We start from the raw sequence: 55888 nt of genomic DNA on the forward strand, positions 1-55888 counted from the left end.
TTTATAACTCTTCGGGGCGTGCCAAATTTTCTTATGGCGCACATAGTAATGCATGCAGTCTGCAGGGAATGGATTCCTTCCTGAAGAGAAATTATCGGCAACGGTCTTGAGAACGAGTAGCGCGACTGAATTTCCGGCGCGGTCACGTCGATCAATCGTGTCAGGCTTGGATCCAAGCCCCTCACCCTTTTGGGTATTTAGAAACAGGCCCCCCACCCGTTTTTCGCCAGTTTTGCTTTCACTATGAATAAGGCAGTCAAGATCGATCCGTACGCTTACCCCACCAACATTTAATGGCTCTTGTTGAGAGTTGATGGGCAATAAGAGTTTCCCATCCTGATTGCCATCGTCCCAATCATGAATGAAGCGGTGCATGTTTTCAGCGTTCGCATCATCATTCTCGTGCTGCTCATCAGAGCGTGAATCGTCCGTTAACCTTTTCTTGTAATCGTCCAGGTGGGCATCTAGAATGCCCTTGTTCGGAAAGGCGCTTGTCAGGTACTGACGCATTGCTCCCCTAGCATCTGAGGCAGACGCACGATGACCACGGCGATTGTATTTCGCTCCCCTAAGGATTCCGGGTCTGCTCTTGTCGAGCGCGGCGTGGTACTTTCCGAATGTTACCGCATCCAGGCGGGGTGTTTCGTAAACATCCCAGATAATATCGGGCTCAGCCATGACTGATACTTTCTTTCGAATCGCTTTGGCGGAGAACCACTATATGTGCATTTCCCCACTAAATGAAGACGTGCTAGACGAGGCGATGGTAGATGGCCTTGGTGATGATTTTGGATATTTTGTCTACGAGACAATCGGCCCGCGTAGCAAAGCGTGCATAGAGGTTCTGGCCAAGTGTCCAACTTACGAAGCGGCGGTTCGCCTTCTTGAATTTCTAGTCCCGCCCCTACACCGTCCGATAGCCGCCTAGTCTAGGTTTGCAACTGGAGCGTTCCGGCTCCTATTACGTCCATGCACATAAGGAAAAATGCCGGAGTTTTCCGAGATGGGCCCCTGCCTTCGCAGGCATGCGCCGGAGAAGCGAAATAACCTCTCAACTCACCCCATCTCTTCCTCATAGCCCACAAGCCGGAGCGGTTTCGCGCGGCGGCCTTCGAGTTCGGCCCAGCGGACGAGGGCGTCTTCGCGGCCATAGGTGATCCAGAGTTCCTGCGGGTCGACTTCGCGGACCGTGTCGGTCAGCTCGTCCCAGTCGGCATGGTCTGAGATGACCAGCGGCAGTTCGACGCCGCGCTGCTTGGCGCGCTGTTTGACGCTCATCCAGCCGGACGCAAAGCCGATGACCGGATCGGGGAAGCGCTGGGCCCATTTGCCTTCAAAGGCGCCGGGCGGGGCGACAATGATCTCGCCCCGGAACACTTCGCGCGCCGATTTTGACATGTCGTCCAGCGTGGCCGGGCGCAGCTCGCCAAGGCTGACGCCCGCGGCCTCATAGACCTTGCAGAGCTTTTCCAGACTGCCATGAATATAGATCGGCCGGTCATGGCCCGCCATGCGCAGGTGCTTGATGACGCGCTGGGCCTTGCCGAGCGAATAGGCGCCGATGCAATGGGTGCGGTCCGGATTGTCGGCAACCGATCGCATCAGACGGTCAATCTCGTGTTCCGTGGGCGGATGGCGGAAGACGGGCAGGCCGAAGGTCGCCTCGGAAATGAAGACATGCGTGTTCTCGACCGGTTCGAACTGGGGGCAGGTCGGATCCCACCGGCGTTTGTAATCGCCGGTAAAGACCATGCGCAGGCCCTTGTGCTCGACCACGACCTGCGAGGAGCCGAGAATGTGGCCCGCCGGGGAGAGCCAGATGGTCACGCCATTGATCTCGGTCGCTTCGCCATATTCGACTGCTTGTGTCTGTTTGGCGAAGCTGTCGCCATAGCGCGCGGCCATGATGGACAGCGTGTGGGGATGGGCGAGCACTTTGCCATGGCCGCCGCGCGCATGATCGGAATGGCCATGACTGATGACGGCCCGGTCCACCGCGCCGCGCACAGGGTCCAGATAGAAATCGCCCGGCGGGCAATAGAGGCCCTTGGGGGTGGGGTGGAGCAGGAGGTCTGGCCGCAGCATGCCTGTAATGTAGGCGGTGTGGCCGAACGGGGAAGGGGCTGGGTGTGGCCTCTTCCGAAATGCCGGCAGCTGGGGTAGGCGACGGGGTCGTAATTCAGACGTCCGGGAGTCCCTCATGCAAATCGGCATCGATTTCGGAACATCGAACACATCGATTGGATATTCCGGGCCACAGGGCGTGCGCCTGATCGAGTTGGAGCCGGATGCGACGTCGATCCCGACAGCGGTGTTTTATGGGCTGGCCTCCGGAGAGTATGCCATCGGGGCCGAAGCCGTGGCGGCCTATGAGACGGGCGAGGAAGGCCGGCTGATGCGGTCGATCAAGTCCGTGCTCGGCTCGTCCCTGATTGATGAGACGACCGATGTTGGCCGCCGTCGCTTGCCGTTCCGGGACGTGATCGCGCATTTCCTGCGCCGGGTGATCGCCCGGGCGGAAGCCGAGACGGGCGCGCGGGTGGAGTCAGTCGTGCAGGGGCGACCGGTCTCGTTCAATGACCGGGACGCCGACCTTGACCGACGCGCGCAGGCGATCCTGGAATCCTGTCTGCGTGATGCTGGCGTGGCGCATGTGGAGTTCCTTGATGAGCCTGTGGCGGCGGCACGTTCGGTGAGCTTTCCGAGCGGTCGGGAAAAGCTGGTCTTCGTCGTGGATATCGGCGGCGGTACATCGGATTTCTCGGTCGTGCGCATCGCGCCGGACAATGACGGTTTTGATGTGTTGGGCAGTACCGGCCTTTATGTGGGCGGCAATGATTTCGACCAGAAGCTGAGCTTTTTCGAGCTGTCGCGGCTGCTCGGGCATGGCGAGACGCTGGAGCTGAACGGCTTGCCGGTGCCGTCTGCGCCGTATTCGATCCTGTCGGACTGGAAAAGCCTGAACAAGCTCTATGCCCGGGACGTGCAGAAGCGGATCGGCTGGATGGTGCAGAACAGCCCGAACAGCCGGGCGATCCGGGCCTTCGACCATCTTGTGCGCCACCATGAAGGCCACGCCTATGCGAAGCGGACCGAACAGATCAAGATTGACCTGAGCGACACCGACCAACAGGCTTTCGTCTATGACACTCCCGATTTGCGGCTGGAGCGCGTGGTAGAGCGTCAGGCGTTCGAGGGCCTGATTGACGAAGCCGTGTCACAGATGGATGCGGTGGCAGTGGATTGCCTGGACAAGGCGGGTGTGTCGCCGGACCAGATCACCGACATTGTCATGGTGGGCGGGTCGACCTTCATTCCGCTGGTGCAGGCCCGGTTGGCGGGGCGGTTTGGCAATGCTGTAGTCTCTGAGAGTGACCGCTTCGGCGCCGTCGCCAAGGGCCTGGCGGTGCATGGAATGGCCCAAGGGCGGGGCTGATCTACGGAACTGTTCAAGACATGCGTGAAACGTTTGTGCGGTTTAGGCATTCGAAATGGGGCTGTGGGCGTTATTAACTGTCCCGCCATACTTGCGACACGGTTCTCAGCGCATAAAGTCAGGCCGACCCAGAGGAGAATCACGCATGCGCGCAATCCGGAAATGTCTCGTATCCTTGTCTGCGCTGGCTGTGATGGCCACGCCTGCGCTGGCTGAAGAGGGCGGATCGACACAGGCGCTGGATGATGCGCTGGCGGCTGGCTACAAGGCCGGGTTCATCTGCTCGTCCACCTTCAATGCGGGACAGACGCTGGAGGAAATCCGCCAGAACGAGTTGTCGGGCATTTATCCCGACTATCAGCGCAGCTTCGACAAGCTGCCGGATGCGATGATCGACCCTGTGCGCAAGCTGGTCTCGGTGACCTATTCCAACACGATGCCACCGCGCATGGCGGCCTGGCGTCCCGGTTTCGGCTGTACCCAGCTGCCAGTCGGCGCAGAGGAGGGCGCGCTCAACTTCCTGCCGCGCTTTGCCGCCTGGCCGGACTTCACCGGCGAAGACCGGGGCAGCGCCATAGGCTCCAATGTGAAGGTACAGTTGCGCATCGAAGAAGCCGAACGCCTCGAAGCGCCGGTCTCGTTTGCCTTTGACGAGCGCAGCTATGGTAATGGCACGCGCACCAGCGCCGTGGTTGTCGTGAAGGACGGACAGGTCGTGGCCGAGCGCTATGCTCGCGGCATTGATCATGAGACGCCGCAGCGGACCTGGTCGGTGGCGAAATCGATCAGCGCGACGATCCTCGGTGCGGCGCGCCGGAACGGGCATATCGATCTGGATTACCCGGCCGTGATCGCCGACTGGAACAATGGCGCTGATCCGCGCCGCGAGATCACGTTGCGTGACCTGTTGCAGATGGCGAGCGGTCTGGACAGTGGTGAAACCGGTTCGCGTACCGACCGTATCTATTTTGGCGGCGGACGCGTGGTCGATCAGGCAGGTTCCAAAATACTGGAAGTGAAGCCGGGTACCCGGTTCAAATACTCCAACAATGACACGCTGATTGCGATGCGTTCCTTCCGTGAGTCGCTGGGCGCGGATGATTCCTATCACCGCTTCCCGTATGAAAAGCTGCTGCACAAGATCGGCGCCGTGCATACGACGCTGGAAGTCGACTGGAATGGTGACTTCATTTCGTCGAGCCAGGTTTGGTCCACCGCACGGGACCTTGCCCGGATCGGCCAACTCTACCTGCAGGATGGTGTGTGGGGAAATGAACGCTTGTTGCCAGAAGGCTGGGCGCAATTTGTTTCGACCCCCGGACCAGCACAGCCGACCAGTGGACCCGGCTATGGTGCGCAATTCTGGCTGATGAATGATGCCGAGGGTATTCCGGCGGGCACCTATTACATGGCGGGCAATCGCGGCCAGTATGTCGTGATCGTGCCAAGCATGAACGCGGTCATTGTACGACGCGGCTTCGATGTGATCGGCGGAGCGCGGTTCGATATCAACAGCTTCACGCGCGACGTATTGCTGGGCCTTCAGGCCGCGCAGGATGTCCATGACGCCGAAGCGGCAGAGCGGGCACAGATCGAAGCCGAGATCGAGGCCACGATCGAGGCGCGACGCGCGCGCAGTGACCGGGCCAAGGATGCCATCCGGGCAGAAATCCTCGAGAAGTACGGCCGCGAGGAATAAGCCTGTCTGGTGCCGGTGCTGGCGCGTACCGTGAAAGCGTGAGGACATTCCTGACTCTTGCGATAGTTTGACCTCCATTCATGGCTGACAGCGCACTTACCCCTTTTGTCCTGCCCGAGCCCTTCGAGGCCTGGTTTGCGGGGCGTGGGTGGCAGGCGCGGCCACACCAGCTGGCGCTGGCCGAGGAGTCGCTGAAGGGTGAAAGCGCGCTACTGATCGCGCCGACCGGTGGCGGCAAGACGCTGGCGGGTTTTCTTGGCAGCCTGATTGAATTGCGCGAACGCAGGCGCTCGGCAAATTCCGACCGGCCTGCGCTGCACACGCTTTACATCTCGCCGCTCAAGGCGCTGGCGACGGATGTACAGCGCAACCTGATGGGCCCGGTCGAGGAGATGGGGCTCGATATCAGGATCGAGAGCCGGACCGGGGATACGCCCTCCCATGTCCGACAAAGGCAGAGACGCACACCGCCGGACATTCTGCTGACGACGCCGGAACAGTTGGCGCTTTTTCTCGCCTCGGATCATGCACGGGAATTTTTCGCAGACCTCAGATGCGTGATTGTAGACGAGGTGCACGCGATGGCGGCCTCGAAGCGCGGAGACCTGCTGGCACTGGGCCTTGCGACGCTGGCGAGTTGGGCTCCATCGTGTCGCTTCATTGGCTTGTCGGCGACTGTGCGTGAACCCGAAGCCCTTGCGTCATGGCTCGCGCCGGACGCGCGTGTGCTGATGGCAGAGGGCGGTGTCTCCGCTGATGTGGACATCCTGATCTCGAAGAACCGTATTCCGTGGTCAGGCCATTCCGGACGCTTCGCTGTGCCGGACGTATATGAGGCTATCAAACGGGCGACGATGACCCTGGTCTTCGTGAACACGCGCAGCCAGGCTGAACTCATGTTTCAGGAGCTGTGGCACGCCAATGAGGACGGCCTCCCGATTGCGTTGCATCATGGCTCCCTGGCGCGCGAACAGCGGACAAAGGTCGAGGCGGCAATGGCGGCGGGCGCCCTGAAGGCGGTGGTCTGTACGTCCACGCTCGATCTCGGCATCGACTGGGGCGAGGTGGACCTCGTGATCCAGATGGGCGCGCCCAAAGGGGCCGCGCGCCTGATCCAGCGCATCGGCCGGGCCAATCATCGGATGGATGAAGCCAGCCGGGCCGTCCTTGTGCCAACGAACCGGTTCGAAGTGCTGGAGTGCCGTGCGGCAGAGGCAGCGGTCGAGGCCGGCGAGATTGACGGGGAAGGGGTCCGCGAGGGCTCGCTGGACGTTCTGGCGCAGCATGTCATGGGCCGGGCGTGTGGCGACGGGTTCCGTCTGGAGGAACTCTATGATGATATTGTCCGCGCCGCACCCTATGCTTGGCTCGACTGGGAAACCTATGAGCGGATCGTCGATTTCGTGGCGAGCGGAGGTTATGCGCTGAAGACCTATGACCGGTTCCACCGCATTGTGCGTCGCCCGGACGGGGTGTGGGTGGCGCGCACGGCCCGAGACGCGCAGGCCCACCGGATGAATGTCGGCGCAATTGTGGAATCGCACATGCTGGCCGTGCGGCTGGCGCAATTCATCGGCAAGGAAAAGCCGGGCGAAAAGCGCAGCGTGCGGGCGGGGCTAAAGCTGGGCGAGATGGAGGAATATTTTCTCTCCACCCTGACGCCGGGCGACACATTTCTTTTCGCAGGCGAAGTGCTGCGACTTGTCGGCGTGGAGGGCATGGACGCTTTGGTCGTGCGCGCAGTGGGCGACCGTCCGGCGATCCCCTCCTATAATGGCGGCAAGTTTCCGCTGACGACCTTCCTCGCCGATCGCGTGCGAAAGATGATCCATGACCCCGCGCAATGGGACGGATTGCCCGATCCGGTGCGCGAATGGTTCGAGATCCAGAAGCAGAAATCCACCATTCCGCCAGCGGACCATTTGCTGGTCGAGACCTTCCCACGCGCCGACCGGCATTACCTTGTCTGCTATCCGTTCGAGGGGCGATTGGCACACCAGACGCTGGGCATGTTGCTGACGCGGCGACTGGAGCGGATGGGCGCAAAACCCACCGGTTTCGTCGCCAGTGAGTATGCAATGGCGGTGTGGGGCATGGAGGACATCTCCGAAGTGGACATGGACGCACTGTTCCATCCGGAAATGATGGGCGACGATCTTGAAAGCTGGCTGGACGAGAGCGCGCTGATGAAGCGAACCTTCGGTCATTGCGCCCAGATTTCCGGTCTGATCCACCGTAACCTTCCCGGCAAGGAAAAGAACTCACGGCAGGTGAGTTTCTCGTCCGACCTGATCTATGACGTGCTACGCAGTCACGAGCCGGACCATATTCTGCTGCAGGCGGCCCGGCAGGATGCGGCGACGGGCCTGCTGGATGTGCGCCGCCTGTCAGATGCGCTGGTACGGATCCGTGGCAAGATCGACCATCAGGCGCTCACCAAGATCAGCCCCTTCGCCGTGCCCGTCATGCTGGAGATCGGCAAGGAACCTGTTTCAGGCGCATCCGTGCAGGACGCAATCCTCGGCGAGGCGGAAGCCGAACTGGTCAGGGACGCGATGGGCTGACAGATTACGGCAATCGTCATTTGACCCCCGGGCCATTGCGGGCCAGATTCCCGAGTGATGACTGCCGCTGCCGTGAAACCCTCTGAAACCCACCTGCACCTTGCCGGGGAGCTGCTGACGCCGCTGCCGGAGGGGGCGTTGTGGTGGGCGGCCGAGCGGGTGTTGGTCGTGTCAGACCTGCATTTCGAGAAGGGCAGTGCCTTTGCGGCGCGGGGCCAGCTGTTGCCGCCCTATGATACGGCTGCGACGCTGTCGCTGGTCGAGCGGCTTTGCGCAATGCTCAAGCCGAAGACGGTGATCTCGCTCGGCGACAGTTTCCATGATCGGGCGGCCGAGCTGCGCCTGCCGGAAGAGTATGCCCGGCGCATTCAGGCGCTGACATCGGCGCATGACTGGGTCTGGGTGGAGGGGAACCACGATCCGGACCCGCCAGAGCATCTGGGGGGCCGCGCCAGCAAGGTGCTTAGCATCGGGCCGCTGGTGTTCCGACACGAGCCGACGGGGGAGGTGGGCGAGGTGTCCGGGCATTTGCATCCGGCGGCCAAGATCATCGGGCGGGGGCGTTCGGTACGGCGGCGGTGTTTCGCCAGCGATGGCGCGCGGCTGGTGATGCCGGCCATGGGTGCCTTTACGGGCGGACTGAACGTGCTGGATGAAGCGTTCGCATCGATCTTCCCGGAAGGGGCCATGGCCTTCGCATTGGGGCAGGAGCGGGTGTTCATGGTGGCCGCCAAAAGCCTTGTGGCCGATATGCCACGCGGCGCGCGCTGGAAATTCTGAGCGGCTAATATCGTTTGTGCATTGCACAAAAGCGTGCCATATGCCGCTGTAGCAGGGCGAATAGCTGCTGCTCTCGCATTGATCGTTGCCTTTTCCGGGTTCGCGTCGAGTGCGCCAACAACCGGGATGCCGATCGAAAGCAGGCTTCCTAAAATTTAGAGCCTAACAGGGCGCGCGGACTTTTGAGTCCGCTGGGCGCCCGCACATGAAAGTATTGATTTGACACAGTTTACCGAACTCGGCCTCGCCGAGCCCGTCCTCAAGGCGATTGCTGCTGAGGGCTATACCAAGCCGACTCCGATTCAGGAGCAGGCGATCCCGACACTGCTGGAAGGCCGCGACCTTGTGGGCATTGCCCAGACCGGCACTGGCAAGACCGCAGCTTTCGTGCTGCCGCTGCTCAGCCGTATGGCCTCCAATCCTGGCCGCCCTGTCTCCAAGGCGGCTCGCATCCTGATTCTGGCGCCGACGCGTGAGCTGGCCGCCCAGATTGCCGAAAGCGTGCGCGTTTATGGTAGCCAGATGAAGCTGACCACGGCGATTGTCGTGGGCGGCGTGAAGCCCGGCGGACAAGTCCGTGCGCTGGCACGCGGCGTGGATGTATTGGTGGCAACACCGGGACGCCTGCTTGACCATATGGAAACCGGCGCCGTGAATCTGAGCGGTACCGAAGCGGTCGTGCTGGATGAAGCCGATCAGATGATGGATATGGGCTTCCTGCCTGCGATCCGTAAAGTGATGAAGGCCATTCCGACGCGCCGCCAGACGCTGCTCTTCTCGGCGACTATGCCGAAGGAAATCCGCTCGCTTGCGAATGATTTCCTGCGCGATCCGGCCGAAGTGACCGTCGCCACCGTTTCCAAGCCTGCCGAAAAGATCGACCAAGCGGTCTATATGGTGAAAGGCACGGCCAAGCCGCGCCTGCTGGCCGAAATCCTGTCCGAGGACGACATGGACCGCGCCATCGTGTTCACCCGCACCAAGCATGGCGCTGACAAGGTGGTCCGCTACCTCGCCAATGAAGGCCTGTATGCCGAGGCGATCCACGGCAACAAGAGCCAGAACCAGCGCATTCGTGCATTGGACAATTTCAAGAAGGGCAAGGCCCCGATCCTGGTTGCGACCGACATTGCCGCGCGCGGCATTGACGTCGATGGCGTCAGCCATGTTGTGAACATGGACATGCCGAACCTGCCGGAATCCTATGTTCATCGCATCGGCCGGACAGCTCGCGCCGGGAAAAGCGGCATTGCACTGTCCTTCGTAGGCAATGATGAGCGCGGATATCTGCGTGACATCGAAAAACTGATTGGTCGCAAGATCGACCGGATCGATCTGGACGAAGACATGGCGCTCGACCTGTCCTTGCCGGAAGAGCCGGGTCCGCACACCAAGCAGAGCCGCGGCGGGGGTGGCAGAAGCCAGGGCGGCGGACGTCGTCAGGGCGGCCAATCGCAGAACCGTAACCGCTCCGGCGGTGGTGGTGGCAAAGGTGGGTACAAGGGCGGCAAGCCCGGTGGATCACGGGATGGCGGCGATAGAAGCGCCGCGCGTTCCGAATCCGGCGGGGGTGGCTCCCGTCAGGGTGGCAACGGTCAGAAGCGCCGGGGCAAACCGAACAAGTCCTGGTCGCCCGTCAGCTAGGGCCAGCCTGCACTCTTTACCCAATGTCAGCCTTGTTTCCGCGCCGTCCTTCCGCCAAGGATAGGCCGGAAACAAGGAGGATATGCCATGAAGACTGCCATCACAGAAATGTTCGGAATCGAGCATCCGATCATCCAGGGCGGTATGCACTATGTCGGGTTTGCCGAAATGGCTGCCGCCGTCTCGAATGCTGGCGGTCTCGGCATCATTACGGCCCTGACACAGAAAACCCCTGCAGACCTCGCGAACGAGATCGCGCGCTGTCGTGACATGACTGACAAGCCGATCGGCGTGAACCTTACGTTTCTGCCGGTCGTCAACGCACCGGACTATCCAGGCTATGTGAAAGCCATCATCGAAGGCGGTGTGAAAGTTGTTGAGACCGCCGGGAACAATCCTGTGCAGGTCCTGCCGATCCTGAAAGAGCACGGCATCAAGGTGATCCACAAATGTACCGCCGTACGCCACGCGCTGAAGGCGCAATCCATTGGCTGTGATGCGGTCTCCGTCGATGGTTTCGAGTGCGGCGGACACCCTGGCGAAGACGATATCCCGAACATGATCCTGTTGCCGCGTGCGGCGGATGAACTGGAAATTCCATTCGTTTCCTCAGGTGGTCAGGCGGATGGACGCAGCCTCGTGGCATCTCTCGCCATGGGCGCGTCGGGTATGAACATGGGCACACGCTTCATCGCGACGAAGGAAGCCCCCGTGCACCAGAATGTGAAGGATGCCATCGTTGCCGCGTCCGAACTCGATACCCGCCTTGTCATGCGTCCGCTGCGCAATACCGAGCGCGTGCTGACCAATGTTGCGGTTGAGCGCCTGTTGGAAAAAGAGCGCAAGCTGGGCGCAGACCTCAAATTCGAAGACATTATCGAAGAGGTTGCAGGCGTCTATCCGCGCATCATGAAAGAAGGCGAAATGGATGCGGGTGCCTGGTCCTGCGGCATGGTTGCCGGTCTGATTCACGACATTCCGACCTGTAAGGAACTGATCGACCGAATCATGAAAGAAGCTGAAGATATCATCACAAACCGTCTGGCAGGCATGCTGTCGGGCAAGGTTCCGGCCTGATCCATTCTGAAAGAACTTTCTCATGATCCGTATCCCCCTTTTCGCCAGTGCCTGTCTCGCTCTCGCCGCCTGCGGTATGGGCGTCTCAAGCGACAATAACGCAGCATCTGTTTGCAATACCATGCTGGCGGGGGATCCGGAGATTGTGGAAGATCTCGCCGAGGACGGCGATACGATCGAAGTCTATTGCGGCTGCTACCAGACCCTGCTGGCCGATAAGTCCGAAGACGATCAGGCCGACATTTTGAAAGTCAGCCAGGTCGTGGCGGACATTCGCGAAGATGAGAGCCTGGGCCTGGAAGATGCCGCCGGTCGCCTGATGAGTGATTTCATTGAGGATGGCAGCAGTCCGACCTATGGCGTCACTCGGAGTGGCTTCGAAATGACAGGCACCTATATCGATCAGGTTCGCCGTGAGCTGAGCAAGGACGACGGCGCCTGTACGGCGTCCTGATCATCAGGACAGCGCAGCCTTGATCGCGGCAGCGATTTCAGCTTCTGACATTGATTTTGTCACGGTGCTGATCACATTTCCAGAAGACCGGTCAATCAGATAGAGTTGGCCGGTCTTTATTTTCTCCGGGAAGATTTCGCGCATCGTGCCAGCGATGCCAAGGGTCTCTGCGTCGGCGAAATAGGCGGCGTCATCCTTGGGTGAATAGTCGAGGGCGAAGAATTCAGCGCCGTCAAACGGGTTTGAGGCACGCACGGTTTCGACCTTGGGATCGAGCACCTTGCAGCTGCCACACCAGCTGGCATAGCTCAGGACTGCCAGAACTTTCGTGTCTTCAGCAGGCGCGATGATTTCCTTGACATCAGCAAGACTGCCGGGCGTAGCCACGGATGGGCCACATGCGGCAAGCGCAGCGATCGAGATGGCAGCAAGGCTGAAGCGCATGAAATTCTCCTGACGTCTGGACAAGCAGACCTAGCATGAGCGCAGACCTTGTGGGGTCACACTTGCGTTATTCAACGCGAATGCTGGCGGCACCTGACTCTACCCGACCGATGATGGCCGCATCGGCATGGCCGTGGCGGCGGAAGGTTTCCAATACCGCGTGCGCCGCCTCGGGCGAACAGGAAACGAGCAGCCCGCCGCTGGTCTGCGGGTCGCAGAGCAGGTCGGTCTCCATCGCGGACATCTGACCCGTGACCATATGAGATACCGAATCCCAGTTGCGGCCGGACGCGCCGGTCTTGATGCCTGACTGTGCGTGGCGACGGGCGCCTTTAAAGACGGGGACCTTGCTTTTCTCGATGACGATCTGAAGGCCGGCACCGCGCGCCATTTCGCTGGCATGGCCGAGCAGTCCAAAGCCGGTCACGTCGGTTGCGGCATGCACATCGCCAAGTTCGGAGAGTTCCGTACCTGGCGAATTGAGCCGTGTCGTCGAGGCGACCATTTCGTCATACTCGGCAGGGGAGAGGAGTTCCTGTTTCAGCGCGGCGGAATAGATGCCAATGCCGAGTGGTTTGCCAAGGATCAGGACATCGCCCGCCTGTGCGTTGGAGTTCAACAGCAATTTGTCGGGATGGCCCATGCCGAGGGCTACGAGGCCGTAGATTGGCTCGGCGGAGTCAATCGAATGCCCGCCCGCGATGGGCGCGCCGGCGGCCTCGGCCACGCTGCGCCCGCCCGCAAGAATGGCGCGGATCGTCTCATTGGCAATCTTGCCGATGGGCATGCCGACAATGGCGAGACAAAAGATGGGTTTCGCCCCCATCGCGAAGATATCCGACAGGGCATTGGTTGCGGCGATGCGCCCGAAAGTGTGCGGGTCATCCACAATGGGCGTGAAGAAGTCAGTCGTGGCGACGAGCGTGGTGGTTTCGTTGATGAGGTAGACGGCCGCATCATCGCTCTTGCCCGCGTCCACAATCAAGTCCGAGTGGCCAAGTGACAGGGGCATCTCACTGAGAATATCCGCCAGCACATTTGGCGCGAGCTTGCAGCCGCAGCCGCCCCCATGGGCGAGGGATGTCAGGCGGGGTTCGGTGTCTCTGTCGGGCATGGCGGGCTCCTCTTGGGCTGCAGGCTTACCGCGCCGAGCACTGGCGGGGCAAACAAAACCTGCTAATCGAAGAGGCATGCCTTATCTCGAAACCGTCACGGATATCAGCCTCGAAAACCTGTCGCGCTATGATGCGATCATTGACGTGCGCTCTCCGGCCGAGTTCGAGGATGACCACATGCCGGGCGCCATCAGTCTGCCGGTGCTGTCGAATGAAGAACGCGCGCGCGTTGGCACGATCTACAAGCAGGAGAGTCCGTTCCGCGCCAACCGGGTCGGGGGTGCAATTGTGGCGCGCAATATTGCGCATCACCTTGAGACCGCATTGGCTGACAAGCCGAAAAGCTGGCGACCGCTGGTCTATTGCTGGCGGGGCGGGATGCGCTCGAACTCCATGGCGACGATCCTGTCCTCGGTTGGCTGGCCGAGCGGCGTGGTGAAGGGCGGCTACAAGACGTGGCGGCGGGAAGTCGTGACCGGGTTGGAGCATGAGGACAGCCTGCTGCCGGTGCGCCTGATTGATGGCCAGACCGGCACGGGCAAGACGGCGCTGTTGCAGGCCATCGCGAAGGCAGGCGGGCAGGTGATTGACCTGGAAGGTCTCGCCCATCATCGCGGTTCGGCGTTTGGTGATCTTGGTGATGCGCCACAGCCAGCGCAGCGCTTGTTCGAAAGCGGCATCTGGGAGCAGTTGCGTCAGTTCGATCTGAGCCGTCCGGTCTTTGTCGAGGCGGAGTCCGCGCGGGTCGGCAGGTGCCGCGTGCCCCGGCGCCTGTGGCACTCCATGCTGGCGGCGCCGCGCATCGAGATGACGGTTCCTTCAGACGTGCGGGCAGATTTCCTGCTCTCTGCCTATGAAGACATCATCCGGGACAAGGACCGGCTGATGGAAGCGCTCGCCAAGCTGAAGGGCCTGCAGTCGAAAGAGACGCTGGCCGAGTGGCAGGCATTGGCGGAGGCGGGAGACTATCGCGCGCTGGCGCGGCAGCTGATGGACCGACATTACGATCCGCTCTATGCGCGCAGCCGCAAGCGGCGCGAAGATGCGCCGGTAGATATGGTCAGGTTGGAGAGTCTGGATGAAGCGGCGCTGAAGCGAGCCGCAGAGAGACTGGTGGTCCGCGCCTAGCGTCCGCGCGCCTCTTCCGTGCCGCGCCGGGCCAGTTCGTCGGCCTTTTCATTGCCGGGGTCACCCGCATGTCCCTTCACCCATTTCCAGGTGATGTCATGGCGCTGGCAGGCTTCGTCCATCGCCATCCAGAGATCCTGATTCTTGACCGGTTTTTTCGCGGCGGTCTTCCAGCCATTGCGTTTCCAGCCATGGATCCATTTGGTCAGGCCGTCTTTCACATAAGTGGAATCGACGTGCAGGGTGATCTTGGACGGGCCCTTCAGCGCGTTCAGTGCCTCGATCACGGCCAGCATTTCCATGCGGTTATTTGTGGTGGCTTTATCGCCGCCCCACAGTTCCTTGCGGTTGTCGCCTGCCACGAGCAGGGCACCCCAGCCGCCGGGGCCGGGATTGCCGCTGCAGGCACCATCTGTCCAGATTTCGATCTTGTCAGTCATGGCTTTCAGGTGCGGGGCTTTGGCGGGTCCGTCAAGCATCAGAAGACGCTGATGTCTGCCTCATGCATTTGTTGCGCAGGCTTGACGATGGCAAGAAAGAGCAGGCCGCAGACGAGGCCGGCCAGCGCGCCGATACAGGCACCGGTGAGGGCTGCGCCAAGGCCGGTCAACAGCGACGCTGTCACGCCGAATCCCCCTGTCGTGCCACCGACGAGCAGGGCGCCCCAGATGCTGGCCCAGCGCAGATAGGGTGCACGGGCCGCAATCCCCTGATGCGGAAACCTGCCGATGGACAGACCCATGGCCAGCCACGCGGCTGGCACGGTGACGAAGAACAGAATGAAGTTGAACAGGGACATCATCGCGGCCATCTGGATTCCGAACAGGAAGCCGCTATTTGGGCGATCGAACATGGTGGGCAACATGCCAATCCCTTCGAGCACGCCAAAGACAAAGGTCAGGAAAAGTCCGATCAGCGTAACGCCAAGGCACGCCGCCAGGGAGGACAAGAGCAGGCCGAGTTTTACACGGCGGATCTTTCGGTCCTTGCTGAGGGCTCGATAGTCGACCGAAAGGTCAGACGGACCGGTGCCAACCACCCCACCATTTGGCCCGAACTCCGTCATGCACCATAGCCTTCCGCACTCGTCACCTTGCGATGAAAGGCGAGGCGGCCGGCATATTCGAGGGGATTCTTGGGCTTTACGAGGGCGCCCTCGGGCGTCGATGTCCAGTCCACCATCCGCGTCAGGAAGAAACGCAACGCTGCGCCGCGTGCCAGCAGGGGGAGGGCGTCGCGCTCCGTCGGTTCCAGCGGGCGTATGCTCTCATAGCCTGCGATCAGGTTTGCACCCTTGGAATAATTGTAGTCGATGGCGCCGCGCCCCGGATTGTCATCAAAAGCCCACGCATTCAGGCAGATGGCGAGGTCATAGGCGAGCGCATCTGTGCAGGCGAAATAGAAATCGATGATGCCGGAAAAGTCTTCGCCCAGGAAAAACGCATTGTCCGGAAAGAGATCGGCATGGATGGTGCCGCGCGGCAGGGTCAGGCTTTGTGGCTTGGCCTTGGCGATATCAGCGAGGGCTTCGTCGATCAGGCCGGACAAGCCGGGTTGCAGTTTTTCGGCCTCATCTGACTGGCCGGCCCAGAGGCGCGGCCATGCCGATGGACCAAGACTGTTGGGACGGGTGATCTCAAAATCAGAAAGCGTGACATGCATCCGCGCGAGACCTTCCCCCAGACCACGACACTGGGCGGGAGTCGGCTTTTTCGGCGAGAGTCCATCAAGGAAAGACACGATCACGGCGGGCCGTCCTTCAAGCGTGCGGAGCGCTTTGCCGTCTTTCGCGAGGATGGGCTCCGGGCAGGGGAAGCCCTTGCCCGCCAGATGCTGTTTCAGGCCAATGAAATAGGGCAGGTCATCCGCATTCACCCGTTTTTCAAACAGGGTGAGAATGAACCGGCCCGTCGTGGTTTCGAGATAGTAGTTCGAATTCTCGACGCCCTCGGCAATACCCTTGAAAGACAGGGCATTGCCGAGATCGTATTCTTCGAGAAACGCAGCAAGCGCCTCGTCGGAAACCTGAGTGTAAACAGCCATGAAGACCGATTAGGCCGTCTTGGCTACCATGTCACGCTGCAGCGTCTTCCCAGCCAGCAGATAGTGGATTGCTGCCCAGCCATAGATCGATGCGAAGATAATAATCGACCACTGCAAGCCGCGTGCGTCGGCGCTGGTACAGGCGGCAACCTGGTCGGCGCTGAGGCTTGCAGCTTCCTTGCAGAGGTCCAGTGTCAGACCAAGATCGGCGCCTGACAGCATCATCGTCTTCAGCACTGTGGACAACAGACCGATCAGGGTGGGGCCAAGGCCGAGCCCGATCAGGTTGACGGCAAAGAGCGTGATGGCCACGGCGGTCGCCCGCGTGCGCGCATCCACGACGCCGGCTGAGACGGCATACATTGGCCCAAGATAGAAATAGTGCAGCATGGCGGCGGCCATGAGCGGTGGCAGCATCAGCGCGACCGACGGGCTGAGATAGCCGAGCCAGTAGAGCGGAACCGACAGGCCCATGCCGAGAGCAGGCATCCAGGACAGGGCCGTCGGGTAGCGTTTCGCGAGGCGATCAGCGAGGAAGCCAGACAGGAACACACCAATGGCAGCCATCAGGCCCAGCACCAGAGAGAAGATGAGTGCGGCTTGTGTGAGGGTCAGTTCATGCGTGCGCAGCAGGAAGGAGGTGGAGAAGGCCGCGATCCCGTATCCTGCAAATGAGGCGAGCGCTGCGCCAAAGACGACATGCACATAGGTCGGCTTCTTGCTAAGCTTCTTCAGTGCGGCGCCGAAGGATTCCCGTTCCGGCTTCGCAGCATTCGGTGGATCGGTGTAGCCGCGCGGCGGCTCCTTGACCGTGAGGCCGATGATCAGCGCGAACACCAGGCCGGGCAGGCCGACCGCAATGAACGCAATGCGCCAGCCTTCGAGGCTCTTCCAGTCGATCATGTCTGCGACCCACGTCCAGCCCCAGCCTTCCAGCAGGGCGTGGACATTCTCGCCCGTAACATAATCATTGATCGGGCCTGCGGCGAGACCGGCGCACATGCCACCAAGCGGCACGCCAAGCGCGTAGATTGAGGCGGCGGTCGCCCGACTACCGGGCTTGAAATAGTCGGCGATGACCGATTGCGCCGGCGGCGTACAACCGGCCTCACCCACTCCGACCAGAAGGCGGAAGGCGAACATGGTCGCGAAACTGACGGCAAACCCGCAAAGGACGGTCATCAGGCTCCACATCGTCAATGAGGCCACGATAATCATCATGCGGCTCGTCTTCTCCGAAAAACGGGCAATCGGAATGCCGAGCGTGGTGTAGAACGTAGCGAAGGCCAGACCCCCGAGCAGACCCATCTGCCAGTCTTCCAGACCAAGGCTGTTGCGGATCGGATCGGTCAGGATGCCGAAGATGGACCGATCAATGAAATTGAAGATGTAAACGACGAGCAGGGAGGACAGGACATATGCCCGGTATCCCTTGGTGCGATAGCCAGTTTCAAAGCCGGGTTTTTCGTCGAGCGCAGCGGTCGTGTCTGTCATTCTACTTGTGTCTTTCCGTCGCTGTGTTTCAGGAATTCATGTCGGCGGCTGGGGAATCGGGATTGTACCGATCCCTCATGAATGAACGCGAAGCCATGAAGTAGCAAAATGCAGCGACGATGAAGAACAAGACCGTCGCGGCCATGGAGTGGCGCAGGCCATTGGCATAGGCGCGACAAAGCTCAGGGCCTTCCGCGCCGAGGGCAGCCGGGTCCGTGCCGCAGAGGCGCGGATTGAAAGCGTCCGCAAAGGCTGACAGGCCGGCTTTGCCAATTTCCTGTCCCATGAAGAAATCGCTCATCGCCCCGACAAAGAGCGGGCCAATGCCATTGCCGATCAGGCTGACAATCAGCAGCAGCACGGCAATGGTGGTGGCGCGCGACTGTGGGCTGACAATGGCCGTGCCGACCATGTATTGGCTGGAAAGATAGGCGTAGTGCATCGTGCCCGCGATGATCCACAGACCAAAGGCGATCTCGATGGTCGGGGCGAAGAAGGCACCAACATAGGCGGGCACGGCAATCAGCAGGCCAACGCCCGGGAGCCATGCCGAGATCGTGGAGAAGCGGCCTGCGAGCTTTTCCGAGATGTACCCGCCGAGGAATGTGCCGAGAGCGGCAACTGCAGCCAGCGGCGCGCCATAGAGTACGGCAGCGTCGCGCACATCAATACCATGAACGCGCTGGAGGAAAGGCGCCTGGAAGCTGATCAGGCCATAGCCGACAAAGGCCACCAGAGCGGCGCCCAGCGATAGCCACCAGAATGTCGGCTTGGCAGAAAATTCACGGAAGGCATCAAAGAAAGGCGCCTTGCCATTGCCCTTTGCCGAGGGCGGATCGGAGTAGCCGCGGGGAGGTTCCTTGATGGTGAACATCAGGATGATCGCGATCAGCACGCCCGGCGCGCCGACAACCACAAACGCGATACGCCAGCCTTCCACGGCCGACCAGTCGAGATTACCAAACAAACCCCCAAGACCGAGCGAACCGATCCAGTTGCCGAAATCAGCCCCCTTGATGCCGGCAATCGTGCCGCCGAAGAGTTGCGCAAGCACGCCGCCAAGCGTGACGCCCATGGAATAGATGCCGAGCGCGCCCGCGCGGCTTTTCGGGGGATAATAGTCAGTGATCAATGAGTTGGCGGGCGGCGTACAGCCTGCTTCGCCGACGGCAACGCCGACGCGAAAGACGAGTAGCCAGATGAAGCCTGAAGCGACCCCGCAAAGCGCTGTCATGACGGACCAGACGATGATGCAGAGCGCAATAATCAACACGCGATTGGCGCGGTCGGCCCACATCGCGATCGGAATGCCCATTGCAGCGTAGAACAATGCGAAGGGCGGCCCGGACAGGAGGCCCCATTGCGTGTCATTCAGCTGAAATGTGTTGATGATCGGCTGGGCAACGACCGAAATGAGCGTTCGGTCGATGAAGTTCAGCGTGTAGACCAGCATCAGGGCGATCAGCACATAGGTGCGATACCCTTTTGAACCGAAGCCTGTGATGTGTCCGCCCGCGGCCGCTTGGCCAGCTGTCGTGTCGGTCATCCGCCGAAAATCCTCCCGAAAATACCGGGCGCGTCTTGGCGGCGCCTCTCTACATGTCTCCCTACGGTAATGACATGTGCGGGGGGCGCAAGGCCTTACTCTGCGACAGCGTGCGAGCAAGGTCTTGCGGAGGTCAATTTGCCACTACTGGCTCAGCGCCAACTGTACTTCCGACGCCGCAACGGCGAGGGCTGCAGCATCAGTGTCCATTGGGTCAGGGCGGAGCGCAGTCGGGTAGGCTTCAGCTAACAGGCCAAGCGCCGCGCGAATGGATTCTGCTGCATCGGAATTTTCGGCCGTGATGTCGCTTTCCGCTTGCGTAAAGGCGCGCTCGGCGGCCTGATAGAAGCCGTAGCCGTCCAGATACGTCTCGTAGAAATCAGAATCGAGCGACAGGCGATACATGTCGGATGCGCGATCGATCTGGTCGGAGGCGACATGGGCGCTGACCATGGCATCGGACATGTCGGTGGCGGGGGCGCTCTCGGCGGCTTTGTCGAGCGCGGCAAGGATCGCGTCCGTGCGGGCGTTGATCTGTTCCTGGCTTTCCCCTGCAAAGACCGCTGCAGACGTGTCTGTAAACAGGTCGGTAAAGTCGGCGACGCCTTGAGCTGCAAAGACCGGCTCCATGTCGAACAGGACTTCGGAGACCGGATGCGCGTACATTTCAGCCGCGGCGGTCGTTTCGCCTTTGGCGTAGGCGTCGCGCGCGGCCAGGACGTGGGCTGCTGCAATGGCCAGCGCGGCCTTGTAGACGACCGGGTCGGTATAGGCGGCGTCAATGGTCACACCGCCTTCGCCTTCACCGCCTTCAGTGGCCAGTGTGTTGGCTTCTGCGGTTGGATCCACTTCTGCAGGTGTTTCAGGCTGCGCGATCTCTGTGCCTGCCTCGTCGGCAGGGGCGGCAGGCTCACTGCAACCTGCAAGCGCGCCAGTCATCAGGACGGTGCCCAGACCAAGACTGGTCCACTGCTTCAGTTTGGTGTCAAAGGCCATGATATACTTCCTCTTTGCGTCGATCTGCTATAGCGCTGAATGACGCAAATGCAAATTATTCGCAAGTAGGCGCAACATGCTTTTGACCCTTTCCAACGTACTCGATGAGGCCGACCTGAGTGATGTCCGCGATCTGGTCGCAACGCTCGGCTGGCGCGACGGCGCAGAAACGGCAGGTGGCATGGCCCGGGCGGTCAAGCGCAACCAGCAAGCGGATCTGACATCCCGTACCGGCGCGCAGGTTCGCCAGCTCCTCAAGGCCAAGGTGGAGCGACACCCTGTTCTGCGTGCGGCGGCCCAGCCACGCCAGTTCTCGAAACTGATTGTCAGCCGGACCGAGGAGGGCGGCGGATACGGTCATCATGTCGACAATCCATTCATGGGAGCAGGGGAGTCGCGCTTGCGCACGGACTTTTCTTTCACGCTCTTCCTGTCCGATCCGGGCGACTATGAGGGGGGCGAGCTGGAGATCGATCTGGCGGGGATGACCCAGTCCATCAAATTGGACGCGGGAGACATGGTGCTCTATCCATCGACCAGTCTGCACCGGGTTGCGCCGGTGACTTCCGGCAAGCGGCTCGTCTGTGTTGGCTGGATTGAGAGCAGCGTGCCAGATGCGGCGGTACGGGAGATTATCTTTGATCTTGAGAATCTGCGATCCAGCCTGTCGGGCAGGCTGGATCTTCAGTCTCCGGAAATGCTGGTTCTGTCGAAGAGCATTTCCAACCTGGTGCGCCGGTTCGGCCAGAGCTAAGTCATGGCAGCAAGGGTGTCGGGCAAGCCAGTTGCAGCTAGCAGGAAGCAGATGGCGGCAATAATCGCCCCGAAAGTGCGAACATGGTTCCACCCTGTCCAGACGGTACCGAACTTCTTCCAATAGATCGCGGCATCCGGCGAAGAAGGCGTAAGGCCGTCGAGATGTTTATTCATCGGAACGTTACCGAACATGGTGACCCCGAGCACGGTCGTCACGTAGATCGCGGTTCCGATCAGTATCAGGATCTTTGGTGACCCTTCCAGGCTTTGCCAGGCATAAAGGGAGGCGGCGAGCATGATAGGTGCCAATGCCAACGTGATCGCCAGAAATGCCGAGCGAAACACTGTCCGGTTGATCTGTTGCATGGAGTCGATGCCGCCAGCTGGCGCGGCGCGGATGAGGCCGGCCATTACGAAATCGGAGAAGGCTTGAAACACACCGCCGACGAGGGCGGCAGAAAGTCCGATGGTGAGGCAGGCATAGACAAAGAGATGGGTCGTCATGAGTTTGATTCCTTGGATGTGGCATGCCCGCCGAAGAGGATCAGTCAGCTACGGACATGCGGGGTGAGTGAGGCGGGCGTCACGCAGCGGCGCTCCAGAGCCCGGAGGCGGCGACTTCGTTGGCGAAGTCGGAAAAGTCCTTTGGCGGTCGGCCCAGGGCCCGTTCCACACCGTCACAGAGTTGGGCATTGCGGCCATCAAGTATGGTGGAGAACAGGTAGTCGAGCAGCCAGATCATGTCTTCCGGAGCGCCAGCCTGGCGAAACCCTTGAAGAAATTCATTAGCAGGCACACGGACGAAACTGATCTTGCGGTCGGTTGCGCGTGACAATTCGCTGGCCAGTTCGTCAAACGTCATCAGTCGGGGACCGGTCACTTCGTAGACTTCGCCAATATGTCCGGTCTCGGTGAGAGCAGCGACGGCCACGTCGGCGATATCCTCGGCATCCACAAACGGTTCCGGCACATGTCCAGCCGGCAGTGTGATGTCACCAGACAGGACCAGCGGCAGGAAATCGCCTTCGGAGAAATTCTGATTGAACCAGCTGGCGCGCACAATGGTCCAGTCGAGACCGCTTTCCTGCACGATGCGCTCGCAGGCCTGGGCGTCTGGCTCTCCGCGTCCAGACAGCAGGACGAGATGCTGCACGCCCTGCGCTTTTGCGCGTTCGACAAGGTGCCGGATCGCTTGCTTGGCGGCGGGCACGGCGAGGTCAGGCGTGTAGCTGATATATACCGCGCTCATGCCAGCCAGCACGGCGTTCCAGCCGGACGGCTCATCCCAATCGAAGGCGGGCGAGCCGGACCTTGATCCGACCCGGGTATCAATACCCCGCTCGCGCAAACGGGTGACAATCCGACGACCGGTCTTTCCGGTGCCACCCAATACGAGCACAGGCCCGCGATGCGTTGTCTGGCTATGAAGGTGCTGTGTCATGTTCAATCTCCTTTGCTTGACACGATGTAAAGTTGACATGGCGTCAAGTGCCTATAGATTGACATCATGTCAAGTGAGAATCTCGAAACCCGCGAAAAAATCATGCGCGCTACATGGAAATTGCTGGAGGAATCTGGCGGGTCCGGCGTGCGCATGAGCGATATCGCCAAGGCCGCGGGCATCAGCCGCCAGGCCGTCTATCTTCATTTCCCGACACGCGCGGACCTGCTGACCGGGACGGCGCGCTATATGGACGAAGTCCGAAACATAGACGAACGTCTTGCGGCGAGCCGTAAGGCCAAAGGAACGGACCGTCTGGATTTGTGGGTGGAGGCGTGGGGGAACTATATTCCGGAAATTCACGGAGTGGGGCGCGCCTTGATCGCCATGCGAGACTCCGACGACGCCGCTGCGGCTGCCTGGAATGACCGAATGCAAGCTGTACGGCATGGATGTGAAGCCGCTGTGATGGCGCTCAAGTCCGCAGACCGGCTGATGCCCGACTATTCGGTCGAGCAGGCAACGGATTTGCTCTGGGCGCTGTTGTCAGTCGAAGTGTGGGAAAAGCTGCGGTTCGAATGCGGATGGTCGCAGGCCGCCTATATTACGGCTGTTCAGAAAATGGCGCGCGACAGTCTGGTGTCCTGATCAGATCAGTCCGGCTGATTTCAGGCTGGTGACGCCGCCCGTGCCGGCAATCAGATGATCGTGCACGGTGATGTCGAATGGATCGAGCGCATCAATGATCTCGCGGGTAATGTCGATGTCTGCGCGCGACGGTGTGGGGTCACCTGACGGATGATTGTGCACCAGAATGAGCGCTGATGCATGCAGCTCCAGCGCGCGGCGGGCGACCTCACGCGTATAGACGGGCGCATGGTCGACCGTGCCATGTCCCATGATTTCGTCGGCGATCAACTGGTTTTTCCGATCCAGGAACAGGATGCGGAACTGTTCGCGCTTTTCATGCTGCAGTTCGGTGCGAACATAATCGATGAGCGCCGACCAGGAGGAAATGGCGGGCTTCTTCTGGATCGTCTCTCTGGACGCCCGGGCGTTGAGCTCGGCAATGGCCTTGAGATACGCCGCGACTGTCTCGCCGACACCGTTGACCTTGATGAGGTCGGATGTCGGGGCAGCGAGGATCGCTGACAGACTGCCGAAGCGGGCTTCCAGCGCTTTTGCGATGGGTTTGACATCCCGACGCGGGATGAAGGCCATGAGCAAGACTTCCAGCACTTCGTAATTGCTTAACGCGGTCGCGCCACGCGTCAGCAGTTTGCCTCGCAAGCGGTCTCGGTGACCTTTCCAGTGGGGTTCTTCGGGGGGGGTGCTCATTATGGTTGAAAAACCATGAAACGACGTTTCGATAAAGTGACTTAGATCACGTCGCCTCAGATTGAACTTGAGAATTGCATGGTCGCAGATAGACTTCCCCTAGGGACAATCCGTGGGAGAGTGAAACATGTTGGACAAAATCACGCTTTGCGGCGCTGGCTTGCTGGCGCTGTCTGCCTGTATGATCCAGCCGGCGGGCCATGACCATCATGGTGTCCTGGCAGATCATGTCCATGCGCATCCCGACAAATTGGTCGTGGCAGGGGCCGGGGAGGCCATCGAGAACCCGTTCCATCCTGTCCGACTGTTGCTGTCATCCGAAGAATCGTCGGGCGATGTGACAGTATACGAATTTGAACTGCCTCCGCGCAGCCCAGGATCACCGCCACATAACCATACGCGCGAGGATGAGTATTTCTACGTCGTGTCCGGTGCGCTCAGTGTCATGTCGGGCGACCAGATCCTGTCGCTCTATCCGGGCGACTTTGCTGCATTGAACCGGGGCAACACGCACATGTTCTGGAATGCCAGCGATGAAACCACGAGGCTGATCATGACCACCACGGGTGGGTCATTTGAAGGCTTCATGAATGATGCGGGCCCGCGCATTGCGGAGGCTAAGCCGGATTCAGCCGAAGCAGCAGGCGCCGTAATTGGCCAGCTTGCAGCCGAATACGGGATCACGATTGCGATGGAGGAGATGCCTCCGGAAGCCGCGCCATTTTACATGCCGCCGCCTCCTGAAGAATAGCGCTTACTAGAGCTGGACCTTGTGAGGCTGGTGCCAGCCTTTCGGGGATGTGCTGAAGATTTCAACACCATCCTCGGTCACGCCGACAGAATGTTCGTACTGCGCCGACAGCTGGCGGTCGCGAGTCACGGCCGTCCAGCCATCTGGCAGGATCGCAGCGTCCTTGCGGCCCAGGTTCAGCATCGGCTCGACCGTGAAGAACATGCCGGGCTTCAGTTCCGGGCCGGTATTGTAATCCGATGAGTGGACGACGTTTGGCTCGTCATGGAACAGGCGTCCCAGGCCGTGGCCGCAGAAGTCCTCTACGACCGACATGCGATTCAGCCGGGCAATTTCGGAGATCGCGCCGCCAATGTCGCCAAAGCGCTTGCCGGGGCGGATCTGCGCGATGCCGGCCATGAGCGCATCATAGGTCACATCCATCAGGCGCTCGGCCTTCCGCTTCACATTGCCGACGCCATACATGCGCGAATGGTCGCCATGCCAGCCATCAATGATCAGGGTGACGTCGATATTGGCAATATCGCCTTCCTTCAGCGGCTTGGCGCTGGGGATACCGTGACAGATGACATGGTTGAGTGAAATGCAACTGGCATGGCGGTAGCCGCGATAGCCGATCGTCGCGGAGGTTGCGCCATGATCCATGACGAATTCCCGCACCAGATTGTCGAGATGTTCGGTGGTCACGCCGGGCTTCACTTCCGGCACCAGCATATCGAGGCATTCAGCCACGAGACGTCCCGCCTTGCGCATACCTGCGAAGCCTTCGGCATCGTGAATGCGAATTTCGCCCGTGCGCATCGGCAGCAGGAGGGAAGTGTCAGTCATCAATCGGAGCCTTTCAGGGGCGGAAATACCTGTATCTGCACCCTAGATAGCAATTTGCCCGGCTAAGTTCCACCTTCAGGCCTGCCAAACAGTATCAGACTCAGGCCCCATCCGTCTTGTCGCGCTTTTCAGCTGCCGCTTCGGCAGACTTTGCAGCGCGTTTCAGTTCTTCGCGCCGCTCGTCATCAAACCGTTCGGGCTCCTGGTAAATCTCGCGCGTGCCTTCCTCGCTGACCGCTTCCGCGGTGCGGGATTTCAGTCGGCCCCGGCTGACCCCCCAGATCAGGGCGATCAGCAAGAGCAGCGCGCCTACGCCATATAAGAGTTCCGGTGCCATGGGTCTTGATCCTCTGAAAGGGTTACTGGAGCTGGGTGCCAAGCGTGATGTCGATGGCGCCGAGGGCGACCGACATCGGGCAGCCGTTCTTGGCCTTGTCGGCGATGGCGTCAAAATCATCCTGTTCGATGCCTTCAACCACGGCCGTAAGCGTCAAGGCGCTGCGCGTGATTTCGAATCCGCCACCATCTTTCGGCTCGACCGACACGATGCATTTCGTATCCAGATCGGTGGCAGGTGTTCCGTTCTCGGCCAGCAGGTGGGAGAGCTGCATGGTGAAACAGCCCGCATGTGCGGCGGCGAGCAATTCTTCCGGATTAGTACCCGACGTGCCGCTCTCATCTTCAAATCGCGCCTTGAAGGAGTAGGCGTGATCGGACAGCGCGCCGCTCTGCGTCGTGAGCGAGCCCGTGCCGTCCGCGAGGTTTCCGGACCAATGGGCGGTGGCATGACGTTTCATGGCGTGTCCTTTCAATCAATTGGGTATTGAAAAATGCAATGCGCGCAGCCTCAATACGTTCCCGCTTGTCTCTCCTAAATGCATTGGTCATGGTCTGGTCCTGCGGGAAGAAAAGGAATGCGCGCAATGCTCAAATTGGAAGCCTGTCGTCGGTGTCTCACCGGGTTTGCCTTCGCCTTGATGGCGCTGTCTCTCACGGCGCTGCCCGCAACGGCGGAACAGAATGAGGTAGCAGACTGGCCGCCTCTCGCTCCTGCCGGGTCCGCCAAGGCGTTCAGCTCGGATGGACTGCATGCGCTCGACGAACGCCTGCAGAAGTTCGTCTCGGACGGGCATGTCGTGGGCCTTCAGGCCCTGCTCGTCAAAGATGGTGAGGTTGCTCATTATGGTCAGTACGGTGTGAGGGATGTTGAAACATCGACACCCGTGCAACCGGGCACGCTGTACCGGATCTATTCCATGACCAAGCCGATCACGGGCGTTGCCCTGATGCAGCTCCATGAAGATGGCAAGTTTGACCTCGACGATCCGATCACAAAATACATCCCTGAATTTGAAGCGCTGAAAGTGCTGGCGGGCGAGCATGAAGACGGAACACCGATCTTGAAAGACCCATCGCGCCCCGCGACCATGCGGGAACTGATGAGTCACTCGGCCGGTTTCGCTTACGGCCTTGGTGGAGATGATTATGCCAATGCCCAGTTTCGGGAGCAGAATGTCCTCAAATCGCCTGATCCGCAGACCCTCATCGACAAGGTCGCAGGCATCCCCTTGCTGCATGAGCCAGGGCAAGTCTGGTACTACTCGGTCTCGGTCGACATCCAGGGCTATCTTGTCGAAAAATTCTCGGGATTGTCTCTTGGCGAATACCTCAAGCAAAATGTTCTCACGCCGCTGGGCATGGATGATACCGGATTTTATGTTCCCGAAGCGGAGTATGACCGGCTATCCGACGTCGTGTATTATGCCTCCGAGCGGGATCGGTTCGAGCCATTCTACACCGAGACTGTGCAGTTCAGGCAGTCCACCATCGCCTTCGAATCGGGGGGCGGCGGGCTCGTGTCCACGATCGACGACTATGCCCGGTTCTGCCAGATGATGCTCAATGGTGGCATGCTGGACGGCCATCGTATTCTGCAGGAGGACACGGTGGCCCTGATGCGGACAAACCAGTTGCCGCCAAATGCAGGCGTGGAATTTGATGGCACGCAGCGAAGTGTCTTCACGCCGAAGCGTCGCGATTTCGGCATTGACTTTGCCATCATCTCTGATCCGGTCGCCATGGACAGCCCAGCCGGTACCGGCACTTATTATTGGGGCGGGGCTGCTGGGACATGGTTCTGGATCGATCCGGAGAATGATCTATTCTTTATCGGCATGATCCAGCGCTTCGGCGCACGACCCGGGAAGCCGGCGGGTTTTCGTGAGGAATCGATGCGGCTCGTCTATGAGGCGCTTGAAGAATAAGCCAGTCTGGGCAAAGTGTCTTTATGACAAAAGAATCTCCCACGGCAGCCGTCCTCCTGATCGGGGACGAGCTGCTCTCCGGTCGGACGCGCGACATCAATCTGCAACAGATCGCTTCCTATCTTGCGCCGCTCGGCATTCCCGTCCGGGAGACCCGGATCGTGCCCGACGTGGAAGACGAGATTGTCGAGGCCGTGAATTCGCTGCGCGCAAAATACACCTATGTCTTCACAACGGGCGGCATTGGTCCGACACATGATGACATCACGGCTGATGCCATCGCCAAGGCGTTCGGGGTGGAGATTTCAGAACATCCCGAAGTCACTGCGATGCTGGCCCAACGCTATGAGGCAATGGGCACAGACTACACGCCAGCCCGTCGGCGCATGGCGCGTATTCCGCATGGTGCCCAGATCGTGGCCAATCCCGTGTCCGGGGCGCCGGGCTTCCAGACCGGGAATGTCTTTACCCTGGCGGGTGTTCCGTCGGTTGCGCGCGGCATGCTGGAAGATATCGGGCCAAGGCTGGAGACGGGAGCGGTCATCCACAAGGTCACGATACGGGGCAGGGGCTTGCGCGAAGGTGACATTGCCGAACCGCTGGGCGTGCTGGCCAAGGAGATGCCGGACGTCGCGCTCGGTTCCTATCCCTGGTTTCGGGGCATTGGTGACAATGGTGTCCACCTTGTTGCCAGCACGATACAGGAAAGCCTTATCCCCATGATTACTGACAAGCTGGAAGCGATCATCTCTGCGACGGGCGTCCAGCCGGAGCGGGTCGAGGACGCAAACGCATGAGTTTTCTGGCGCGGACCCCAGCGATCCTTATCAGCTTCGTTTCGATGCTGGTGATTGGAGCAGGGTTCGGTCTGTGTCGGCCGATGGTGGGCGGCGCATTCCTCGACATCACCTCCGACCCGGAGATGAGCCGAACGATCATTGCCACGATGAGTGACGCCCAACGTGCCGCCCATGCCTGGGTGACGGTGTTGCTGGATACGGCGTATCCCCTGGCTTATGGGGGCTTCCTCGGCGGACTGGCCCTGCGCTTCTTTGGCAGCATGGGAAAGTACGCAGCGCTACCAGCGTTCGGAGTCGTGATCGCCGACCTGACTGAGAACATGGTTCAGGTGCTGGCCTTGGCGGGATGGGTCGACGCGCTTGATGCCAAGGCGTGGCTGACGCCCCTCAAATTTGGCCTGTTCTTCCTTGCGGCCGGAATCGCCGTGATTGCTCTCGTGATCGGCATTGTGAATCTGGTTCGCAAGCGCCGGGCCTGATCCCTTCCAAAACCGCCCTAACGTCAAGCATGGTCCTCCCCGCTTGTCCTCGCTAAGAGAGGCAAACAGGAAAATTGGAGGATCCCATGGCGGAAGACATCGTAAAGGTCGAATTGGACGGACCGGTTGCGCTCGTAACACTGAACCGGCCCGACGCGCTGAATGCGCTGAACCGAGCCCTGCGCGCCGAGATCGTCAGCGTCTTCAACGAGCTGAAAGAGAACAAGGAGGTCCGCGCGGTCGTGCTGACTGGTGCCGGGCGGGCCTTCACCGCCGGGATCGACCTGAAGGAGGCCGGCCAGACCGGTTTCGCCCTGGGCGCTGACGAAGATTCCAAGTCCATAGATATGGCGCGCGCACTGGCCGATTATCCCTGGCCAATCATCGGTGCGATCAACGGCTTTGCAATCACTGGCGGGTTCGAACTGGCGCTGATGTGCGACGTGCTGCTGGCCTCTGAACATGCCAAGTTTGCCGATACACATGCCCGCGTCGGCATCGTGCCGGGTTGGGGCCTGTCACAGAAGCTGTCGCGCATGATTGGTATCAGCCGAGCCAAGGAGCTGTCTTTCTCCGGTAACTTCCTCGATGCCCACACCGCGGAACGTTGGGGACTTGTGAACCGTGTTTACGAATCCGACGAACTCGTGCCGGCTGCCATGAAGCTGGCGCACGAAATGTGCGGTTCCCAGCCGGACCTGCTCAAGCAATACAAGGCGCTGATCGATGATGGCTATGGCATGAATTTCGCCGCCGCCATGAAGGAAGAAGTCAAACGCTCCATTGCTCATGCCGAATCTGTGACGGCAGACGCTGTGGAAGAGGCTCGCAAACAGGTCACCGCGCGTGGCCGGGACCAGCAGGAGTAGAGCGCCATGAGAGACGTAGTCATTTGCGAACCCGTCCGCACCGCCGTTGGCGGCTTTGGCGGCGCCTTCAAGACCGTGCATGCGCATGAGATGGCGTCGCATGTTATCCGTGAGCTGATGGCGAAAACCAAGCTACCTGCCGAGGCGGTGGAAGACTGTATCTTCGCGCAATGCTATCCGACCATGGAGGCCCCGGCCTTTGGGCGCATGGTGGCACTGAATGCCGGGCTGACCACATCCACCGGTGGCTACCAGATCGACCGGCGCTGTGGCTCCGGCCTGCAGGCGGTGATCAATGCCGTGATGCAGGTCGCAACCGGCGCAAATGACGTTGTCATCGCGGGCGGGGCAGAGAGCATGTCGAATGCGCCCTTCTTCTCCATCGATATGCGGTGGAACATCAAGGGCGATGGCCTGATGCTGCATGACGGTCTGTCACGCGGTCGCTATACAGCCGGCGGCAAGAACCATCCCGTGCCGGGTGGCATGATCGAGACGGCCGAAAATTTGCGCCGTGATTATCAGATCACGCGCGACGCTCAGGATCAGTTCGCTTACAATTCGCACATGAAAGCGGCTGCGGCCCAGAAGTCCGGCAAGTTCTCTGAGGAGATCATTCCGTACACCGTGAAAGGTCGCAAGGCCGATACGGTCGTGGACCAGGATGAGCACATTCGTCCGGATTCCTCTCTGGAGAAGCTGTCCACGCTGCGCGCGATCCGGGGCAAGGTGGACGATCAGTCGACGGTGACCGCTGGCAATGCGTCCGGCCAGAATGATGGCGCGGCAGCCTGCATCGTCTGTACGCGCGAGGCGGCAGAGAAATATGGCCTCAAGCCGCTTGGGCGATTGGTTTCATGGTCGGTTGCAGGCGTTGGGCCTGAAGTCATGGGAATTGGGCCGGTGCCGTCCAGCCAGAAGGCCCTCAAGACGGCAGGTCTTGAACTGAAGGACATCGACGTCATTGAACTGAATGAAGCTTTCGCAGCGCAGGTGCTCGCCTGCACCAAGGCGCTTGAGTTTTCGGAGGATGACATGGAGCGGCTGAACGTGAACGGTTCGGGCATATCGCTTGGTCATCCGGTCGGCGCGACCGGCGTGCGGATCCTGACCACGATGCTGCGGGAAATGGAGCGCCGCGAGGCGCGCTATGGCTTGGAGACCATGTGCATCGGGGGCGGGCAGGGGCTCGCAGCCGTGTTCGAGCGGGTCAGCTAGAACACATCTTCAGCCGGTGGCCGTGTGTTCAGCGCAACGGCCACCGCGATAATGAAGAAGACGACGCCGAGCAGGTAACACAGGGTGCTGGCAATATGGACCATTCCCATTGTCTGAGCCGTACTGCTGACGTCATGCGTTCCGAGGATGACCTGCTGCCGTAGAACTTGTCCGTTGATTTGCGCGGCGTGACCGAAGAGCGCTGCACCGAGGTGAAGCGCGCCAAATACGCTGGCCGCCGTTGAAGGCCGAACCCGCAGGATGAGCATATGCACGAGACCAAACGCCACCGCAGACAATCCTGACAGGACGCCTTGCGGCAAGGTGGATGCCAGCATAGCGGTTCTGGCGAACCTGCTCATGTCTGGCGCGATAAACGCAGGGATGGCTGTGGCCGTCACTATCATCAGGGCAGCCGAGATGAACCAGAGTGTCGGGAGGCTGTTTTTCAACGCGCAGGTCGTCCTTCTTTCTGCTGGTTTCAATGATCAAATCTAGCATCCCCCGTAAAATACCGTTATGTCCAGCATCGGTCATGCGGGCGTGGCGAAATTGGTATACGCAAGGGACTTAAAATCCCTCGGCCGCAAGGCCTTGCCGGTTCGAGCCCGGCCGCCCGCACCATGCCATCATATGTGGCCTATCCCAGTGATCGAGACAGAACGCGAAGGTCGCGCCCTTGGTACACAGCTTGCATGTTTCTCGCCCAAGAGGAGAAATGACATGTACCCAGCCATTCTGTCCTGCCGCCGCCCGAAACTACAGGTCCTGCGCCTGTCGGGGGCCTGCCTGCCGACGCCTGCAGCACCGGTTTCATTCCCAAAACGCATAGAGCCTATTTCGGCTTTCGGGGAACAAAAGGACAATCTCGATCATATGTAGGGGGCAACACGCAGAGAATTCACAAGGACAAGCCCTCATGTTTCGCGCCCTTATTGCCTCCACTGCCCTCGGCCTGATGGCCCTGCCTGCCTTCGCTGGCCCGGAAGCGGAGGCCGTGATTGAAGGCGCCGCAAAGCATATTTCCGACCCTCAGAAGGGCCGCGAAACGCTGCGCCAGTCCATGGACCTGGACACAGTCGCCAATTTCACCCTCGGGAAATATGCCCGCCGCGTCACGGATCAGGAACGCAGCAGGTTCGCAGATGCCTTCGAAACCTATCTACTGAGCAGCTTCGAAGACCAGCGTGAAAAATTCCGCGATGCAGAGATCACGGTTACCGGATCAAAGGATCGCACGCCGACAGATTCTATCGTGGTAACGCGCGTCGTTCGTCCCGGCGAAGCGCCACAGACGGTGCGCTGGCGCGTTATCGAAAAGAATGGCGACTGGCGTGTGGTGGATGTCGAAGTGCTTGGCCTGTGGCTCGCCATCGAACAGCGTGCCCAGATCGCTGCTATCATGGACCGTCCGCGCGCCACGATTGATGATGCGATCGACGCCCTTAATTCCTGATCTGGAATCTGATCAGGCGGCTTCGTCGACCACAGCTTCTTCCTCTTCAGCCTTGTCCTGACGGTCTGACGCGTCGCCGATCGTGAACAGGTCGGCCTCGCGGCTGAGCCAATCTGCCAGTTCTTTGTCGGGCACGCCCAGAACTCTCAGCATATCCGCGACCATTTCGATCCCCTTGGGCTCTCCAGCCACGAGGTGCGCGCGTATGTTCAGTTCGAGATATCGGTCGAGATCATGGATGGTTTCGACAGCCACGAGTCGGACCAGGTCCGGGAAGCGGCGATTGATGCTGGGCGTGACTTCCTTGGACACTTCATAACGCGCTTTTCCAAGCACGACGGCGCGCGCATTGCTGCCCCCCACAGCTTCGATCAGCTTCATGTTGGCGGCATCTCCGAACGAGACATTGTATCCATCTGCGACCGCAGACAGAAAGCGATCGGGATCTCCGTCAGTCGCGATATAGGGGATGTCAAAGTCGATCAGAGCGTCGACGGCCAGTCGCCCGGCAGCAGACATGCCAATGACGATGACAGGCCGCTCGCCAGCGGGTTCGCCTGATGTTTCCATTGTGACCTGCTTGCGCCGCGCCAATTCGCGCGAGAGCTTGCCTCCGAGCATGGCCCAACTCGGTGCCAGCGCCAGGGACAGCGCAATGGCGGCGATCAGGCTGCCCATGAGGGCAGGGGGCATATTGGCAGTGATTGAGGCCAATGAGAGGATGACGAGTGTGAATTCCGATCCCTGTGCCAACAATGTGGCGAGCTGGGTAGCGCCGGGCACACTCCAGCCATTCATGCGGGCGGCGATATAGCCGAGCGCGGTCTTGACCGTCAGGATGCCAAACGCGCCGATCACGACGAGCGGCAGGTTTCTCAGCAGGCCCGGCAAGTCAATCGACAGGCCGACACTGATGAAAAAGAAGGACAGGAGCAGCCCGCGAAACGGTCCCATTTCCGTTTGCACCTGGTGACGAAACGGCGTGCCGGACACGGCCAGACCTGCCAGGAATGCGCCCAGGGTTAGCGAAAGCCCAATCATGGCAGTCGCGCAGGCAGCCGCCAGCACAAGCAACAGGGTGAAAGCCGTGAAGGCTTCATCATTGCGGGTGGCTGCCAGCGTCCGGAAAACCGGGTTCAGCAGGTAGCGTGAAAACAGCATGGCTGCGCCGAAGGCGATCAGGGCCTGCACAAAGGCCAGCAACAATCCAGCCGCCAGCGGGACTGCACCGCCATTCAGGAGATATTCTGACAGGAGGCCCGCAAGGCCGGCGGCGGTCTCTCCTTCCCCAAGCGACGTGGCGAAGATCATCAGGAAGATGGCGACAATATCCTGAAAGATCAGGACATGTGTGGCCGTGCGCCCGATCGGACACGAGTTCTGCTCGCGCTCTGTCAGGATCCGCGCAACGACCGCTGTAGACGAAAGGCCAAGACTGAGGCCTACCGCGATCGCAATCGGCCAGGATATGCCCAGCATATAGAGCGCGCCTGCACTGATCAGGCCTGTCAGCAATAGATGGACAGGGGCAAGGCCGAGCAGGTCACCACGGCTTTCTTTCAGTTCGCGGAGCGAGACATGCATGCCGATATCGAAGAGCAGGAAGACCACGCCGAGCTCGGCCAGCAAATGCGTGCCGCCACTCTCATGGATCAGGTTCAGCATGCCCGGACCGATCAGAATCCCCGCGAGGAGGTAGCCAACAATGGGGCTGAGATTGAGCGCCCGCGAGACCAGGGCGGCTGCCGCGCCGAACCCCAACAGGGTGATTGCGGGAACGAGCGCGCCCACGGCGTCGGCAGGGCTCATTTCAGCGGCCATGGGGGAGCTCTTTCTTCTGGGTGGAGTCGAACTCCCAACTTAAGGAGGATTGCGCAAAAATAAAGGCCGCCAGCTCTCGAGGGAACCGGCGGCCTTCACCAGACTGCACGCGAAGGAGGGCAATGTCTCGCGCACAGTTTGTGAAGAATATCCGAGCGCTAGAGGCTCTTTGCGAGAGTCAGGACAATGCGCTCGTCGGCGATGTCCGTACCGTCGATGTCGGTATCCCAGTAACGCAGGTCCACATCGATGCCGATTGGCAGCGAGTAGGTGCCACCAAGCGACCAGTTGGTGTAGTCGCCGCCACCATCGAAGGAGTAGTTGCCGACGGATACGTCAGCTGCGAAAGCGTCGGTGAAGGCATACCCCGCAGAGCCTTCAACATAGACACTCTCATTGTCTGGATCCCAGTAGACGGCGCCGCCTACTTCAACTCCGCCTTCGAAAGCATAACCCAGAGCGGCCTGCAGTTCGACGAAGTCGAGGTCTTCATCATCCGAGTCCGGATAGGAATAATAGATGACGCCGAGATCCCAGGAGACGCCGTTCGAGAATTCGCTGGCGACGCCGGCGTAGAGGTCGAGCTCTACATTAGAGTCAGAGCCGTCTTCGAAGTCGATATTCGATGCCCATGTACCCGCATAGAATATACCGTTCGCATAGTCGAAGCCGCCGGAGATGGCCATGTCCTCATTGGACTGGGAGACGCCACGCCAGACATAGTCTGTGCTGAGAGCGACGTTACCGGACCATTCTCCCTCGGCAGCTGCCGTGCCAGCCACTGCCAGCATTGCTGCAAGTGCTACCCCTGCGCGGAAAAGCTGTTGTTTCATGTTTTAGTACCCCGTTGTTGAATCGCGCTGTTGCCAGCGCCAAAACCACGATGACGCGGCTTTATCCGGGATCAGAAACAAAAATATGGAGGTTGCTGGACGGCAACCCGAACGCCAGAATTTTGTGCACGCAGGTGCGACAATGCCTTAGGCTTGTGCGCTCTGGTTTTGGTCACCGTGCGGTCAACGGCGCGTAACCAAGGTGCGTGCCAGCGTCGACCAAAAGCGTCTCTCCAGTCACGTGTCGAGAGGCATCCGTCAGGAAGAAAAGGGCCGAATCTGCAATATCGTCGGGCCCGCTGGCCACGTTGAGCGGGGTGGCGGCCGCAACAGAGGCTTCCATGCGCTGATACTGCTCTTCATCCATCTTGTCCTTGAACCAGCGCGTGCCGATAAAGCCCGGACAAATCGCATTCACGCGAATCTCCGGGGCCAGTGCGCGGGCCAGCGACAGGGTCATCGTGTTGAGCGCGCCCTTGGTCGCTGCATAGGCTACCGATGAGCCGATACCCGTAACACCCGCGATGGAGGATGTATTCAGCACAGCAGCGGCGCGACCGGTTTGACGGTGACTTTCTATAAGCAGGGATTTGCAGGCCTGCATCATCAGGAAGGGACCGGCGACATTGACCGCGTAGAGGTCCAGGAAATCTTCGCGGGTGAGGGCGTCCAGATCGGAATGGTCACGTGCATGCTTGGTCGTGCCGGCATTGTTGACGAGGATGTCCAGCCGCCCGACCTGGGCAGCAGCTTCTGCGAGCTTACGGCAGCCCTCATCCGTCGATACGTCAGCCTGAACAAGGCGCGATTGCGAACCGAGCGCCTGGCAGTCCGCTGCGGTCGCTTCGCCCTCCGCGACGGATCTTGCGCAATTGATGATCACGTCAGCGCCGCGCTCGGCAAGTTTCAAGGCAATTGATCGTCCCAACCCTGTGGCTGAACCGGTTACGATCGCTTTGCGCCCGGCGAGGTCTTTTGGCTGTGTCATCGCGTTTTCTCCCGTAATTTCCATATGTGTCTGGGCTGGAATGTACGGGGCGTTGAACAATGGTGGCAACAGGTTTCACCGAATTGGTCAAGAAAGCTGAAACCCGTCATTGGTACCCGTTTGTGCCTATACCGGAGACAGCAGCTCATGGTCAGGTCGGCCAGCATCATTCAGCGTATTCAGGCCGTCTCGCAGCGTTCACGCGAGGATGCACGACAAGTTGCGCAGGAAATGTGCTCGCGCGGGCCGCAATCTGACGCCGAGGCTCAGGCTCTGTTCGATTTCAATGCGCGAATGAAGGGAGCGGACCCTGATTGGGACAACCGGTTTGTCCGTGTGATGGCGCATTATGTGCTTGCACGCGATGCCGCCAATGGGGCGTTGACGCCAGCTAATCTTGATTGGTTGCAGGAGCGGGTCGCGATTGGGGGCAGGTTGGTTGATCGCAATCTGGCAAGCCTCTTCATGCGGCTGCTCCGCAAAGCTGATGGGACGCCGGATGGGTTCGGTCTGATCGTACTATCCCATCTATGCGACCAGATGATCCGGGATGATCACGCTAATGCCAAATTCGTGGGGAAAGTTACGGAAACGCTTCTGCTCATGGGCGCTGAGAATGCGCCCTGGATTGACCGGGCTGAGGCAGCGATCCTCTTTCACACACAGGAGAGTATAGAGGGAAGCGAGAACGATCCGTCGTGGAATTTCCTGTTTGCACGGGCCATCGGGAACCATTTGGTCTCCCGCGCGCATCCTAACCCCCACACGGAACGCCACGCTCTCAACCGCAAGCATTGGCTTGACCCGAACGATCCCAATCCCGGCAAGTTTGTCGGGTGTCTTGCGCTGGGATTCGACAAGGGGAGCTGGTTTGAGAAAATGGGTAGGGAAGCGGAAAGCGCGAGTTTGGCACGCCGAACTGCCAGCCTCGCTGCGAAATCCAGGCCTGCCCAGCCGCTGCCCCGTAGCGGCTGGTGGCGCAAGAGTCCGCCACCGAACCCGGTTACCACGGCGAGCAAGACCCTGGTTGACTTCCTCAACCGTGAAGCGCCAGGTTTGCTGGCCGGATTGGTCGTCGCGGCACGATAAAACGGAGGATTTCGCCATGCTCTTGCTCAATCTGATTGTGGCGGGAGCGCTGGTGGCGATCACGTTTGCCATCCACTTCGCGGGACTGGTGGCCCTGTCTGCGGTGATCCGCAAGCGCGACGTGCCGCACGTGAACCTGTCGACCGTGGTCGGGCAGGGGCTCGCCATCTTCTTTGTCCTGCTCAGCCTGTTTGCCATCCATTCGATCGAGATCTGGATGTTCACGCTGACCTATCTGGCGCTGGGTACGTTTCCGGATGTCGAAACAGCCGTCTATTTTTCTACCTCGACCTTTTCCACAGTGGGATATGGCGATGTGCTGATCGACAAGGACTGGCGCATGCTGGCGGCAGCAGAATCCGTCATTGGTTTCCTGCTGCTCGGCTGGTCGACGGCATTCCTTGTCTCGATTTCTGCTCGGGTGCGCAACTTCGAGGCGCGCATCGAGCAGTTGGATGACAAGGACTAGGCCGGTTCCACGTCCTGCTTCATGAAGAAGCGCGCCCCGGCTACGGCCACGCCCACCAGAACCAGTCCGCCAATCACCAGCGTTTCCGGTTTCGCGCCGAGATATTCGAAATATTGCGTGTAGCCATGGATCGTCAGGAACACGATTGAGGTTATCGACAGGAAGCTGTTCCGGCGTGCCGTAAAGATCATGGCGACGATCGCGCCAATCCAGCCCAAGGTGAAGACATGGTCGGGGATGGCAATGGCAGCTTCACGCCATTCCGACCGGTCCGACCAGCGCTGCGGCGCAAACCAGTGTTCGCCAATCCGGTCACCCCAGAGCGAACCCACCCAAAAGGCAAAATTTACCATGAACATGGCCGTGCGTGCTGCGACGGTGACCAGATTGTTCCATGCGTCTGACAGGGTATTGCGGGCACGATAGAGACCCAGGGCGAGCAGGCCGAAGACAAGGATCGTGATGGTCGGTTCTTCGACGAACAGGGCGTAGCTGGCATGCCAGTAGCCTGTGCCAGAACCAAGAATGGCACCGAGGGACAAGACTGCAAACGCTGCCAGAAGTGCCGAACGGAACCACAGCGCTGCCGCGGTCATGACCAGTGCGATCAGTACGGTGGGCACCGTGCCATCATCCACTTCCCGGAATTCCCATCCGATCCATCCTGCCACGCCAAGTGTACCCATAAGCGTTAGCGCCATGCCGAGGGTTTTCAGGGAATTTCCACGTGCGCTGCGGCGCAGGAATTCCGCGCCGCCCAACGCGACAAGTGCCAGAACGAGACCGGTTATGGCGTTCGGCACAAGTGCGATCGTGCCGCCGGCGACCGAGATGGCTCCGAAAATCAGCAGAATGTTTATCAGCACACCATTCCTGCGATCAGGCAGGGCGAAACCCTGCAAGCGCGCGGCTTCGGAGGAGTCGATCTGGCCATTGGCCAGCAGGGCATCGAGGTCGAGTATGATCCGGGACATGAGAACTATCTCCATAAATAGTGAGCGCTTACTAACATATCTGCGGCATCGTGGCAACCGACTTCCCCTATGGGAATTGTGGACATCGGCTTTCGGGCGGCTTAGTGCAGTCGCTGAAAGACTTTACATTGGATCGAGGCAGCATGTTCAAAAAGATTCTGATCGCCAACCGGGGGGAAATTGCAGTTCGGGTCATCAAGACCTGTCGACGGCTGGGCGTACAGACAGTGGTGGTCTATTCAGACGCCGATGCGGATTCCATGGCCGTCGAGATGGCCGACGAGACTGTCTATATTGGCGCGTCACCTGCGTCAGAATCTTATCTGGTTGCCGACAAGATCATTGATGCGGTTCGCCAGACCGGTGCAGAGGCGATCCATCCTGGCTTCGGTTTCCTGTCCGAAAACCCTGTGTTCGCCAAACGGCTCGAGGAAGAGGGGATCGGCTGGATCGGCCCGAACGCCTACGCCATTGAAGCGATGGGCGACAAGATCAGCTCCAAGAAGCTGGCTGCCGAGGCCGGCGTGTCGACCGTGCCAGGCCATATGGGTCTGATCGAAGACACCAAGGAAGCGGTGAAGATTTCCAAAGAAATCGGTTATCCGGTCATGATCAAGGCGTCCGCGGGCGGGGGCGGCAAGGGCATCCGGGTTGCGGCCAATGACAAGGAAGTCGAAGAGGGCTTCCCGGCCGTGAAGGCCGAAGCGAAAGCGTCCTTTGGGGACGACCGTGTCTTTATCGAGAAGTTCATTCTTGAGCCGCGCCATATCGAGATCCAGGTGCTTGGCGACAAGCATGGCAATTGTATCTACCTCGTTGAGCGCGAATGCTCGATCCAGCGCCGCAATCAGAAAGTCATCGAGGAAGCGCCATCGCCGCTGCTCGACCCGGAAACCCGCAAGAAGATGGGCGAACAAGCCGTGGCCCTGGCCAAGGCCGTGAACTATGACAGCGCCGGCACCGTGGAATTCGTGGCGTCTGGCGCCGACAAGGGCTTCTACTTCCTTGAAATGAACACGCGTCTCCAAGTGGAGCATCCGGTGACCGAAATGATCACCGGTGTTGATCTGGTCGAACAGATGCTGCGGGTCGCCTATGGCGAGACGCTGAAGCTCAAACAGTCCGATATCAAGATCAATGGCTGGGCCGTGGAAAGCCGCGTCTATGCCGAAGACCCGTATCGCAACTTCCTGCCATCGATTGGTCGCCTGAAGCGTTTCCACGCGCCATCAGAAGGCGCGCTGGCTGGCGGTGAGGTGCGTATGGATTCCGGCGTCCGCGAGGGCGACGAAATCTCCATGTATTATGACCCGATGATCGCCAAGCTGATCACGCACGGCAAGGATCGCGACACCGCGCTCGACGTGCATGGAGAGGCGCTGGATCGGTTCCATATTGAAGGCATTCAGGACAACATGCCCTTCATCGCGGCCGTCATCGACGAAGAGCGGTTCCGCTCTGGCAATATCACGACCGCTTATATCAAGGACGAATTCCCGGACGGCTTTGACGGCGTTGAGCCGACCGAAGCGCAGGAAATCCAGCTGATCTGTTCTGCGGCCTATGTGCACGGCTTCTTCTCGCGCCGCGCCGCCGATACGAGCGGTCGCATGTCTCCGACGCCGGATGCGCGCCGCGACTGGATTGTCATTCTGGGCGACAAGCATCACCCCGTCACATTGGACCTGGGTGAGGATGGCGAAGCCGAGATCACCATCAATGGGGGCAAGACGCACACGCTGGTCACCGGTTGGTATCCGGGCCAGCATCTGGTCGAAGGCCTGCTGGATGGGCAGCCCTTTGCCGTGAAGTTCGCTGACCGGACCGAAGGCTATCTGTTCCGTCATCGCGGCGTTGCCCTGCGCGCGCTGGTCTGCACGCCGAATGTGGCCGATTTGCACGCCCGCTTGCCAGAAAAGGAAAAGCCGGACACGTCCAAGCTGATCATTTCCCCCATGCCGGGCCTTGTCGTTTCGATGGATGTCGAACTTGGACAGGAAGTGCAGGAAGGCGAAGCGGTCTGCGTGGTCGAGGCGATGAAGATGCAGAACATCATCCGCGCCGAAGCCAATGGCACCGTGAAGGCAATCAACGTTGCCGCAGGGGACAGCGTTGCCGCAGACGAGATCATGGTTGAGTTTGGCTAAGGTCGACTCGCGCCTGAACCATTAACCCTGCTCTAACCAAATCGACGCCGAATCCCGCCTTGTGGGGTAGGGGGAGATTAACGAGTCATCCCTTGACCTTGCCGCTGATGCACCGAAAGTGCACCGGCCTTTCATGGTGAAAGCAATTCAAAAGGGGGCCGAGATGGTCAGTTTTCCAGATGCAGTAAAAATGTTCTTTTCCCGCTATGTGGATTTTCAGGGCCGGTCACGCCGCTCGGAATACTGGTGGGTCGTACTCTTCAACCTGATCGTTTTCGGGGTCCTGGCAGCCCTCGCATTCGGTCTCGGCGGTAACTTCGAAACCGGTGAAATGAATCCAATCGGCATGATCTTCTTCGCGCTGATGGGTTTGTATGGCCTTGCCGTGATCATTCCGAGCATCGCACTCTTCATCCGCCGCCTTCACGATATCAACCAGACTGGCTGGATTTATCTTGGCCTCGTGATTGCCGGATTTATTCCATTCATCAATTTCCTGGCATCGATTGCCCAGATCGTAATTGCTTGTATTCCCGGAACCGTGGGCCCGAACAAGTATGGCCCAGACCCCAAAAATCCGATGGCTGGTACCGCAGACACCTTCGTCTAGGCGCTGGCGCGGCAATCGAAATCCAGAGGAGCCGGGCAGTCGTCCGGCTCTTTTTTGTTGCAAGAGTTTATCGTTTATTGATAAGGACGCGTAGTGTTCGACATGGCCCTGCCGTGTGAGGACCCGGATCGAGGAGACTGAAACCCTATGGACATGAGATATGTCCTCTTGTCGTCAAAAGGCCGTATCGGGTCGCGCACATTCCTGCGCGGTCTGACAGTGATCACGGCCGCCTTCATGATCGTGCAAGTGGCGAACACGTTCATCTCGCCCATGTTCGGTATTCTCGTTTATCCGATGGTCTATGTGTATGTCTGCCTGTTCTCCAAGCGACTGCACGATGCAGGCCATTCCGGCTGGTTCTATCTTCTGTTCCTGGCTGGCTACGGGATCGTGGGCAGCATAGTGAGCGCTCTGTTGATGCCTATCCTGTCACCGGTCGCGTTCGAGATGTATGCCCAGTTCGGGAGCGATCTGTCCGGCGCGATGGATGCGTTGACTGAGAACATTCAGGAATTCGAGCGGCTGACCGCCCTGACCTCGCTAGCCAGCTTTCTGCTGACGACCGCATTGCTCGGCTTCATCGCCGCGCGCCTGCCCACCGATCTGGAAACGAACCGGTATGGCCCGCCGACATCCGGCACCCCAATGTCCAACACCTATTCCTGACCACTCCAGAGGACCCTGCCGGCATGACCCATCACACAATGACCCCCATCGATGCGCATCGCCCCTGGATCAGGGATGAGCGGGACAACCCGGCCCGGATGGACTGGTTTCAAACCCTGTTCAACCCGATGGGCATGACCGGAAAGCTGCATTTCAGCCGGGCGTGGACCTTCATGTTCATGGGGCGGGTGCTGCTGTTCATCGTGCCGGTCTTTGTGGCCTTCATTGCCGGTCTTGCGGGCGCCGACATGTCAGGCGCGTGGCAGCCGGTCAAATCGGTCGGCATTCCGCTGCCGGCGCTGTTGTTGCCGTTCTTCTTCTTCACGATCGTCACGGAGTTCACATCATGGGTGGCGCATGTGCGCCGCTTTGCGGAAGCGAACCGCTCGACGCTGAAGGCCGCCATTGTGCTTATCCCACTCTTCCTTGGATTGCTCGGATTTGCCGGAGGTGTGGTGTCAGGATCTGCGCAGTATCAGGCTCAGCAGGCAAAAGCCGCACAGGCAGAGACTTTGGCCGCAGAAGGCGGGGAGGCGGCCGAGACACCTGCTGCGGAACCGCAGGAAGCGCGTGGCCCGCGCCGTCCGGACGGACCGCCACCTACAGAGATGCAGGTGGCAATGGGCGCCGGCATGGGCCTTGCCATGCCGCTCTGGGCCCTCTCATCCTTTTTCATCATGCTGTGGACCTTGCTGCATGTTGCGCGCCTGCCGAATGGTGGCGCTGGCCCGTTTCGTACAGGCAGTGATCTGACCCAGGAAGAACAGCGCCTGAAAGCTTATGAAACAGCCTAGGCAGGTTCTCTGATCGGATCGGGAGCGCGTACGAGCCGACTTTCGAATACGGTCTCGAAAGCGTCTTTCAGCGCCAGGTCGACATCATCCATTGCAGCAGGGATTCCGAGATCGACCAGGCTGGTCACGCCATAGCGCGGGTCTGCGATCCCGCAGGGTGTGATGCCAGAGAAATGTTCGAGGTCTGGTTCCACGTTCAATGAAACACCGTGGAAGCTGACCCATTTCTTGAGGCGTACACCGATGGCGGCAATCTTGTCTTCACGCATTGCCCCGCCCGCTTTCGTACGGTCTACCCATACGCCGACGCGGCCATCGCGCGGGCCCGCATCGACATTGAAAGCGGCAAGCGCCTTGATGATCCAGGTCTCCAGATTTTGCACGAAGGTGCGCACGTCCCGCCCCCGCTGGGCAACATCCAGCATCACATAGGCAACCCGCTGGCCGGGGCCGTGATACGTATACTGGCCACCGCGCCCAGCATCAAAGACAGGGAAACGAGCCGGGTCACGCAGGTCGTCCGGCTTGGCAGAGGTGCCTGACGTGTAAAGCGGTGGATGCTCCAGAAACCAGACCAGTTCCGGCGCGCCGCCCTCCCGGATCGCGCGGGCGCGCGTCTCCATGAATCGGACCGCATCCTCATAAGGAACCGGGCGGTCTGAAACGGCCCATTCTGTGTCGGGGAATTTCTGCATCACTCGGGGCATATAGGCGACATTCAGGGCTTCACAAAGTGCTGGTGTCGCCTTATACGGCCCGTCTGCCTCAATAAAGACCAGTGCGGTCATGGCGGAATTGGTAGACGCGCAGCGTTGAGGTCGCTGTGGGGCAACCCGTGGAGGTTCGAGTCCTCTTGACCGCACCATTTTCAATCGTTCCAGCCGCGCTGGCAGCATTGAAAATGGCTGTCTGAATTTCACACGGCTTTTATGCGTTGGGTCGGCCTCAGGGCTGTCCAGTTCTCGCATTGTCTTGCGCATCAGCCGTCAGCGTGTGGGGCGTTACCTTGAATCGCTTCAACATGTCCTGCGCCGGAACAAAGTCCGGTGCCAGTTGGACTGTCTTGCGCAAATCGACATAGGCAGCTTCGACATTGTTGCGCAGCAATTCAGCCGTGGCGCGATTGTAGAGCGCCTTGTGCCGCAATTCATCTGACACTTGATCCATGTCTGCGAGTGCCTGGATGGCCTCGTCATAGCGCTCCAGTCGTATCAGCACTGCGCTGAGGCTGATGGTGATATCGGCCGAGGCGCCAGGCATGGCATGGGCTTCGGACAACAGGCGTGCGGCCCCTTCAAGGTCGCCCCGCCTGATGCGGACTGTGCCTGCATTTGCGTGGGCAGCAGCGCGCCCGCTCAGCGTCAGGTCTGACTGTTTCGCGCCCGCATCGCACAGCCGCTGGAGGCGCAACGTGGCTTCAGAGTAGTGCCCGAGTTCGGTGACGCATAACTCGGCCGGGCTCGGGCTGGATCTGTAGACGTCCGGGCTGGCGCCGGCATGGGGGGTGGAAATGATGAAAAGGGCGGAGAGTATAAAGGCTGGGAGGGCAGGTTTCATGTTGAAACTCCAATAGTGTAAATACACGATATGGAATGCGTGCATCCGGAAAAGGCCGCCCGACAGGATATGCCGGGCGGAGGAGTGTCACTGGATCACGGGAAACTGACTTTGTAGAGAGACACCAGCGACATAAGTAATGTATATGCACTATACTGGGGAATCAATGAAGCGCCTTGGAATAGGTGTGTTAGATTTACTGATCTGTTTGAAGTTTCAGGAAGAGTGTGTATCTACACGCTATGGACCAAACGATCATTCATGAAGATGTGACGCAGCGCTGTACGGCGGGTCGCCTGCTACGTGCGGCGCGGCGCATTACACGCGAGTATGACGACGCCTTGCGCCCGGTTGACCTGACTATTGCCCAGTTCGGGCTTTTGAATGCGGTAGGCCGGTTTGAACCCGACTCCATTTCGGAGCTGGCAGATTTGCTTGCCTTGGATCGCACCACCCTGTCCCGCAATCTGAAGCCATTGGAGAAGGCCGGTCTGATCTTTCGGGGAGAGGAGGGAGATGGCCGACGCCGTCGCCTGTTGCTCACGACGCTTGGGGTGCGCCGTCTGGAAGAGGCGTACCCGCTCTGGCAGGAGGTCCAGAACCGGATTGAAGGCCGCTTGCGCGAGGATGGCTTGTCCCAGCTCACGGCGGGCCTGAAGCGCCTGCGCTGATACAGGTCAATTCCCCAGTTCCTTAGTCTGTTGTGAGCACGCTGTGAGATTCCTGCGAATCCCGGCTAGCTCAACGTATTCGGTTCTTGCCGACGCCACGTAACCCCGGCAAAGAGGCGCCATGACAGAAACGTCCGTTCAGCCTGCCCAGACCGCTGAGACGCCCAACGTCGATCCCGATCTGCTGGAAGATATCATCGATGCCGTCGATGAGAAGGATATGCGCTGGCTGGCGCGGACGCTGCAGCGCATGCATCCGGCTGATGCCGCCGATGCGCTGGAGGCTTTGTCCTTTGATACCTTCTCTGAAGCGGTAGAACTGCTTGGCGGCGAGCTGCCAGCGGACATCCTGATCGAACTGCGCGATTCCTATCGCGAAGAGGCGGTCGAAGTGCTGCCGGACGCGGCGGTGGCAAGCGCGCTCGACGAACTCGATTCCGATGATGCGACGACCATTCTCGAAGACCTCGAAGATGACCGCCGTGAGCGTATCCTGGACGACCTTGCCCCGGTGGACCGAGCCCAGCTGGAGCGGGGCCTCTCTTATGAGGAAGACACTGCCGGCCGTCTCATGCAGACGGAGTTCGTGGCCGCGCCGGAATACTGGACGGTCGGCCATGCGATCGACCATGCGCGGGAGCTCGGCGAGGAATTGCCGGAAGTCTTCTACGAGCTCTACGTGATCGATCCGGGCCATCGCCTGCTGGGGATCGTCTCGCTGGCGACGCTGCTGCGCACGCCGCGAGATGTTCAATTGTCTGACATCATGGAAGACGCATTGTCCTCTCTGAAGCCGGAGATGGACCAGGAAGAAGTGGCCTTCCAATTCCGCAAATACTCTTTGGCTGCTGCGCCCGTGACAGATGAAGGCGACCGCCTTGTCGGCATGATCACGGTCGATGACATGGTCGATGTCATGCAGGAAGAGAACGCCGAAGACCTGCTCTCCCTGCTCAACGTGACCTCGGCGGACGGTGCCGACACAGTCTGGGATACGGTGAAGGCGCGCGCGCCGTGGCTGGGCGTGAATCTGTTCACGGCGTTCATCGCCTCCGCCATTATTTCCCTGTTCGAGGCGGCCATCGCGCAAGTCGTGGCCTTGGCGGTACTGATGCCGGTCGTGGCGGCGCTCGGGGGCAATGCGGGCAGCCAGGGGCTTGCCGTTGCCGTGCGCGCCATTGCCGAACGGCAATTGGACGGCGCTGCAGCTCGCCGCGCCATCTTCCGCGAAGTGCTCAGCGGTTGTGTAAACGGAGTCATCTTTGCCATCGGGGTCGGGTTGATCTCGCTGGTCTGGTTCCGTGACGTCCAGTTGGCGCTCGTGATCGGCGTGGCAATGTTGGCGACCTTCATCTGGGCGGGCCTGTCGGGCATTCTCGTTCCCCTCGGCCTCAAGCGCCTTGGCGCTGACCCTGCGGTGGCATCGTCGGTCTTCGTGCTAACGCTGACCGATGTGATGGCCTTCTTCAGTTTCCTCGGCCTGGCGTCGCTTGTGCTCCTGTAAATTGGGCACTTCTTGGCCAATTCTCGCCTCTCGGGTGAATGGGCGCGAGATTTGCAGCGCTTGCCCGTAGTAAAAAGTCAAACTGTCCCAAAACGGGAGCCATGCTTTTGGCCCGTCAAATGCGCACGTCCGACAAGGGAGTCGAACTCATCAAGAGTTTCGAGGGCTTTCGTGCGCGCGCAAGTCGCCTGCCGGATGGCAAATGGCTGGTCGGTTACGGGCATACAGAGACCGCACGCGCTGGCCTGACCGTTAGCGCCTTCGATGCGGAACTGATCCTGCGCTTTCATGACCTGAAGCGGGTCGAGAACCATCTGGCGCAACAGGTGTTCACGCCGCTGAGCCAGAACGAATTCGATGCGCTCGTCTCATTCGCCTTCAATATCGGTTTGAAGGCCTTCGATTCCTCTGACGTACTCGCGCACCTCAATTCCGGCGACCGTATCCTTGCCGCTGAAGCCATGAGTAGCTGGCGCCGGGGTCGGGTGGATGGTCAGATCCGCGTGATTGATGGACTTGTGCGCCGCCGCGCCGTGGAAGTGGCAACCTTCCTGGATACGCCCAAACGTCGTGTTTCGATCCCGAGTGCGCTTGTCCGCCCCGAACGCGACGGCCTTGCCGGGTTGAGCGGGAATCGGGACACTTCCATCGTGTTGGAGCCGCGGCCTGAACAGAACCGCGCTCGCGCCACAGCAGAGCGCGAGAGCCCGCCAGAGGCCGCCGCCCGCGCAGTGGCCCAGCGCCTGACGCGCATTCTCGGGGAAAATGGTTCCCGCGCATCCGGCGAGCCTGATCCGCAGCCGACGGGTGATTCCACCGTTGATGAGATTACGCGCGCCGTTTCCGCGCTGGCAGGCCCCGAAGGCAATGGCGAGCCGGCCCAGCCGCCAGCCTCCATGTCGGAACGCCGCCGGGCCTATCGTCCGCCAAACCTGTCCGACCCGGAGGGGGAGGGGCTCACCCTCGACAATCTCTCTGTGCCGCCGACGAACCAGAAACTGATCGATGACCTGGCCACGGTCGAGGTGGATACATCGCGCTTGATGACACCCGCGCAGGCCGAAATGGCAGACTTTGCTCCGGCGCACGGTTGGCGCTGGTTGCCCTTTGCCTTGCTGGCAGGACTCGGCACGATTGGCCTTTATGACGGACTGCGCCGCATCTTTACTCAATCGAGCGCACGCATGGGCGAGGCTGCGAGCCAGGCCTATACCGGCCCCCTGATGGCGCTGGGTGGTGGCTTCCTCCTATTCGTCTCGGTCTACTATCTGTACCGCATGCTGGCGCAGGAAGATTAGGCTGACAGCCGGGGGAAGTCTTGCTAAGTCAACGGCATGATCGCGAACACATATCCCACTTTGAACTTCGATCTCGGTGAAACTGCGGACATGATCCGCGAGACCGTGGCAAGTTTCGCCCAGAACGAAATCGCCCCTCGCGCTGCAGAGATTGACCGCACGGATACGTTTCCGCGCGACCTGTTGCCGAAAATGGGCGAACTTGGCCTCCTCGGCATCACGGTCGAGGAAGAGTGGGGCGGCACCGGGCTTGGCTATCTCGAACATGTGGTCGCGATGGAAGAAATTTCACGCGCTTCGGCTTCAGTCGGCCTGTCCTACGGCGCCCATTCCAATCTTTGCGTCAACCAGCTGCGCCGCTGGGGGAATGACGACCAGAAATCCCGCTACCTTCCCAAGCTCGTCTCTGGCGAACATCTTGGTGCCCTCGCCATGAGCGAGAGTGGCGCTGGCTCTGATGTCGTGTCCATGAAGCTGAAGGCCGAGAAGAAGGGCGACCGCTATGTGCTGAACGGCACCAAGATGTGGATCACCAATGCGCCGGACGCTGATACGCTGGTCGTCTACGCCAAGACCGAGCCACAGGCGGGTTCGCGCGGCATCACGGCCTTCCTGATCGAGCGCGACTTCAAGGGCTTCTCGGTCGCGCAGAAACTCGACAAGCTGGGCATGCGCGGATCGGAGACGGGCGAACTTGTCTTTGAGGACTGCGAAGTGCCAGAAGAGAACGTCATGGGCCCGCTGAATGGCGGCGTTGGCGTTCTGATGAGTGGGCTCGATTATGAGCGCGCCGTCCTGTCAGCCGGCCCGACCGGCATCATGCAGGCCTGCATGGATGTCGTGATCCCCTACATCCACGACCGGAAACAATTCGGCCAGTCCATCGGCGAGTTCCAGCTGATCCAGGGCAAGGTCGCGGACATGTATGTCCAGATGAATGCGGCCAAGGCCTATGTCTATGCCGTCGCCAAATCCTGCGACCGGGGCGAGACCACCCGCAAGGATGCCGCTGGCGCCATTCTGTATGCGGCCGAAACCGCGACCAAGCTCGCGCTCGACGCGATCCAGATCCTTGGCGGCAATGGCTATATCAACGAATACCCGACCGGCCGCCTGCTGCGCGATGCCAAGCTCTACGAGATCGGGGCAGGGACGTCGGAAATCCGCCGCTGGCTAATCGGTCGGGAACTTTTCGGCGAAACGGCTTGAATATGGACATCCGTTTGGCAGAACCTGAAGATGCCGGATGGATTACAGATATCTACGCACCGATTGTTGAAGAAACGGTCATTTCATTTGAACTGACCCCGCCATCGGTGAGTGAAATGGCGGAGCGTATACAGACCACTCTTGAGACATTTCCTTGGCTCGCGGCAGAAGAAAATGGTCAGCCATTGGGCTATGCCCATGCGTCATCGCACAGAGCACGCGCGGCTTATCAATGGTCATGCGATGTCAGCGTATACGTTGCGCCGGTCGCACGGCGTCGGAATGTTGGCCAGCGCCTGTACATCGAATTGCTGGAGGTTTTGAAACGTCAAGGGTTTCACAATGCCTTTGCTGGAATTGCCCTGCCGAATGTCCCCAGCGTTGCCCTGCATGAGCGTCTAGGGTTCGAGCATCTCGGAACGTATCGCAATGTTGGCTACAAGCTAGACGCTTGGCATGATGTTGGTTGGTGGCAAAAACGCTTGTCCAATGTTTCTGGCGGCCTCAGCGTACCGTCGAAGCCTGTTTCTGACTGATCGCGCGGAACGGCTTGGTAAAAGCTCTAGGCCGGACAGCACTTTTCCTTGATTTTCGTGCCTTCGAAAGCCTGCATCGTGGCGACATAGCCAGCCTGGACGGTTTCGTCATAGGCCTTCCAGTCGCGCAGCTGGACATCAGCCAGTTGGGGCAGGACCAGCACGTCGGCCATGTCGTGCCCGAACTTCGTGTCTGCGCGGATCGTCGCTGTTCGCATCAAAAGACCCGCAATCGGCGGCGGGCTGGAAAAGCCATTGTTGAACACCCAGCGGAAGAAGCTCGGCGGTTTAGAAAATTCCTCCAGATCCATGTTTTCCGGCTGGCGCGTGACATCAGAGCCCACGACAAAACCGCGATGCATATCCCGCATGATGTCGGCCGGAAAATTGTTCAGAACTGCGCCATCGACCAGCAAATCCTTGCCGTCCACGACCGGAGGCAAGATACCCGGCAGCGAGATGGTCGCCCGCAGCGCATTGCGCAGCAGGCCTTCGCGATGGATACGCGTGGCGCCGCTGGTGAGATTGGTCGAGGTACAGAAAAAGGGAATGTCGAGATCACCGATCTCCGCGTCGCCGAAATGCTCTTTCAGTCGGGCTGCGACGCGCGCGCCCTTCACCATGCCGACGACGGGCAAATGATAGTCCCCGAGCGGATTGCTGTCGACAAACGCCTTGCGGATGCGTCGCTCGATTTCGGCATCGCCCCATCCCATTGCGACACAGGCCGCGATGACCGAGCCCATCGAGGCGCCGCCCACAAAATCGATCGGCAGACCAAGCTCTCGCATCGCCTTGACGACGCCGATATGAGAATAGGCGCGCGCCCCTCCGCCTGACAGGATCAGGCCGACAGAGACACCAGCCATGATGCGGGCGAGCCGGTCGCAATCCTGACCCTCTACCCGGCTCCAGTGAAAGACGCGGGTAGCCCCGGACGCTGCGATCCATTCGGCTGGCTTGGCGCCCCGGCGCTCGTCGCTGTGATGTAGCAACAGGACGTCCACGAGTTTCAGCGTTCGGGCAGGGGACTGGTCATCCGGCATCAATGGATTGGAGGGGCGCGCATCAGCGCGGCCCACGACCCAGATCCGGTCGGCCTGGCGCATGGACAGGCGATACCAGGAATTGTCGCCAATGGCGGAGATCAGGATCACCACATCATGTGTGCGCTCCAACTCGTCGAAATAGGCAGCCGGGCGTTCATCACCCATCTGCTCGTCAACAATGACGGCTTTTCGCCCAAGGCGCTCCAACGCCTGTTTCAGCGACCGGGCCCGCAGCTTCAGATCGATGGTCGGTGAGGTGGCGACGAGCGTGAACACTTTCGGCGCAGCGCTGGCTACGCGATCACCGGATTTTCCCAGTCGGCGCAAAATCACCCGGATCATGGATTCGAGCAGTTCCGGCTCGGCTTTCACCATCCGGTCCCAGCCCTTGCGCGAGACGCCGATCAGTTCCGTGTCGCGCAGCGCGTAAACCGAACTCGTATGGGGTGCATCGTTCGGCACGCCATCGCCGGTCAGGTCGACCCCGCCGAGGAAGAGTGACATCTCGCCGGCCGGCTCGCCTGAGCGGATATGGCCGACAAATTCGGACTTTCCATGCACGCCGTCACGGAAGATGCCCAACGTCCCGGAGAGGACGAAATAGAGCGTGTCAGCGGGTTCCCCGGCAAGATAGAGCGGCTTGCCGGCGGCGACCGAAAACCAGATGGCTTCCTTGCCTGCCGCCTTCATGGCGCGGGCCGGAACATCCTTCAGGAATTCAATGGCCCGCAAGCGGGGAGTGATATCAATGCCCATGTTGAAGAACATGCCCATTTCGATTCCCTTTTCAAAGCCTTTCGCTCATCCCCTGTGTTTCAAATTCGCATGACGCCCGCGTGACAGGTGGGCCGGGCGCCGCTAAGCAGGCACAAAATTCCAGTGGGAGGCGTTATGCCGGTTCTGAAATCCAGTCTTGATGTGTCCGGTAGCAAATTTGCCGCCAACAAAGCCGCCATGGAGACGCTTCTTGCCGAATTGCAAGAAAAAACCGCTAATGCCGCCATCGGAGGCCCGGAAGCGTCTCGCAAACGCCATGTAGAGCGCGGAAAATTGCTGCCGCGTGAACGAGTCGAACGCCTGCTGGACCCGGGCTCTGCCTTTCTCGAAATCGGTGCGCTGGCCGCCAATGGCATGTATGATAACGAAGCCCCCGGCGCAGGCCTGATCACGGGGGTCGGCCGGGTTGAGGGGCGCGAATGCCTGATCGTCTGCAATGATGCGACGGTAAAGGGCGGCGCCTATTTCCCGATGACGGTGAAGAAGCATCTGCGCGCGCAGGAAGTGGCCCTCGAAAATCACCTGCCATGTATCTATCTGGTCGATAGCGGCGGCGCGAACCTGCCGCATCAGTCAGAAGTCTTCCCGGACCGGGAACATTTTGGCCGCATCTTCTATAACCAGGCCCAGATGAGCGCGAAAGGCATTCCCCAGATCGCCGCCGTCATGGGCAGTTGTACCGCAGGCGGCGCTTATGTGCCGGCCATGTCGGACGAGACCATCATTGTGCGCAAACAGGGCACGATCTTCCTCGGCGGTCCACCTTTGGTGAAGGCCGCCACGGGAGAAGTGATCTCAGCCGAAGACCTTGGCGGCGCAGATGTCCATGCGCGCCAGTCCGGCGTGGCAGACCACTATGCGGCCCATGATTCTCACGCGCTCGCCATTGTCCGCTCCATTGTCCGCACGCTGGCCACGCCAAAGCCCCAGCCCTTCGATCTGACAGAGCCTGCAGAGCCACTTTACGACCCTGCGGAGATGCATGGTCTGGTGCCTCAGGATGTCCGCGAGCCCTATGACGCCCGCGAAGTCATCGCGCGTCTCGTTGACGGATCGGAATTTCATGAGTTCAAGAAGCTCTATGGCGAGACGCTCGTCTGCGGGTTTGCGCGCCTCTATGGCATGCCGGTCGCGATCCTCGCCAATAATGGTATCTTGTTCTCTGAAAGCGCGCAGAAGGCCGCGCATTTCATCGAACTGGCCGACCAGCGCCGCATTCCCCTGGTCTTCCTGCAGAATATTACCGGCTTCATGGTGGGCTCGAAATATGAGGCCGGCGGCATCGCCAAGGATGGCGCCAAGATGGTGACCGCCGTGGCCACCGCCAGCGTGCCGAAATTCACCGTGGTAACCGGCGGCAGCTTCGGCGCCGGCAATTATGGCATGTGCGGCCGGGCCTACAGCCCCCGCTTCCTGTTCATGTGGCCAAACTCCCGCATCTCCGTCATGGGCGGCGAACAGGCCGCCAGCGTGCTCGCCACCGTTAAGCGCGACGGCATTGAACGCAAGGGCGGGGAATGGTCTGCCGAGGACGAGGATAGCTTCAAGCAGCCTATCCGCGACCTCTATGAGGCCGAAGGCTCGCCCTATTTCTCAACGGCGCGCCTCTGGGATGACGGCATCATCGACCCAGCCGATACGCGCCGCGTGCTGGGCCTTGCCCTTTCCGCCAGCCTCAATGCTCCGTTCCCGGATAGAGGGTTCGGCGTCTTCCGGATGTAGGGGTTCTACGTATAAAATCTGTTGCCTGCCAATGGTAGAAGCCCCCTGTCACATGGCAGGAGGCTGACCCCCATGACTCGCTCCATCTGTATCATTGACGGACATCCTGATCCTGACCCCAATCATTTGATACATGCGCTGTGCGACGCCTATGCCGAGGGTGCCGAGGTGACCGATCACGTCGTATCTCGCATCCGGATTGCGGATCTCGACATGCCATTCCTCAATTCTGAGAAAGAGTTCGCAATGCCGCCGCCAGAGCCGGTGCTGAGTGAACGCCAGAAGATCGCCAACGCAGACCACCTCGTCATCGCGTTCCCGCTCTGGATGGGTGGTATGCCAGCCAAACTAAAGGCCTTCTTCGAACAGGCTGCACGCGCCGGATTCTTCCTGAAAACAGGTGAGTCCGATCATGAATGGCCTGAGCGCATGATGAAGGGAAAGTCGGCCCGCATTATCGTGACGATGGGTATGCCCGATCTGGTCTATAGATTCGGCATGGATGCAGGCGCATTGAAAGCATTGGAGCGCGGCGTACTCGGCCTCTCCGGTTTCAAACCGATGCATCACACGATTATCGGCGGCGTTGGCGCGTTGACGCCATCAAAAGTCGAATCCTGGTTCGAGTTCATGAAGGAGATCGGCGGGCAGGCCGTCTGATCCGGGTTCATTACATCTTCGTCGTGAACGTCTTTTCACGCATCATTACCACTTGTTTCGAGTATGTTCAGTCCTGTCGCGGTCCCCTGCGACGTATAGAGTAAGAAGGAGTTCGAACATGGTCAGACGTAGCAGCTTTCTGGTAACGGCGGCGATGATGACGGCCCTGATGGGCCATGCGGGCGAGATGCCCGACTTCTCGTTGCTGGATCTGGATGATGATGGCCTGATCAGCGAGGACGAATATGTGAGCTACTCCGACAGCGCGGGCACAGCCAGCGAGTCGGAGGCGAAAGCGAAGTTCACGAAATTCGACCTCAATTCGAATGGAACTGTGTCCGAGGAAGAACTGGCAGATGCCCTTGCTGCCTGGCGGGGACGGTCCGATCAAGGCGCCGTAACGGCGGCTGGCCTGCCGCTGAAGGGGTCCGCCGGTCCAGCGGGCCCCTTTCCATTTGGAACGAATACGATAAACAGCGCCGATGGCGACAGCGCACCGACTGGCAGCAAACAGGTTTGATCTCATCCGGCTGGCGCTCGCTTCGGCCGTGTTTGCCTATCATGCAATCGTTCTGTCCGCGCTTGCGCCGATGAGCGGGTTGGAGCGCGCCTGGGGCCAAATTGCCGAGATCGCCATTCAAGGCTTCTTCATTGTATCCGGCGCACTGGTGGCCGGCTCGCTCATGCGGTCGCAAAACCTTGCTGACTATGCTGGCAAGCGGGTCCGTCGACTTTACCCGGCTTATGCTGTCGTCATTCTGATCCCGGCGCTCATCAGCCTGCTGATGGGCGGCAGTATTGGTGGAGTCGCAGAATATGTGGGTGCCAATCTCGTCTTCCTGAACTTCCTGTCGCCGGATTTGCCGGGCCTGTTCGAAGGCAACCGCTTCACAGAGGTCAATGGTGCGTTGTGGACGTTGAAGATCGAGGTTCTGTTCTATCTCATCCTGCCGATCATCGGCGGACTGCTGCGGACGATGCGCCGCGCGCAGTGGAGCGCCCTGGTGGGCCTTTATGTGTTGGGGGAGGGGTGGCGTCATCTGGTGCCTGTTTTTCTGGAGGGGGAATCCGCGCTTATCGCGGCGCGCCAGCTGCCGGGTCAGTTGGCCTTTTTCGCCAGTGGCGTTGCCTTGTGGCAGGTATGGGATCGGGCCCAGGCAAAGCCGCTCTGGTTCGGCGTGGTGGGGCTCGCATTGACCTTGCTCTCCTTCGCCCATCCCTGGCTGGAGCCGCTCCGCGCGGCCGGACTGACGGGCCTGATTGCCTGCCTGGCTTTCCTGCCAGGCCCTGCGCTGAACGCGGCGCGCTTCGGCGATATCAGCTACGGCGTCTACATCACTCATTTTCCGATCCTGCAGGGCCTTGTCATGGTCGGCGCTTTTGCAGCATTCGGCCATGCGGTCGGCTTTGCCCTGTCGGCGCCTCTCGTCATCGTGGCCAGCTATGCGCTGTGGCATCTTGTCGAGCGGCGCTCCTTGCGCCCATCCAGCCACTACCGCAAAGTAGCCTCCAACCCTGAACAGGACTGATCCCCATGCGCGATTCCGACTATGATCTCATCACGCTCGAAGCGACGCAGGAAGGCTTGGCGGTTGTCACGCTGAACCGGCCGGACGTGCACAATGCGTTCAATGCCGAGCTGATCGCCGAACTGACCGATGCGTTCCACACCATTGCCGACCAGCGTACCATTCGCATGATGATCCTGCGCGGCGCGGGCAAGAGTTTTTCGGCGGGCGCAGACCTCAACTGGATGAAGCTGGCGGCGATGCATACGCGCGAAGACAATGAGCGCGACGCGATGAACCTCGCCGAAATGCTGCGCACGCTCTACGACATGCCCCAGATGACGCTTGCCCTGGTGCAGGGCGCCGCCATGGGTGGCGGGGCC

The 55888-nt window shown here is 60.1% G+C and carries 58 protein-coding genes and 2 tRNA genes (2 of these 60 only partly in view); 36 read left to right on the forward strand and 24 right to left on the reverse strand.

What is annotated here, in order from left to right:
* Positions 1-678, reverse strand: partial view of a hypothetical protein gene (locus tag L53_RS13610; protein WP_034816553.1) — the 5' portion only. It extends 108 nt beyond the left edge of the window; the window shows 678 of its 786 coding nt (coding positions 1-678); its start codon is at positions 676-678; the stop codon falls past the left edge of the window.
* 378 nt (positions 679-1056) lie between these two features.
* On the reverse strand, positions 1057-2085 hold the full coding sequence (locus tag L53_RS13620; protein WP_034816559.1) for a ligase-associated DNA damage response exonuclease: 1029 nt from the start codon (positions 2083-2085) through the stop codon (positions 1057-1059).
* Between the two features lie 115 nt (positions 2086-2200).
* Here L53_RS13620 and L53_RS13625 point away from each other — a divergent pair, with 115 nt between their 5' ends.
* From L53_RS13625 to L53_RS13655, 7 genes are all read left to right on the forward strand, one after another.
* Positions 2201-3436 carry an Hsp70 family protein gene (locus L53_RS13625; RefSeq protein ID WP_034816563.1) on the forward strand — a complete coding sequence of 412 codons (1236 nt, stop codon included), beginning with the start codon at positions 2201-2203 and terminating at the stop codon, positions 3434-3436.
* A 145-nt stretch (positions 3437-3581) separates the two neighbouring features.
* A complete protein-coding gene (locus L53_RS13630; protein WP_084333473.1) occupies positions 3582-5135 on the forward strand; it encodes a serine hydrolase in 1554 nt (517 codons plus the stop codon).
* An 80-nt stretch (positions 5136-5215) separates the two neighbouring features.
* Positions 5216-7699, forward strand: coding sequence for a ligase-associated DNA damage response DEXH box helicase (locus tag L53_RS13635; RefSeq protein ID WP_034816565.1), 2484 nt, complete (start codon positions 5216-5218; stop codon positions 7697-7699).
* Between the two features lie 57 nt (positions 7700-7756).
* Entirely contained in the window at positions 7757-8479 is a 723-nt protein-coding gene (pdeM, locus tag L53_RS13640) for a ligase-associated DNA damage response endonuclease PdeM (RefSeq protein WP_034816567.1), read from the forward strand.
* A 219-nt stretch (positions 8480-8698) separates the two neighbouring features.
* Positions 8699-10123: a DEAD/DEAH box helicase gene (locus tag L53_RS13645; protein ID WP_051607980.1), complete on the forward strand. Its 1425-nt coding sequence runs from the start codon at positions 8699-8701 to the stop codon at positions 10121-10123.
* A gap of 87 nt (positions 10124-10210) precedes the next feature.
* Positions 10211-11200 carry a nitronate monooxygenase family protein gene (locus tag L53_RS13650; protein WP_034816570.1) on the forward strand — a complete coding sequence of 330 codons (990 nt, stop codon included), beginning with the start codon at positions 10211-10213 and terminating at the stop codon, positions 11198-11200.
* A 22-nt stretch (positions 11201-11222) separates the two neighbouring features.
* The gene (locus L53_RS13655) at positions 11223-11654 is read left to right on the forward strand and encodes a hypothetical protein (protein WP_034816572.1); all 432 of its coding nucleotides are present in this window, start codon (positions 11223-11225) and stop codon (positions 11652-11654) included.
* Positions 11655-11657: 3 nt separating this feature from the next.
* On the opposite strand, the gene L53_RS13660 is transcribed toward L53_RS13655, so the two are convergent.
* On the reverse strand, positions 11658-12098 hold the full coding sequence (locus L53_RS13660; RefSeq protein WP_034816575.1) for a thioredoxin domain-containing protein: 441 nt from the start codon (positions 12096-12098) through the stop codon (positions 11658-11660).
* Positions 12099-12165: 67 nt separating this feature from the next.
* On the reverse strand, positions 12166-13212 hold the full coding sequence (selD, locus tag L53_RS13665; protein ID WP_034816577.1) for a selenide, water dikinase SelD: 1047 nt from the start codon (positions 13210-13212) through the stop codon (positions 12166-12168).
* A 76-nt stretch (positions 13213-13288) separates the two neighbouring features.
* Between selD and mnmH the strand changes: the two genes are divergently transcribed.
* Positions 13289-14341, forward strand: coding sequence for a tRNA 2-selenouridine(34) synthase MnmH (gene mnmH, locus L53_RS13670; protein ID WP_034816580.1), 1053 nt, complete (start codon positions 13289-13291; stop codon positions 14339-14341).
* Here the strand turns inward: mnmH and rnhA are convergent.
* The 6 genes from rnhA to L53_RS13700 form a co-directional block, all read right to left on the reverse strand.
* On the reverse strand, positions 14338-14781 hold the full coding sequence (gene rnhA / locus L53_RS13675) for a ribonuclease HI (protein WP_034816806.1): 444 nt from the start codon (positions 14779-14781) through the stop codon (positions 14338-14340). The two genes, mnmH and rnhA, sit on opposite strands and share 4 nt — an antisense overlap.
* A 38-nt stretch (positions 14782-14819) precedes the next feature.
* Complete coding sequence (locus L53_RS13680) at positions 14820-15407, reverse strand: hypothetical protein (RefSeq protein WP_034816583.1); 588 nt, start codon at positions 15405-15407, stop codon at positions 14820-14822.
* The gene (locus L53_RS13685) at positions 15404-16384 is read right to left on the reverse strand and encodes a homoserine kinase (RefSeq protein WP_034816586.1); all 981 of its coding nucleotides are present in this window, start codon (positions 16382-16384) and stop codon (positions 15404-15406) included. The genes L53_RS13680 and L53_RS13685 overlap by 4 nt, the downstream gene beginning before the upstream one ends.
* Positions 16385-16393: 9 nt before the next feature.
* The gene (locus L53_RS13690) at positions 16394-17878 is read right to left on the reverse strand and encodes an MFS transporter (protein ID WP_034816591.1); all 1485 of its coding nucleotides are present in this window, start codon (positions 17876-17878) and stop codon (positions 16394-16396) included.
* Positions 17879-17906: 28 nt separating this feature from the next.
* Positions 17907-19424 carry an MFS transporter gene (locus tag L53_RS13695; protein WP_034816594.1) on the reverse strand — a complete coding sequence of 506 codons (1518 nt, stop codon included), beginning with the start codon at positions 19422-19424 and terminating at the stop codon, positions 17907-17909.
* Positions 19425-19568: 144 nt separating this feature from the next.
* On the reverse strand, positions 19569-20420 hold the full coding sequence (locus L53_RS13700; protein ID WP_034816597.1) for a hypothetical protein: 852 nt from the start codon (positions 20418-20420) through the stop codon (positions 19569-19571).
* 76 nt (positions 20421-20496) lie between these two features.
* Between L53_RS13700 and L53_RS13705 the strand changes: the two genes are divergently transcribed.
* The gene (locus tag L53_RS13705; protein ID WP_034816601.1) at positions 20497-21174 is read left to right on the forward strand and encodes a Fe2+-dependent dioxygenase; all 678 of its coding nucleotides are present in this window, start codon (positions 20497-20499) and stop codon (positions 21172-21174) included.
* Here the strand turns inward: L53_RS13705 and L53_RS13710 are convergent.
* Together L53_RS13710 and L53_RS13715 are read right to left on the reverse strand one after the other, a co-directional pair.
* Positions 21171-21680, reverse strand: a complete 510-nt coding sequence (locus L53_RS13710) for a DUF1772 domain-containing protein (protein ID WP_051607982.1) — start codon at positions 21678-21680, stop codon at positions 21171-21173. The two genes, L53_RS13705 and L53_RS13710, sit on opposite strands and share 4 nt — an antisense overlap.
* 79 nt (positions 21681-21759) lie before the next feature.
* Positions 21760-22617: an NAD(P)H-binding protein gene (locus L53_RS13715; protein ID WP_034816604.1), complete on the reverse strand. Its 858-nt coding sequence runs from the start codon at positions 22615-22617 to the stop codon at positions 21760-21762.
* A 66-nt stretch (positions 22618-22683) separates the two neighbouring features.
* On the opposite strand from L53_RS13715, the gene L53_RS13720 reads away from it, so the two are divergent.
* Entirely contained in the window at positions 22684-23265 is a 582-nt protein-coding gene (locus tag L53_RS13720) for a TetR/AcrR family transcriptional regulator (RefSeq protein ID WP_034816606.1), read from the forward strand.
* Here the strand turns inward: L53_RS13720 and radC are convergent, their stop codons facing one another.
* The gene (gene radC / locus L53_RS13725) at positions 23266-23955 is read right to left on the reverse strand and encodes a DNA repair protein RadC (RefSeq protein WP_051607983.1); all 690 of its coding nucleotides are present in this window, start codon (positions 23953-23955) and stop codon (positions 23266-23268) included.
* A gap of 127 nt (positions 23956-24082) precedes the next feature.
* Here radC and L53_RS16565 point away from each other — a divergent pair, with 127 nt between their 5' ends.
* Positions 24083-24706, forward strand: a complete 624-nt coding sequence (locus L53_RS16565) for a cupin domain-containing protein (RefSeq protein ID WP_051607984.1) — start codon at positions 24083-24085, stop codon at positions 24704-24706.
* A gap of 6 nt (positions 24707-24712) precedes the next feature.
* Here the strand turns inward: L53_RS16565 and map are convergent, their stop codons facing one another.
* The 3 genes from map to L53_RS13745 all read right to left on the reverse strand — a co-directional run bounded on the left by map (position 24713) and on the right by L53_RS13745 (position 26331).
* The gene (gene map / locus L53_RS13735; protein WP_034816611.1) at positions 24713-25534 is read right to left on the reverse strand and encodes a type I methionyl aminopeptidase; all 822 of its coding nucleotides are present in this window, start codon (positions 25532-25534) and stop codon (positions 24713-24715) included.
* Between the two features lie 100 nt (positions 25535-25634).
* Positions 25635-25871, reverse strand: a complete 237-nt coding sequence (locus L53_RS13740; RefSeq protein WP_034816613.1) for a hypothetical protein — start codon at positions 25869-25871, stop codon at positions 25635-25637.
* Positions 25872-25893: 22 nt separating this feature from the next.
* Entirely contained in the window at positions 25894-26331 is a 438-nt protein-coding gene (locus L53_RS13745) for an OsmC family protein (protein ID WP_034816614.1), read from the reverse strand.
* A 126-nt stretch (positions 26332-26457) separates the two neighbouring features.
* On the opposite strand from L53_RS13745, the gene L53_RS13750 reads away from it, so the two are divergent.
* From L53_RS13750 to L53_RS13770, 5 genes are all read left to right on the forward strand, one after another.
* A complete protein-coding gene (locus L53_RS13750) occupies positions 26458-27798 on the forward strand; it encodes a serine hydrolase (RefSeq protein ID WP_034816811.1) in 1341 nt (446 codons plus the stop codon).
* A 23-nt stretch (positions 27799-27821) separates the two neighbouring features.
* Positions 27822-28595: a molybdopterin-binding protein gene (locus L53_RS13755; protein ID WP_034816615.1), complete on the forward strand. Its 774-nt coding sequence runs from the start codon at positions 27822-27824 to the stop codon at positions 28593-28595.
* A complete protein-coding gene (locus L53_RS13760; protein ID WP_034816616.1) occupies positions 28592-29077 on the forward strand; it encodes a hypothetical protein in 486 nt (161 codons plus the stop codon). The genes L53_RS13755 and L53_RS13760 overlap by 4 nt, the downstream gene beginning before the upstream one ends.
* Positions 29078-29163: 86 nt before the next feature.
* The gene (locus tag L53_RS13765; protein ID WP_156947927.1) at positions 29164-29946 is read left to right on the forward strand and encodes an enoyl-CoA hydratase; all 783 of its coding nucleotides are present in this window, start codon (positions 29164-29166) and stop codon (positions 29944-29946) included.
* Between the two features lie 6 nt (positions 29947-29952).
* Positions 29953-31164, forward strand: coding sequence for an acetyl-CoA C-acetyltransferase (locus tag L53_RS13770; RefSeq protein ID WP_034816618.1), 1212 nt, complete (start codon positions 29953-29955; stop codon positions 31162-31164).
* On the opposite strand, the gene L53_RS17035 is transcribed toward L53_RS13770, so the two are convergent.
* Positions 31161-31616 (reverse strand): hypothetical protein, encoded by a 456-nt coding sequence (locus L53_RS17035; protein ID WP_156947928.1) that lies wholly within the window; start codon positions 31614-31616, stop codon positions 31161-31163. The two genes, L53_RS13770 and L53_RS17035, sit on opposite strands and share 4 nt — an antisense overlap.
* A gap of 85 nt (positions 31617-31701) precedes the next feature.
* On the opposite strand from L53_RS17035, the gene L53_RS13785 reads away from it, so the two are divergent.
* The 3 genes from L53_RS13785 to L53_RS16570 all read left to right on the forward strand — a co-directional run bounded on the left by L53_RS13785 (position 31702) and on the right by L53_RS16570 (position 32620).
* A tRNA-Leu gene (locus tag L53_RS13785) sits at positions 31702-31788 on the forward strand.
* 99 nt (positions 31789-31887) lie between these two features.
* Positions 31888-32046, forward strand: a complete 159-nt coding sequence (locus L53_RS17040) for a hypothetical protein (RefSeq protein ID WP_156947929.1) — start codon at positions 31888-31890, stop codon at positions 32044-32046.
* Between the two features lie 37 nt (positions 32047-32083).
* Positions 32084-32620 (forward strand): phospholipid-binding protein MlaC, encoded by a 537-nt coding sequence (locus L53_RS16570; RefSeq protein ID WP_051607985.1) that lies wholly within the window; start codon positions 32084-32086, stop codon positions 32618-32620.
* Between the two features lie 12 nt (positions 32621-32632).
* Here the strand turns inward: L53_RS16570 and L53_RS13795 are convergent, their stop codons facing one another.
* The 3 genes from L53_RS13795 to L53_RS13805 all read right to left on the reverse strand — a co-directional run bounded on the left by L53_RS13795 (position 32633) and on the right by L53_RS13805 (position 36262).
* Complete coding sequence (locus L53_RS13795; protein ID WP_051607986.1) at positions 32633-34441, reverse strand: cation:proton antiporter; 1809 nt, start codon at positions 34439-34441, stop codon at positions 32633-32635.
* A gap of 158 nt (positions 34442-34599) precedes the next feature.
* On the reverse strand, positions 34600-35274 hold the full coding sequence (locus L53_RS13800) for a TorF family putative porin (protein WP_034816626.1): 675 nt from the start codon (positions 35272-35274) through the stop codon (positions 34600-34602).
* 172 nt (positions 35275-35446) lie between these two features.
* Positions 35447-36262 (reverse strand): SDR family NAD(P)-dependent oxidoreductase, encoded by an 816-nt coding sequence (locus tag L53_RS13805; protein ID WP_051607996.1) that lies wholly within the window; start codon positions 36260-36262, stop codon positions 35447-35449.
* Positions 36263-36409: 147 nt separating this feature from the next.
* On the opposite strand from L53_RS13805, the gene L53_RS13810 reads away from it, so the two are divergent.
* Together L53_RS13810 and L53_RS13815 are read left to right on the forward strand one after the other, a co-directional pair.
* Positions 36410-37351: a hypothetical protein gene (locus L53_RS13810; protein ID WP_034816629.1), complete on the forward strand. Its 942-nt coding sequence runs from the start codon at positions 36410-36412 to the stop codon at positions 37349-37351.
* A 16-nt stretch (positions 37352-37367) separates the two neighbouring features.
* Positions 37368-37820 (forward strand): ion channel, encoded by a 453-nt coding sequence (locus tag L53_RS13815; RefSeq protein WP_034816632.1) that lies wholly within the window; start codon positions 37368-37370, stop codon positions 37818-37820.
* Here L53_RS13815 and L53_RS13820 read toward each other — a convergent pair.
* The gene (locus L53_RS13820) at positions 37817-38794 is read right to left on the reverse strand and encodes a hypothetical protein (protein ID WP_034816634.1); all 978 of its coding nucleotides are present in this window, start codon (positions 38792-38794) and stop codon (positions 37817-37819) included. The genes L53_RS13815 and L53_RS13820 overlap by 4 nt on opposite strands.
* Before the next feature lie 143 nt (positions 38795-38937).
* On the opposite strand from L53_RS13820, the gene L53_RS13825 reads away from it, so the two are divergent.
* The 4 genes from L53_RS13825 to L53_RS13840 all read left to right on the forward strand — a co-directional run bounded on the left by L53_RS13825 (position 38938) and on the right by L53_RS13840 (position 43014).
* A complete protein-coding gene (locus tag L53_RS13825; RefSeq protein ID WP_034816637.1) occupies positions 38938-40941 on the forward strand; it encodes an acetyl/propionyl/methylcrotonyl-CoA carboxylase subunit alpha in 2004 nt (667 codons plus the stop codon).
* Between the two features lie 163 nt (positions 40942-41104).
* The gene (locus L53_RS13830; RefSeq protein WP_034816639.1) at positions 41105-41551 is read left to right on the forward strand and encodes a DUF805 domain-containing protein; all 447 of its coding nucleotides are present in this window, start codon (positions 41105-41107) and stop codon (positions 41549-41551) included.
* Positions 41552-41698: 147 nt separating this feature from the next.
* Positions 41699-42220 carry a DUF805 domain-containing protein gene (locus L53_RS16575; protein ID WP_051607987.1) on the forward strand — a complete coding sequence of 174 codons (522 nt, stop codon included), beginning with the start codon at positions 41699-41701 and terminating at the stop codon, positions 42218-42220.
* 23 nt (positions 42221-42243) lie between these two features.
* On the forward strand, positions 42244-43014 hold the full coding sequence (locus L53_RS13840; RefSeq protein WP_034816642.1) for a hypothetical protein: 771 nt from the start codon (positions 42244-42246) through the stop codon (positions 43012-43014).
* Here the strand turns inward: L53_RS13840 and lipB are convergent.
* Positions 43011-43709 (reverse strand): lipoyl(octanoyl) transferase LipB, encoded by a 699-nt coding sequence (gene lipB / locus L53_RS13845; RefSeq protein WP_034816824.1) that lies wholly within the window; start codon positions 43707-43709, stop codon positions 43011-43013. The two genes, L53_RS13840 and lipB, sit on opposite strands and share 4 nt — an antisense overlap.
* An 85-nt stretch (positions 43710-43794) precedes the next feature.
* On the opposite strand from lipB, the gene L53_RS13850 reads away from it, so the two are divergent.
* A tRNA-Leu gene (locus tag L53_RS13850) sits at positions 43795-43879 on the forward strand.
* An 80-nt stretch (positions 43880-43959) separates the two neighbouring features.
* Here the strand turns inward: L53_RS13850 and L53_RS13855 are convergent.
* Positions 43960-44571 carry a tetratricopeptide repeat protein gene (locus L53_RS13855; protein WP_156947930.1) on the reverse strand — a complete coding sequence of 204 codons (612 nt, stop codon included), beginning with the start codon at positions 44569-44571 and terminating at the stop codon, positions 43960-43962.
* A 242-nt stretch (positions 44572-44813) separates the two neighbouring features.
* Here L53_RS13855 and L53_RS13860 point away from each other — a divergent pair, with 242 nt between their 5' ends.
* The 5 genes from L53_RS13860 (at position 44814) to L53_RS13880 (ending at position 49789) form a co-directional block, all read left to right on the forward strand.
* Entirely contained in the window at positions 44814-45242 is a 429-nt protein-coding gene (locus L53_RS13860; RefSeq protein WP_051607988.1) for a MarR family winged helix-turn-helix transcriptional regulator, read from the forward strand.
* Positions 45243-45363: 121 nt separating this feature from the next.
* Positions 45364-46746: a magnesium transporter gene (mgtE, locus tag L53_RS13865; RefSeq protein WP_034816649.1), complete on the forward strand. Its 1383-nt coding sequence runs from the start codon at positions 45364-45366 to the stop codon at positions 46744-46746.
* A gap of 101 nt (positions 46747-46847) precedes the next feature.
* The gene (locus L53_RS16580; RefSeq protein WP_051607989.1) at positions 46848-48044 is read left to right on the forward strand and encodes a lysozyme; all 1197 of its coding nucleotides are present in this window, start codon (positions 46848-46850) and stop codon (positions 48042-48044) included.
* Between the two features lie 36 nt (positions 48045-48080).
* Positions 48081-49253 (forward strand): isovaleryl-CoA dehydrogenase, encoded by a 1173-nt coding sequence (locus tag L53_RS13875; RefSeq protein WP_034816652.1) that lies wholly within the window; start codon positions 48081-48083, stop codon positions 49251-49253.
* 2 nt (positions 49254-49255) lie between these two features.
* Complete coding sequence (locus L53_RS13880) at positions 49256-49789, forward strand: arsinothricin resistance N-acetyltransferase ArsN1 family B (protein WP_034816654.1); 534 nt, start codon at positions 49256-49258, stop codon at positions 49787-49789.
* 26 nt (positions 49790-49815) lie between these two features.
* On the opposite strand, the gene L53_RS13885 is transcribed toward L53_RS13880, so the two are convergent.
* Entirely contained in the window at positions 49816-51612 is a 1797-nt protein-coding gene (locus tag L53_RS13885; protein WP_051607990.1) for a patatin-like phospholipase family protein, read from the reverse strand.
* Between the two features lie 117 nt (positions 51613-51729).
* On the opposite strand from L53_RS13885, the gene L53_RS13890 reads away from it, so the two are divergent.
* From L53_RS13890 to L53_RS13910, 5 genes are all read left to right on the forward strand, one after another.
* Positions 51730-53337, forward strand: coding sequence for a carboxyl transferase domain-containing protein (locus L53_RS13890; RefSeq protein ID WP_034816656.1), 1608 nt, complete (start codon positions 51730-51732; stop codon positions 53335-53337).
* 72 nt (positions 53338-53409) lie between these two features.
* Positions 53410-53997, forward strand: a complete 588-nt coding sequence (locus L53_RS13895; protein WP_034816659.1) for an NAD(P)H-dependent oxidoreductase — start codon at positions 53410-53412, stop codon at positions 53995-53997.
* 118 nt (positions 53998-54115) lie between these two features.
* Positions 54116-54517 (forward strand): EF-hand domain-containing protein, encoded by a 402-nt coding sequence (locus tag L53_RS13900; RefSeq protein ID WP_156947931.1) that lies wholly within the window; start codon positions 54116-54118, stop codon positions 54515-54517.
* Positions 54480-55526, forward strand: coding sequence for an acyltransferase (locus L53_RS13905; protein WP_233347850.1), 1047 nt, complete (start codon positions 54480-54482; stop codon positions 55524-55526). The genes L53_RS13900 and L53_RS13905 overlap by 38 nt, the downstream gene beginning before the upstream one ends.
* Before the next feature lie 5 nt (positions 55527-55531).
* Positions 55532-55888, forward strand: partial view of an enoyl-CoA hydratase-related protein gene (locus L53_RS13910; RefSeq protein ID WP_034816662.1) — the 5' portion only. It continues 444 nt past the right edge of the window; 357 of the gene's 801 nt are visible here — the first part of the coding sequence; it begins with the start codon at positions 55532-55534; its stop codon lies off the right edge, out of view.

The sequence above is a fragment of the Hyphomonas sp. L-53-1-40 genome (assembly GCF_000682775.1).
Taxonomy (GTDB): Bacteria; Pseudomonadota; Alphaproteobacteria; order Caulobacterales; family Hyphomonadaceae; genus Hyphomonas.

Coding starts and splice junctions, on each gene's coding strand:
- L53_RS13620 (WP_034816559.1), bottom strand. CDS start 2,085: ATGCTGCGGCCAGACCTCCTGCTCCACCCCACCCCCAAGGGCCTCTAT.
- L53_RS13625 (WP_034816563.1), top strand. CDS start 2,201: ATGCAAATCGGCATCGATTTCGGAACATCGAACACATCGATTGGATAT.
- L53_RS13630 (WP_084333473.1), top strand. CDS start 3,582: ATGCGCGCAATCCGGAAATGTCTCGTATCCTTGTCTGCGCTGGCTGTG.
- L53_RS13635 (WP_034816565.1), top strand. CDS start 5,216: ATGGCTGACAGCGCACTTACCCCTTTTGTCCTGCCCGAGCCCTTCGAG.
- pdeM (WP_034816567.1), top strand. CDS start 7,757: ATGACTGCCGCTGCCGTGAAACCCTCTGAAACCCACCTGCACCTTGCC.
- L53_RS13650 (WP_034816570.1), top strand. CDS start 10,211: ATGAAGACTGCCATCACAGAAATGTTCGGAATCGAGCATCCGATCATC.
- L53_RS13655 (WP_034816572.1), top strand. CDS start 11,223: ATGATCCGTATCCCCCTTTTCGCCAGTGCCTGTCTCGCTCTCGCCGCC.
- L53_RS13660 (WP_034816575.1), bottom strand. CDS start 12,098: ATGCGCTTCAGCCTTGCTGCCATCTCGATCGCTGCGCTTGCCGCATGT.
- selD (WP_034816577.1), bottom strand. CDS start 13,212: ATGCCCGACAGAGACACCGAACCCCGCCTGACATCCCTCGCCCATGGG.
- mnmH (WP_034816580.1), top strand. CDS start 13,289: ATGCCTTATCTCGAAACCGTCACGGATATCAGCCTCGAAAACCTGTCG.
- rnhA (WP_034816806.1), bottom strand. CDS start 14,781: ATGACTGACAAGATCGAAATCTGGACAGATGGTGCCTGCAGCGGCAAT.
- L53_RS13680 (WP_034816583.1), bottom strand. CDS start 15,407: ATGACGGAGTTCGGGCCAAATGGTGGGGTGGTTGGCACCGGTCCGTCT.
- L53_RS13685 (WP_034816586.1), bottom strand. CDS start 16,384: ATGGCTGTTTACACTCAGGTTTCCGACGAGGCGCTTGCTGCGTTTCTC.
- L53_RS13690 (WP_034816591.1), bottom strand. CDS start 17,878: ATGACAGACACGACCGCTGCGCTCGACGAAAAACCCGGCTTTGAAACT.
- L53_RS13695 (WP_034816594.1), bottom strand. CDS start 19,424: ATGACCGACACGACAGCTGGCCAAGCGGCCGCGGGCGGACACATCACA.
- L53_RS13700 (WP_034816597.1), bottom strand. CDS start 20,420: ATGGCCTTTGACACCAAACTGAAGCAGTGGACCAGTCTTGGTCTGGGC.
- L53_RS13705 (WP_034816601.1), top strand. CDS start 20,497: ATGCTTTTGACCCTTTCCAACGTACTCGATGAGGCCGACCTGAGTGAT.
- L53_RS13710 (WP_051607982.1), bottom strand. CDS start 21,680: ATGACGACCCATCTCTTTGTCTATGCCTGCCTCACCATCGGACTTTCT.
- L53_RS13715 (WP_034816604.1), bottom strand. CDS start 22,617: ATGACACAGCACCTTCATAGCCAGACAACGCATCGCGGGCCTGTGCTC.
- L53_RS13720 (WP_034816606.1), top strand. CDS start 22,684: ATGTCAAGTGAGAATCTCGAAACCCGCGAAAAAATCATGCGCGCTACA.
- radC (WP_051607983.1), bottom strand. CDS start 23,955: ATGAGCACCCCCCCCGAAGAACCCCACTGGAAAGGTCACCGAGACCGC.
- L53_RS16565 (WP_051607984.1), top strand. CDS start 24,083: ATGTTGGACAAAATCACGCTTTGCGGCGCTGGCTTGCTGGCGCTGTCT.
- map (WP_034816611.1), bottom strand. CDS start 25,534: ATGACTGACACTTCCCTCCTGCTGCCGATGCGCACGGGCGAAATTCGC.
- L53_RS13740 (WP_034816613.1), bottom strand. CDS start 25,871: ATGGCACCGGAACTCTTATATGGCGTAGGCGCGCTGCTCTTGCTGATC.
- L53_RS13745 (WP_034816614.1), bottom strand. CDS start 26,331: ATGAAACGTCATGCCACCGCCCATTGGTCCGGAAACCTCGCGGACGGC.
- L53_RS13750 (WP_034816811.1), top strand. CDS start 26,458: ATGCTCAAATTGGAAGCCTGTCGTCGGTGTCTCACCGGGTTTGCCTTC.
- L53_RS13755 (WP_034816615.1), top strand. CDS start 27,822: ATGACAAAAGAATCTCCCACGGCAGCCGTCCTCCTGATCGGGGACGAG.
- L53_RS13760 (WP_034816616.1), top strand. CDS start 28,592: ATGAGTTTTCTGGCGCGGACCCCAGCGATCCTTATCAGCTTCGTTTCG.
- L53_RS13765 (WP_156947927.1), top strand. CDS start 29,164: ATGGCGGAAGACATCGTAAAGGTCGAATTGGACGGACCGGTTGCGCTC.
- L53_RS13770 (WP_034816618.1), top strand. CDS start 29,953: ATGAGAGACGTAGTCATTTGCGAACCCGTCCGCACCGCCGTTGGCGGC.
- L53_RS17040 (WP_156947929.1), top strand. CDS start 31,888: ATGTACCCAGCCATTCTGTCCTGCCGCCGCCCGAAACTACAGGTCCTG.
- L53_RS16570 (WP_051607985.1), top strand. CDS start 32,084: ATGTTTCGCGCCCTTATTGCCTCCACTGCCCTCGGCCTGATGGCCCTG.
- L53_RS13795 (WP_051607986.1), bottom strand. CDS start 34,441: ATGGCCGCTGAAATGAGCCCTGCCGACGCCGTGGGCGCGCTCGTTCCC.
- L53_RS13800 (WP_034816626.1), bottom strand. CDS start 35,274: ATGAAACAACAGCTTTTCCGCGCAGGGGTAGCACTTGCAGCAATGCTG.
- L53_RS13805 (WP_051607996.1), bottom strand. CDS start 36,262: ATGACACAGCCAAAAGACCTCGCCGGGCGCAAAGCGATCGTAACCGGT.
- L53_RS13810 (WP_034816629.1), top strand. CDS start 36,410: ATGGTCAGGTCGGCCAGCATCATTCAGCGTATTCAGGCCGTCTCGCAG.
- L53_RS13815 (WP_034816632.1), top strand. CDS start 37,368: ATGCTCTTGCTCAATCTGATTGTGGCGGGAGCGCTGGTGGCGATCACG.
- L53_RS13820 (WP_034816634.1), bottom strand. CDS start 38,794: ATGTCCCGGATCATACTCGACCTCGATGCCCTGCTGGCCAATGGCCAG.
- L53_RS13825 (WP_034816637.1), top strand. CDS start 38,938: ATGTTCAAAAAGATTCTGATCGCCAACCGGGGGGAAATTGCAGTTCGG.
- L53_RS13830 (WP_034816639.1), top strand. CDS start 41,105: ATGGTCAGTTTTCCAGATGCAGTAAAAATGTTCTTTTCCCGCTATGTG.
- L53_RS16575 (WP_051607987.1), top strand. CDS start 41,699: ATGGACATGAGATATGTCCTCTTGTCGTCAAAAGGCCGTATCGGGTCG.
- L53_RS13840 (WP_034816642.1), top strand. CDS start 42,244: ATGACCCATCACACAATGACCCCCATCGATGCGCATCGCCCCTGGATC.
- lipB (WP_034816824.1), bottom strand. CDS start 43,709: ATGCAGAAATTCCCCGACACAGAATGGGCCGTTTCAGACCGCCCGGTT.
- L53_RS13855 (WP_156947930.1), bottom strand. CDS start 44,571: ATGAAACCTGCCCTCCCAGCCTTTATACTCTCCGCCCTTTTCATCATT.
- L53_RS13860 (WP_051607988.1), top strand. CDS start 44,814: ATGGACCAAACGATCATTCATGAAGATGTGACGCAGCGCTGTACGGCG.
- mgtE (WP_034816649.1), top strand. CDS start 45,364: ATGACAGAAACGTCCGTTCAGCCTGCCCAGACCGCTGAGACGCCCAAC.
- L53_RS16580 (WP_051607989.1), top strand. CDS start 46,848: ATGCTTTTGGCCCGTCAAATGCGCACGTCCGACAAGGGAGTCGAACTC.
- L53_RS13875 (WP_034816652.1), top strand. CDS start 48,081: ATGATCGCGAACACATATCCCACTTTGAACTTCGATCTCGGTGAAACT.
- L53_RS13880 (WP_034816654.1), top strand. CDS start 49,256: ATGGACATCCGTTTGGCAGAACCTGAAGATGCCGGATGGATTACAGAT.
- L53_RS13885 (WP_051607990.1), bottom strand. CDS start 51,612: ATGGGCATGTTCTTCAACATGGGCATTGATATCACTCCCCGCTTGCGG.
- L53_RS13890 (WP_034816656.1), top strand. CDS start 51,730: ATGCCGGTTCTGAAATCCAGTCTTGATGTGTCCGGTAGCAAATTTGCC.
- L53_RS13895 (WP_034816659.1), top strand. CDS start 53,410: ATGACTCGCTCCATCTGTATCATTGACGGACATCCTGATCCTGACCCC.
- L53_RS13900 (WP_156947931.1), top strand. CDS start 54,116: ATGGTCAGACGTAGCAGCTTTCTGGTAACGGCGGCGATGATGACGGCC.
- L53_RS13905 (WP_233347850.1), top strand. CDS start 54,480: ATGGCGACAGCGCACCGACTGGCAGCAAACAGGTTTGATCTCATCCGG.